Here is a 56,437-nt window from a genome sequence, read left to right as displayed (position 1 = left end):
CCCGGCCGCAGGACGGAAAGAGCGGCCCGGAGTTCCGCTCGGGGGTCCGGCGTGCCCTCCAGGTGGTGGAGCATGCTGACCACGTCGTAGCGGGCGCGCAGGGGGCCGGTGATCCGGGGGTCCGTCAGGCGGCCGACGTGGGCTTCCTCGACGCGCTCGGCCGTGCGGGCGCGGACCACGCGCGGGGTGGGGTCCAGGCCGTCGAAGGCGGTGTACGGGAAGAACTGCCGGGCCGTGGCGGGGAAGCGGGCGTGGCCCGTCCCGACGTCGAGCCAGCTCTCCGGTTCGCCGCAGCGCAACATGGCGCGGGCGGCCGAGCGGTGGCGGCGCGGGCTGCCGCGCAGGGCGAGGAGGCCGTCGCTCGCCGGGTCCCTGGGCGCCCCGCGCGCGGTCCGGTGGTAGAGGGCCAGGCCCTCCAGGGTGAGGCGGGGGTTCTGGAAGGTGTGGCCGCAGTCCCGGCAGGCGTCGACGGTGAAGCCGCCCGGCTTGTACTGCCGCAGGTCGCCGGTGCGCAGCCGGTTCCGCAGCCGTTCGGAGCCGCACCAGGGACAGTCCTCCCGGCGCGGTTCGTGGACCCGTGCGGTCGTCTGGGCCGGGGGTGCTGAGGAGGCGGGATGTGTGGTCATGGGCGGCTCCCGGGCGCGTCGGCGTACGGCAAGGACGTACGGCGGGGACGTCGCACGTAACACGTACGACAATCCGCTGCAAAACGGAACGTATGGGATGCCGATCTCGGGTGCAACGACGTGGCCGTGACGGAGTGGTGATGTGGCGCCGTGCCGTTCGACCGGGGCCGGTACTGTTCGGCGAATGAGCTCGCTTAATCTCGACGACTTCACCGATCTGATCGAGCGTCCGGACGGCGGGATCCGCCGTGACGCCGAGGCGCGCCGGGAGCGCCAGGTCGTGCCGCCCGGGTCGCTGGGCCGCCTCGACGAACTGGGTGAGTGGCTGGCGGCGGCGCAGTCGGCGGTGCCGGTGCGGCCGGTCGAACGCCCTCGGGTGGTGCTCTTCGCCGGTGACCACGGCATCGCCGGGCTGGGCGTCTCGGCCCGGCCGGCGGGCAGCGCCGCGGAGTCGGTGCGCGAGGTGCTGGAGGGCGGCCGGCCCGTGTCGATGCTGGCCCGGCGGCTGGGTGTGCCGGTACGGATCGTCGACATGGCCCTGGACTGCGACCCCGAGACGCTGCCCGAGGACGTCGTACGCCATCGGGTACGGCGCGGCAGTGGGCGGATCGACGTCGAGGACGCGCTGACCCCGGAGGAAGCCGAGGCGGCGTTCCGGGCGGGGATCGCGGTGGCCGACGAGGAGGCCGACTCGGGCACGGACCTGGTGGTGCTCGGCGATGTGAGCGTCGGCGGGACCACGGCGGCGAGCGTGCTGGTCGCGGCGTTGTGCGGGGTCGACGCTTCGGTCGTCACCGGGCGCGGCGGACTGGCGATCGACGACCTGGCGTGGATGCGCAAGTGCGCGGCGATCCGCGACGCGCTGCGCCGGGCCCGGCCGGTGCTCGGGGACCAGTTGCAGCTGCTGGCGGCGGTGGGCGGTGCCGACCTCGCCGCGATGACGGGCTTCCTGCTCCAGTGCGCGGTGCGCAAGCTGCCGGTGGTGCTCGACGGGGTCGTGACGGCCGCGTGCGCGCTGGTCGGGCAGCGGATCGCGTTCCGGGCGCCGGACTGGTGGCTGGCCGCGCACGACAGCGGGGAGCCCGGGCAGGCGAAGGCGCTGGACCGGATGGCCCTGGAGCCGCTGCTGGCCCACGGGGTGACCGTCGGGGAGGGCACGGGCGGTCTGCTGGCGCTGCCGCTGGTGCAGGCCTCGGCCGCGCTGGCGGCGGAACTGCCCGAGAAGCCGAAGGAGTCCGAAGAACCGGCTGAGCGGGAGGCGCCGGAGGAGCCGGCCCAGCCGGAGACCTCCGAGACCTCCGAGACCTCCGAGACCTCCGAGACCTCCGAGACCTCCGAGACCTCCGAGACCTCCGCCGAGCGGTAGCACCCCCGAGATCCAGGTCACTCACGCCTGGCTCAACTTCGTCCCGTTCCGGTCGGTCTTGGAACGTGGTGTCGGTTTGACTGAGTCGCAGACACCCTCAGACATCGCCGCGCACGGACGAGGACGACCGCCGGATGACCACGCTCGCCCGCTGGGCCCGCGCCGAATGGGGGCGGCTGTACGCCGCGGTGCGCGGGCCGCTGGCCGAGCGGCGGTGGCGGGCCGTGCCGCTGGCGGGCGCGGCCGTGTGCCTCACGGCCGTGCTGCACCTCGTGCACAGCCAGGCGTGGGGCTACCGGTTCGTGCAGGACGTCGGCGGAGTGCGGGCCGTGGACCCGTTGTGGCCGGCGCTGCTGCGGACACCGCTGTCGCTGTTCGTGCCCGCCCTGGACCTGCCGGTGTGGGGCGCGCTGGTGCAGATCCTGCTGGTGTTCGGCATCGCCGAGCTGTGCCTGGGCCGGTGGCGGACGCTGGCCGTCGCCTATGTGGCGACGCTCGCGGGCACGCTGTACGCACGCCTGAGCATCCGGCTGGGCCCGCACTCGCCGCTCGGCCTGCCCGCCTCGGACGCCTGGGTCGTGGACACCGGGCCGTCGGCGGCGGTGGTGGGCCTGGCCGTCGTCCTGGGCTGGCGCTACCGCGCGTACGTCACGGCCTCGGTGGTGATCGCGGCGATGGTGGTCGAGGTGGTGCTGAAGGAGAACCTCGCGGGCAAGGAACACCTCGCCGCGATCATGGCGGTGCTGGTGCTGTGCGGGGCCGGCGAGCTGCGTCAGCGGCGCTCCAGGGACCGGGTCGGCTCGGGGTCGGGGGTACCGCCGATCCAGTCCTGAAAGGCGCGCCGGGGGCCCAGCCAGCGGCGGTCGTGGTGGTAGGCCCGCAGACCGGACTTGGCGCGGGCGCGGGGCCGGTTCCGGTAGAACCGCTTGGCCCACGGAGAGGTGGGGCGAGCCAGCCGTACGGCGCCGATCAGGGCGACGAGGGGGACGATCAGGCCCAGGACGGCGATGCGGAGCTTGCCCTTGAACAGGGCGATGAGGGCGAACGCGAAGTTCACGAGGACGTTCGCGAGGACGACGGCCCGGTTCTGCTGCTGGTCCTCGTTGAGGTCGTTGACGCCCAGCGGGGAGAAACCGATCAGGAGCAGGCCGACGAGGGAGGCGGTGAGGACGACCATCTCCACGCTCTTGCGGCCGTCCGGGGTCCAGTAGACGTCGGCGAGGTGCAGGACGAGGGCGAACTCGTCCATGACGAGGCCCGCGCCGATGCCGAAGATCACGGCGGCCAGCGCCGAGCCGAAACCGTACTGGCCGCCGGCGACCGCGCCGAAGCCGCCGATGATCGTCAGGATGACGCCGGGGACCACGTGGTGGACGTGGACACCGCCGCTGCCGCTGATGTTGCGGAAGGGGCCCTTGCCCGCGCGGATGAGACGGGTGATGCCCCGGGTGATCAGGAAGGTCAGGACGAAGGAGACGAGAGCGAGAAGCAACGGCAGCTTGCCGGGTTCCATGATGTTCCGCTCGAACCATCCCATATGGGAACTTTATCCTCGGCTGCCGTTCCCGCCCTCCTGACCGGCCGATAGCCTGCGCCGGTGCCCAGAACCCCACCCTTCGACGGCCTCCGCTTCGCCTTCGGCACCCTCACCGTGATCCCCGTCCGGGTGACCCGATGGGACCGGGAGGCCGCGCGCGGCGGCATGCTGTGCGCTCCGCTGGCCGGGCTGGCGGTCGGAGCCGCTGCCGCCGGGCTCGGGCTGGTCCTGCTGTTCCTCGGCGCGGGCGCGCCGCTCGCGGCCGTGGCGACCGTCGCCGTCCCGGCCGCCCTCACCCGGGGGCTGCATCTCGACGGGCTCGCGGACACCGCCGACGGGCTGGGCAGCGGCAGGCCCGCCGAGGACGCGCTGCGGATCATGAAGCAGTCGGACATCGGGCCGTTCGGGGTGATCACCCTCGTCCTCACCCTGCTCGCGCAGATCGCAGCGCTCGCCCAGGCGTACGACGCCTCCTGGGCCCGGGGCGCGTGCGCCGCCGTCGTCTCCGCGACCCTCGCCCGGCTGGCCCTGACCCTGGCGGCCCGGGCCGGAGTGCCTGCGGCGCGGCCGGAGGGGCTGGGGGCGGCCGTCGCGGGTGTGGTGCCGCTGCGGGGGGCCCTGGTCGCCGCTCTGGCCGTCGCGGGAGCCGCCGCGGCGGCCGGTGCCCTCCTCGGGCCGTACGACATGGTCCGGAGCGTGCTCGCGGTCGTCCTGTCCGTGGCCGCCGCCGAGGCGCTGCTGCGCCACTGCACGCGCCGCTTCGGCGGGGTCACGGGGGATGTCTTCGGCGGTCTGGCGGAGACGGCGGCGACCACGGCGCTGATCGTTCTGTCACTGGGCTGAAACGATCTCCGCGTCCCTCGCCCGCACGGCCCGCTCAGCCGCTAGCTTCCTGCCCGACACACAAGTGATCGGGGGACGTTCATGCCGAAGCTGCGCCGTGCCATGGCCTGGCTCGTCGATTTCGCACTGGTGGTGGCGCTGGCCTCGGCGCTCGCCGTGCTCACCTTCCACCGGGTCTCCGCGCTCGTCACCGACGTGCCCGAGCTGGCCACCCGCGGCGGTTTCGACCTGCTGACCTCGCGCGGTGACGTGCTCGACGCCTCCCAGGACCTGGGCCTGACGCTGTGGAACAAGTCGGTGCTGTACGTCGAGCAGGCCTTCGGGCTGCTGGTGCTGACGGTGTTCCTCTACCAGTGGGCATGCCTGGCCCTGGCCGGGCGCACGGTCGGCAAGGCCCTGACCGGGCTCAAGGTCACTCCGAGCCGGCCGCCCAGGGTCCGGGCCGCGCGGCGGGCCGCGGTCACCACCGCGGCGGACGTCGCCGTGTACGCCGTGGCCTGCGTGCTGCTGGTCGAGGGGTGGGTCGTGCTGTCGGTGCTGGTGTGGGCGGTCGCGGTGGTGCTGTTCCTGCTGAACGCGCTGCCGGTCCTCTCCCCCGGCCGCCGGTCCCTCGCCGACCGCCTCGCGGGCACGGCGGTCACCGGGATCGGGCTCAGCACGCCTGTCGCCACGCCCCTAGTTCGTACTTCTTGAGCAGTGAACTCAGTTTCAGCCGGCGGGACTCGGCGCAGAAGCGCCCGGTGGGCACCTCGTACTCGACGTGGAAGACGGCCTTGCCCGCCTCGACGAACGGCTTGAGGGCCGCGCACTCGCCGTACTGGGCGCACTGCTCGTTGACCGCGAAGTCGAAGTCCCCGACCAGGTCCGGGATCTGGTCCAGGTCGTTCTTCAGACCGACGGCCAGGCCCCGGTCGTGGGCCAGCCGGGCGATGAGGCGGTTGTAGCGCAGCTGGTCGGCGGCGGTCAGCGGGAAGCCCGTGTCATTGCGGTAGCCGTCCATGTTGTCGGGCTCCACCGCGTCGAAGCCCTTGTCGCGGCACATGTCCATACGGGCCGCCATGAGCGGCTCCAGGACGTCGGTGCGGCGGATGTCGAGCCAGCGCTCGCCCTCCCAGCCGTTGCCCCGGCCGAGGACCCGCTTCGGGAACTTCTCCGCGTCCGGGCGGAACTCCTCCCAGGCGCCGGTGGACAGGTAGCAGATGACCTTGCGGTCCTCGCGGTGCAGCCGGGCGACGGTGTCCCCGGAGTGGTCGAAGCCGTCGATGTCGTAGACCGGTACGTCGACGGAGGTGTCCAGACGCCCGCTGAGCTGCCACTGCCAGGCGGTGCCGGGCCGGGGCTGCCAGCGGGCTCCGGGCTTGTCGTCGGGCTCCTGGGTGCAGGCGGCGAGCAGGAGGACCAGCAGGGCGACGAGCAGGGACGGGCGTCTCACGGGGTGCTCTCCGGGTTCTGCAGGGTGTACGGGAGTGTGCCCCAAGGATGATCTCCGTTACCGGGCACCGCGCAGTGCACCGCCGCGCCCCGCGCCCGGGCCAGGCCCTCGGGGTCGGCGCCGGGCGGTACGCCGTACACCAGGTGGCACAGCCGCACCCCGCCGCCGCCCCGCCAGGGCTGGTCAGGCAGGGCCTGGTAGGAGGCCCAGGTGCCCTCGAAGGTGACGAGGACGTCGGCGATGCGGGCGTAGCAGGGGTGCGGTGCCGTGCCGTGGTTGAGGACGAGGGTGGCGCAGCCGACGCCCCAGGCCGCGACCGCCAGCTTCTGGTAGTGCTCGAACTGCTCGGGCCCGGCGGGGACCTGGTCGAGGAAGGCGCCGTCGGTGCCGTACCAGTCGCGGTGCCGGGTGAGGTCGCGGACGACGTCGGTGGCGGCGCGGCGGCCGTAGTCGGTGTCAGCGTACCCGAGGACCCGGACTCCCGCGGCCCGCAGCCGGGCGGCGACCTCGGCGAAGGCCGCGTCGGGGCGGTCGCCGGGGCCACTGGCCGGGTTGAGGACGACCCCGTACAGGCGGGGCGCCGCCGCTACGATCGCCTCCCATTCGGCGGGGCGGACGGACGGGTGCTCGTAGTACGGGACCAGGAGAGTACTCATCGGTGGGCGGTTGCCCTTCCCAGCAGATGGCACACCAGGGCGGCTTGGACGGCGGCCGCCGTGCCGTACACGACCGCTCCCGCCACGTGCGGATCGCCGGTGCGGGTGACGAGGAGCAAGGTCTGGACGAGGGCCGCGGCACAGCACACCGCCGTGGCTGCGGTCACCGCGCCGAACGACTGGAGCAGCAGGCCCGTCCACAGGACCACGCCCAGCAGGAGCAGCCCGGCCGCCCGGACACCGCCCGGTACCGGGGCGTGCGGCCACATGGCTGAGGCGGCGAGGCTCAGCGCGAGCAGGACCGCGAGGTAGGCGGCCAGGCACCGCACGACCGTCAGGACCGTGGTCCGCCGGAAGTCCCGGGCGGTGCTGCTGGAGCGCAGACCGGCGAGGCTGCCGCTGCGGAAGCGGTACAGCAGCCACTCGGCGGGCCCCATGCTGAGGGTGAGTGCCACGGCGGCGGGCGCGGCGACCACGCCTGCCGACTCGCCGGCGAGGACGTCGCCGAGCGCCGCGTGCAGCACGAGCACACCGGTGGCGAGCCCGAACAGGGCATACGGCAGGGAGCCCGTGAGCCGTGGTCCGGCGGGGCGGCGGTGTGCGGGGAGGGTGCCGAACCCGCCGAACGGGAGCAGGGCGACGAGGCCCGCCGTCCAGCCGTGCTCGTCCTTGAGGGCGGGTGCCACCTCACGCAGCGCGAGCAAGGCGACCGCCGCCAGCGAGCCCAGCAGCAGGGCCGGGCCCGCGGTCTCGGGCAGCGGGCCGGCGAGTGACAGGACCGCGCCCGTCGCCATCGGTGCGAGTGCGAGCAGCAGGAGCCGCTCCCTGCCCATCACCAGCAGGACGGTCGCCGCGGCCAGGTAGCAGGACTGCCCGGCGGCGAAGGCGACCACCGCGGGGGCGGCGCCGCCCGCGAACGACACGGCGACCAGAGAGCCGAGCAGCGCGCCCGCCGGGGCCCCGAGCAGCAGGGCGCGCCGGGCCGCCGGGCGGTCGCCGAGCCCCAGCCACGCGTACGCCCGGTGGGCGAGGCCCTGGTTCCAGGTCCAGCCGCACAGGGCACCCGCCAGCAACGGGACCGTGCCCGCGGGGAGCCCGTGGTCGCCCGGGCCGGTGAACAGGGGCGCGCCGAGGACGTAGGCGAGTCCGGGCAGGGCGAAGACGACGCCGCGCAGCAGGCAGCCGAGGAGGCCGGTCTGCCAGGGGTCGGGGGCGGGGCCGTCAGGCTCGGGGTAGCGGCGTTCGACGCGTTCGTAGAGGGTCTCGGCGAGCGCGAAGGAGTTCTTCACGCCGTACCGCTCGCGTATCTGGTCGTCGGAGAGGCCGTCGGACTCCAGCAGGGCGGCTATCTCGTCCGGATGGACGGCCGCGGCTATGAACTCCTCCAACCGGCCGGCGAGTTCGTCGACCGGGTCGGGCCGGGCCCAGCTGGGGGTGCGCTGCCGGGGGATGGCCGGGAGGGTGTCGGGGCCGGAGCCCGGGGGGAGCCAGACCATTCCGCTCACCAGCCGGCCCCGTCCGTCGCGACGGACGCGTACCAGGGGTCGCGCAGTTCCAGGGTCCAGTCGGCGACGGTCTCCAGGGTCGGCTCGTACACCTCGTCCTCGCCCGCGAGTTCCTTGTAGATGGTGCGGAAGGCGTCCACCGAGCGGCGCAGCGTGAACCGGTCGATGACGCGCTGGCGTGACAACTCACCCAGTCCCAGGCGCCGTCGGTCGTCCTTCAGCAGGGTGAGCGCGGCGGCGGCCATCTTCTCCGGCTCGCGCGGGGGCACCACCAGGCCCGTGTCGCCGACGGCCTCGCGCACCCCGCCGACGTCGGTGGACACCGTCGTACGGCCGCAGGACATGGCCTCGATGATGGAGAACGGGAAGCCTTCGGAGATCGACGACAGCATGACGAGGTGCCCGGCCGCGTAGGCGCGCCAGACCTCGGTGATGCGGCCCTCGAAGGTCAGGCCGTCGGTGACGCCCAGTTCGGCGGCGAGCTTCTCGAGGCGGGTGCGGTAGGCCTCGCCGCCGGGCGGGACCGGGCCGAAGAGCCTCAGCCGGGTCGCCGGGATCTCGGCGCGCACCATGGCGTAGGCGCGGATCAGGGTCTCCAGGTCCTTGATGGGGTCGATCCGGCCGCACCAGGACAGGGTGGGGACCTCGGGCTCGGGGCCGGCGTGCGGGAACGCGGCCGGGTCGACGCCGTTGTAGACCGTGCGGATCTTGCCGGCGTCGGCGCCGCCGCGCTCCTCCCAGCGGCGGTTGTACTGGTTGCAGGGGGTGATCAGGTCGGCGGCGCGGTAGCCGTAGGAGTTCAGCTCGCGGTAGAAGCCCAGCATGAAGGCCTTCACGGGCCAGCGCTGGGTGCCCTGGCGGTAGCCGAGGTAGCGCTCGCGCAGGTAGATGCCGTGCTCGGTGAGCAGGAACGGCACGCCGTCCAGGTGGCGCGCGGCGAGCGCGGGGAGGGTCGCGAGGCCGCTGCTGACGGCGTGTGCGACGGAGTCCTCGGGGATGCGGACGCCGAGCGGGCGCAGCGCGTGTTCCAGCAGGTCGGTCGCGGTCAGCGCGTCGTGCACGGTGGGGTGGGCGGCGGCCGTCGGCAGATGCGGCATCGTCCAGATCCACATCAGGGACCGCAGCGCCGACTCGGTGCGCAGCGCCGCCGGCAGCAGTCCGTCCCGGGCCAGTACGGCCAGCTCCTCCAGGGACTCGCCGAAGTCGGCGTGTGAGCCGGGGTCCAGGAAGGAGAGCAGGAACCGCTCGTAGCTCTCGGTGAAGCGGCGGCGGGCCCTGCCGTACGGGGGTCTCGTGCGGCCGGGGCGCGGGCCCCAGGTCGGGACCGGGGTGTGCTCGTAGACGTTGGGCGGCAGTTCCCAGGTGACGGGTTCGCGGCCGTTGCCGGTGAGCGAGACGATGTGGAAGTCGACCTCGGGCATGCCCTTGACGAGCTGGTCGCACCAGGTGCTGACGCCGCCGTGGACGTGCGGGTAGGTGCCTTCCGTGAGCATGGTGACATGACGGCCTGTGCGCCTCATGTGTGTTTCCCCCTGTGGTGCGGATGGTGTGCGGGGAACTGCTGCCGGGGCCCGAGGCGGGCCCGTCGCGGCTGGTCGCGCAGTTCCCCGCGCCCCTCTAGGGCAGCTTCAGCGTGAGAGCCGACTGGAGCGCTGCCGGGGTCGTCCAGGCGGAGCGGGCTCCGGCGTACGGGGTGCCGAACGCCGTCGTGCCCAGCACGAGTTGCTTCTTCGTGCCCTCCGGGGCGGTCACCGGGATCTGGGTGCCGGACGGGGCGGTGACCGTGACCGTTCTCCCGATGCGGTACGCCGTGACGCGGTTGTCCGCCAGGGCGCTCTGCCAGGCGGCGCGGCGCTGCACTTCGGTGCCGATCGCGCTGTGCCGGGGGTTCTCCAGCGGGGTGCCGTCGGTGAACAGCGCCCGGTAGTCGGCGAGCACCTTCTCCATGACGGGGTAGAGCAGCCGGTCCTCGGCCAGGTTGGACTGGTGCGCGTAGTGCGGCCGGGGATCGCCCGCGAGGGCGTGCCCGAGGGCGGTGCGGGCCTCCTGCGGGACGATGTGCTCGGCGTAGCCCGTGGCCGGGTCGAGCGGCTCGTCGAGACACGTCGACGTCGGGTTGTCCTCGCAGACGCCGCTGCCGCCGTCGCCGCGCGAGGTGTAGACCCAGTTGTACTCGTCGGCCATCTCGGCCGCCGTGCCCACGTTGTAGTACACGTTCATCGGGTGGCGCGGGACGGTCAGGGCTTTGCCGACCGCCCGCTGCCCGGGCTCGCGCGAGTTGTCCGAGGCGATCCACTTGACGCCGGTGTCGGCGAGGGCGCCGGCCAGGTTCGGGTTGTCGTCCGGCTGCTGCGGCAGGGTCTTCAGGCCGGAGTGCTCGCCGGTGACCAGCTCGGTGCGGTCGACGGGCAGGCCCTTGTTCACGGCCCAGGCGTGGTTGTCCCGGATCTGCGCGGCGATCTCGGCGCGGCTCATGTACTTCGTCGAGCCGTCGGCGTTCTTCGCGCAGCTCCACGGCACGCTCGAGGTGTCCTGGACGCAGCCGAGGAACGGGTGCGTGTAGGTGTGGTTGACCCAGCGGTACCGCGCCTTGTCGGCGAGCAGCCGGGTGGTGAGGGCGTCGGTGCCGCCGTGCTCGGTCTTCCACTCCTCGCCGGAGCCGGCGTTGAAGACCATGTCCATGGTGAAGCCGTGCTCGCGCTGCCACTGGGCGGCGTAGGCGGCGTCGTCCGCGGTCATGCGGATCGGCGCGGTACCCTCGCCGTCGCCGCCCGCGCAGTCGAAGTCGCCCGGGGTGCAGTTGCGTTCGGTGTCCCAGCGGCTGTCCGGGGCGAACACGTCGTCGACGTGCACCGCGAAGGAGTTACGGGTCCGGCCCAGGTGCACGCCCTGGGTGAGCCACTCGACGATGCCGCGCGCCAGCAACCGGAACTGCTGCTGGTTGTTGTTGTAGGCGAAGGTCACCACGAGTTCGCGGCGGCCGTCGTGGGCGTACTCGCCGACGAGGCTGCCGCGGCCGGTGCCGCCGGGCACGGGGATGTCGACGTAGCTGGTGAAGCCCGTGCGGGGCCGGGCTGCGTAGCCGTAACTCTCCTGCACGGCCGGGGCGTTGTCCTCGAAGCGGAACGCGCCGTCGAGATAGCCGAAGGAGCCGGCCTTCCCGGCCGCGGTGACGGATGCCGCGTGGCCGTCAAGAGTGCCCGCCCAGCCACCCTCACCGGTGTAGTCGAGGCCGACCCCCGGGTGCGCCCAGGTGTAGGCGTCGACCTGCGGGATGCCGTACGTCCGCTCGTAGGTCTCCAGCGCGGTCTGCTCGGCGGAGTCCGCGCCGAACGGGGCCTCGTTGGGCAGGACGACGCCCTGGTACTTGGCGCGGGGCCGGCCGTTCACGGTGTCGCTCAGGAACGCGGCCGTGATCTTCGGTCGGCCGGAGTCGTTCAGGTCGATGGTCGTGTACGGGACGCCCGTGCTTCTGAGCTGGGCGGTGACGGCCTTCACGGGGCTGTCGCCGTTGTCCACCACGAGCACCTTCAGATCGATGCGTGGTTCCTCCGCGGCCGCCGCCCCGGGCGCTGTCGCCCCGGCCGTGATCACGCCTGCCGCCGTCATCGCGGCGGCCGTCCTTCTCCATCCGCGCGCACGCTGCGCCATGGTTCCTCCCCCAGAAGATCCCAGGAATCCTCTTGAGTTCGAACAGAGGAGGACCCGTGGAAATCATGCAAAGCGGCGAGCAGGACGCTCACCGGATCGCGACGAGTGTGACTCAGTTCACCGACATGGAGGATCAAGAAATGGCCACTACGCCACCGACAGGTGAACGCCCGCAGGAATGAGCGAACGGGGCCACGCGCGTAGTCTCGTCGTCGAGTGTTCGCCGCACCGGGGAAGGCCCCGTGAGGCCCGGACCCTGGGGTCGGAATAGGGTCGGCTGTCGGGCCCGGTCGACCCACACCGTTCGACCACTGCAACTTCACACCGGAAGCGAGATTTCACCACCGTGACTGCTCTCACTCTCAGCACCGCCGCGGCGCCCGGCCTGCGGGCCGACGCGATCGTGATCGGTGTCGCCAAGGGTGCCAAGGGACCGGTCGTCGCACCGGGCGCCGAGGCCGTGGACAAGGCGTACGACGGCAGGCTGGCCGGCGTCCTGGAGACGCTCGGCGCCTCCGGCGGCGAGGGCGAGGTGACGAAGCTGCCGGCGCCGTCCGGCTTCAAGGCACCGCTCGTCCTGGCGGTCGGCCTGGGCGCGGTCCCGGAGAAGGACGCCGAGTACGACACCGAGGCCCTGCGCAAGGCCGCCGGTGTCGCCGCCCGCGCCCTGGCCGGATCCAAGAAGGCCGCCTTCGCACTGCCGCTGGACGACGTCGCCGACGCCGCCGCGATCGGGGAGGGCGCGCTGCTCGGCGCGTACTCCTTCGACGCCTACAAGGACAACGGCAAGGACCCCAAGGCGAAGAACGGCAAGGCGCCCCTCGCCGAGATCGCCCTGCTCGGCGGCAAGCCCCGCGACAAGGCGTACAAGGCCGCCGTCGAGCGGGCCGTGGCCGTGTCCGAGGAGCTCAACCGCGCCCGCGACCTGGTCAACACCCCGCCGAACGACCTGAACCCCGAGTCGTTCGCCGCGATCGCCCAGGCCGCGGCCAAGGAGCACGGCATCAAGGTGCAGGTGCTCGACGAGAAGGCCCTGGTCAAGGGCGGCTACGGCGGCATCCTCGGCGTCGGGGCGGGCTCCGCGGCGGGGCCGCGCCTGGTGAAGCTGTCCTACACCTCCTCGAAGGCGAAGAAGCACCTCGCCCTCGTCGGCAAGGGCATCACCTACGACTCGGGCGGCATCTCGCTGAAGCCGGCCGGTCACAACGAGACGATGAAGTGCGACATGAGCGGCGCGGCCTCGGTGTTCGCCGCGGTCGTCGCCGCCGCGCGTCTCGGCCTGGAGGTCAACGTCACCGGCTGGCTCGCCCTGGCCGAGAACATGCCCTCCGGTTCCGCGACCCGTCCGGGTGACGTGCTGCGGATGTACAGCGGCAAGACGGTGGAGGTGCTCAACACCGACGCCGAGGGCCGGCTGGTGCTGGCGGACGCCCTGTGGGCGGCGTCGCAGGAGAAGCCGGACGCGATCGTGGACGTGGCGACGCTGACCGGGGCGATGGTGCTGGCGCTGGGCAACCGGACGTTCGGGATCATGGGCAACGACGACGCGTTCCGCGCCGCGCTGTGCGAGGCCGCCGAGGAGGTCGGCGAGCCGGCGTGGCCGATGCCGCTGCCGGAGCACCTGCGCAAGGGCATGGACTCGGCCACGGCCGACATCGCGAACATGGGTGAGCGGATGGGCGGCGGCCTGGTCGCCGGTCTGTTCCTGCGCGAGTTCGTGGGCGAGGGCATCACCTGGGCGCACCTGGACATCGCCGGGCCGGCCTTCAACGAGGGCGGGCCTTTCGGGTACACGCCGAAGGGTGGCACCGGGACCGCCGTGCGGACGCTGGTGCGGCTGGCCGAGCTGACGGCTGCGGGCGATCTGGGCTGAGCCCGGCCCGAGAGCTCGGTCTCGCCGGCTGTGTGGCGAGTGCGGGGGCGTGGGGGCTGTTCGCGCAGTTCCCCGCGCCCCTTCGGGCACGATCCGCCTTCGGCCACAGGCCCACCCCGGACGCTGCTCGCGCCCGCGCGGCGGAGCCGCAGTCGGACACGGCCCCGCGCCACTTCGGGGCACGTGCTCCCTCGGGGGTCCGGCTCATCTGAACGTGGGGTGTCTCACACAGCAGCCCGGCGTCTCTTTGTGTGTCGACAAGTGCGAAGATGGGGCTCGGCAGGACAGGGCCCCACCGAAGGGCCGAAGAACGAGCGGCCGGACACCAGCCGCCTGCCGGTCACTGAAGACCGGCTCACGGCGCACATGCATGGAGGACGTGACGTGGCGAACGACGCCAGCACCGTTTTCGACCTAGTGATCCTCGGCGGTGGCAGCGGTGGTTACGCCGCGGCCCTGCGCGGGGCGCAGCTGGGCCTGGACGTCGCCCTGATCGAGAAGGACAAGGTCGGCGGCACCTGCCTGCACCGGGGATGCATCCCCACCAAGGCCCTGCTGCACGCGGGCGAGATCGCCGACCAGGCCCGCGAGAGCGAGCAGTTCGGTGTGAAGGCCTCCTTCGAGGGCATCGACATCGCCGGGGTCCACAAGTACAAGGACGGCGTGGTCGCGGGCCTGTACAAGGGCCTGCAGGGGCTCGTCGCCTCCCGGAAGGTGACGTACATCGAGGGTGAGGGACGACTGTCCTCCCCGACCTCCGTCGACGTGAACGGCCGCCGCGTCGAGGGCCGCCACATCCTGCTCGCGACCGGCTCCGTGCCGAAGTCGCTGCCCGGCCTGGAGATCGACGGCAACCGGATCATCTCCTCCGACCACGCCCTCGTCCTGGACCGCGTGCCCAAGTCCGCGATCATCCTGGGCGGCGGTGTCATCGGCGTCGAGTTCGCCTCCGCGTGGAAGTCCTTCGGCACCGAGGTCACGATCGTCGAGGGCCTGAAGCACCTCGTCCCGGTCGAGGACGAGAACTCCTCCAAGCTCCTGGAGCGCTCGTTCCGCAAGCGCGGCATCAAGTTCAACCTGGGCACCTTCTTCCAGAAGGCCGGGTACACCCAGGACGGCGTCAAGGTCACCCTCGCCGACGGCAAGGAGTTCGAGGCCGAGGTCCTGCTGGTCGCCATCGGCCGCGGCCCGGTCTCCCAGGGCCTGGGCTACGAGGAGCAGGGCGTCGCGATGGACCGCGGCTACGTCCTGGTCGACGAGTACATGCGCACGAACGTGCCGACCGTCTCCGCCGTCGGTGACCTCGTCCCGACCCTCCAGCTCGCGCACGTCGGCTTTGCCGAGGGCATCCTGGTGGCGGAGCGCCTGGCCGGTCTGAAGACCGTTCCGATCGACTACGACGGCGTCCCGCGGGTGACGTACTGCCACCCGGAGGTCGCCTCCGTGGGTATCACCGAGGCCAAGGCCAAGGAGATCTACGGCGCGGACAAGGTCGTCGCGCTCAAGTACAACCTCGCGGGCAACGGCAGGAGCAAGATCCTGAACACCGCGGGCGAGATCAAGCTCGTCCAGGTCAAGGACGGTGCCGTCGTCGGCGTCCACATGGTCGGCGACCGCATGGGCGAGCAGGTCGGCGAAGCCCAGCTGATCTACAACTGGGAGGCGCTGCCCGCCGAGGTCGCTCAGCTCATCCACGCCCACCCCACCCAGAGCGAGGCGCTCGGCGAGGCCCACCTGGCCCTGGCCGGCAAGCCCCTCCACGCGCACGACTGATCCCTCGGTCGACGAACGCGACGACACAGACTTCCGCACTTTCCGTAAGGAGCAACCGAAACCATGGCGGTTTCCGTAACCCTTCCGGCGCTCGGCGAGAGCGTCACCGAGGGCACTGTCACCCGCTGGCTGAAGGCCGAGGGCGAGCGCGTCGAGGCTGACGAGCCGCTGCTCGAGGTGTCGACCGACAAGGTCGACACCGAGATTCCTTCGCCGGCCGCCGGTGTCCTGGCTTCCATCAAGGTCGCCGAGGACGAGACGGTCGAGGTCGGCGCCGAGCTGGCCCTGATCGACGACGGCAGCGGCGCGCCCGCCGCCGCCCCGGCCCCGGAGGCCGAGCAGGTCTCCGAGCCCGCCCCAGAGCCGGCTCCGGCCGCCCCGTCCACCGAGCAGGCCGCCCCGGCGCCCGCTCCCACCGCCGACGCCGCCGCCGGCGGCGGCTCCGCCGAGGGCACGGACGTCGTCCTGCCCGCGCTCGGCGAGTCCGTAACCGAGGGCACCGTCACCCGCTGGCTGAAGTCGGTCGGTGACAGCGTCGAGGCCGACGAGCCGCTGCTGGAGGTGTCGACGGACAAGGTCGACACCGAGATCCCCGCCCCCACCTCCGGCACGCTGCTGGAGATCGTGGTCGGCGAGGACGAGACCGCCGAGGTCGGCGCCAAGCTCGCCGTCATCGGCGAGGCGGGTGCCGCTCCGGCCGCCGCCCCGGCACAGGAGGCCCCGGCAGCCCCGGCGCAGCCCGAGCCCGCCCAGGCCCCGGCGCCGCAGCAGCCCGCCCCGGCCCAGCAGGCCCCGGCCGCTCCGGCTCCGCAGGCTCCGTCGGCTCCGGCCCCGCAGCAGCAGGTCACCCCGGCTCCCGACCCGGCCCCGGCCGCTCCGGCGCCCGCCCCGGCTCCGGCGCAGGCCCCGGCCGCTCCGGCCGCCGCCCAGCCGGCCGACGACGGCGCCTACGTCACCCCGCTGGTGCGCAAGCTCGCCGCCGAGAACGGCGTCGACCTGGCCGGCGTCAAGGGCACCGGTGTCGGTGGCCGGATCCGCAAGCAGGACGTCATCGCCGCCGCCGAGGCCGCGAAGGCCGCCACCGCTGCTCCGGCTCCGGCCGCCGCCCCGTCGGCCGCCAAGAAGGCCCCGGTGCTGGAGGCGTCCCCGCTGCGTGGCCAGACCATCAAGATGCCGCGGATCCGCAAGGTCATCGGCGACAACATGGTCAAGGCCCTGCACGAGCAGGCGCAGCTGTCCTCGGTCGTCGAGGTCGACGTCACGCGTCTGATGAAGCTGCGCGCCCGTGCCAAGGACGCGTTCGCGTCGCGTGAGGGCGTCAAGCTCTCCCCGATGCCGTTCTTCGTCAAGGCCGCGGCCCAGGCGCTGAAGGCGCACGCGCCGATCAACGCCAAGATCAACGAGGCCGAGGGGACCATCACCTACTTCGACACCGAGAACGTCGGTATCGCGGTGGACTCCGAGAAGGGCTTGATGACCCCGGTCATCAAGAACGCCGGTGACCTCAACCTCGCCGGCATCGCCAAGGCCACGGCCGACCTGGCGGGCAAGGTCCGCGCCAACAAGATCACCCCGGACGAGCTGTCCGGCGCGACCTTCACCATCTCCAACACCGGGTCGCGCGGCGCGCTCTTCGACACGATCATCGTGCCGCCGGGCCAGGTCGCGATCCTCGGCATCGGTGCGACGGTCAAGCGTCCGGCCGTCATCGAGACGGAGGACGGCCCGGTCATCGGCGTCCGCGACATGACGTACCTGACCCTGTCCTACGACCACCGCCTGGTGGACGGCGCCGACGCCGCCCGTTACCTGACGGCGGTCAAGGCCATCCTGGAGGCGGGCGAGTTCGAGGTCGAGCTCGGCCTCTGACCTCGGGTTCCACGGCTGATCGGTGCCCCGTCCGGATCTTCCGGGCGGGGCACCGTCGTATCCAGGGGCGCGGGGCTGTGTCGATGTGCGGCTCCGCCGCGTGGGCATGACGGGCCGCGACGGCGCCGCAGCCCACAACCACCCCGCACCCCCGTGTAAGTCTCGTCTCACCTGCGCCAGAGCGCCCCCAGCCACCTCACCCGCGGAGCGAACCGGCCGTATTGTCTAAACGTCAATCCCGTCTAAGGAGCCCTCATGACCGCGCCCGTCATCCACTCGCTCCGCGAGCAGATCCGCGAGCACATCCTGGAGGGGATCATCAGCGGACGCTGGCAGCCGGGCGAGCGGATCGTGGAGCGCCGGATCGCTACCGAGCTGGAGGTCAGCCAGACCCCGGTCCGCGAGGCCCTGCGCGAGCTGGAGTCGCTGCGCCTGATCGAGTCCGCTCCGAACAAGGGCGTGCGCGTCCGCAACCTCACGGCCGCCGACCTGGAGGAGAGTTACCCGGTCCGGGCCGGTCTGGAGGCCATCGCCGCGGAGCTGGCCGCCCAGGGCCTCGCGGAGGACTGCTCGGCACTGGAACCCCACGTCAGCGCCCTGTACGAGGCCGACCGCAGCTCCGACGGCACGGCTCAGGTCCGCCACACCGTCGCCTTCCACCGCGAACTCGTGCGTGCCGCGGGCAATTCCGTCCTGCTGCACACCTGGGAAGGCCTCGGCATCGAGGTGTTCACGGCCCTGTCGATCCGCTGGCTGGGCACCCGGCAGCAGTCGTACGCGGAGGAGCACGAGGAGCTCGTCGCCGCGTTCAAGCGCCGCGACCCCCGCATCGCAGAACTCGTGAAGGCCCACGTCCTGGGTTGTGCGCCCCGGGCGTGACACCCGAGCACACCCTCGCTCATACGCCTCCGACCTGCGGAAACCGCTCACACGCCAGTCACCGCGTGCCATGGCCTGAGGCACCCCGTGCCTATTTTCTCGTGATCAAGAGGTTTTGCCGCTCAACCCTTTGATCGATCATCGATCAGCGGGTTACAGTCACCGACGGGCTTGCCACCCAAGCCCCAGCCCTGTCCTGCCAAAGACAAAGGGCACCCCCGATCCCCTTACGTGAGGGAACCCCCTTCGACTGAGGAAGGCGGCGACATGACCGACCCCAACGCCATCCAGCCGAGCGCGCTCGACCAGCTCCCCGACCGGGACCCGGAGGAGACCGCCGAATGGCAGGCCTCGCTGGACGCGGTCGCCAAGGCGGCCGGGCCGCACCGTGCCGCGTACCTGATGCGCCGCACGCTGGAGCGCGCCGAGGGCGCCGGCATCGCGCTGCCGAAGCTCCTGGAGACGGACTACGTCAACTCCATCCCCACCGCCGCCGAGCCGGCCGTGCCCGGTGACGAGGCGATGGAACAGCGGATCACCGCGTGGAACCGCTGGAACGCGGCCGCGATGGTCACCCGGGGCAGCAAGTACGGCGTCGGCGGCCACATCGCCACCTTCGCCTCCGCCGCCTGGCTGTACGAGACCGGCTTCAACCACTTCTTCAAGGGCAAGGAGGACGACGGCTCCGGAGACCAGCTCTACATCCAGGGCCACGCCTCCCCCGGCATCTACGCCCGCGCGTTCCTCGACGGCCGTCTGAACGAGGAGCAGCTCGACAACTTCCGCCGCGAGTCGGGCGGCAACGGCCTGCCCTCGTACCCGCACCCGCGCCGCCTGCCCTGGCTGTGGGAGTTCCCGACCGTCTCCATGGGTCTGGGCCCGCTCTCCGCCATCTACCAGGCGCGCTTCAACCGCTACCTCACCAACCGCGCCATCAAGGACACCTCCGCCTCGCACGTGTGGGCGTTCCTCGGCGACGGCGAGATGGACGAGCCCGAGTCGACGGCTGCCCTGGCGCTGGCGGCCCGTGAGGAGCTGGACAACCTCACGTTCGTCATCAACTGCAACCTGCAGCGCCTCGACGGCCCGGTCCGCGCCAACTTCAAGATCGTGCAGGAGCTGGAGGCCCAGTTCCGCGGCGCCGGCTGGAACGTGATCAAGACGCTGTGGGGCACGGCCTGGGACGAGCTGTTCCGGCTCGACACCACGGGCGCGCTCGTACGCCGTCTGCGACAGGTACCGGACGCGCAGATCCAGACGTACCAGACCCGCGACGCGGCCTACATCCGCCAGGACTTCTTCGGCGGCGACCCGGCGCTCGTGGAGATGGCGAAGCTGCTGAGCGACGACAAGATCCTGGAGTGCTTCCACCTCTCGCGCGGTGGTCACGAGTCGCGCAAGGTGTTCGCCGCGTACAAGGCGGCCGTCGAGCACAAGGGCGCGCCGACCGTGATCCTGGCCCAGACGGTCAAGGGCCACACCCTGGGCGAGGGCTTCGCGTCGAAGAACGCCAACCACCAGATGAAGAAGCTCTCGGTGGACGAGTTCAAGAACATGCGCGACCTGCTCGAGCTGCCGATCAAGGACAGCGACTTCGTCGACGGCGTGGTCCCCTACGGCCACCCGGGCGCCGACTCCCCCGAGGTCCGTTACCTCCAGGAGCGGCGTGCCGCCCTCGGCGGTCCGGCCCCGGCCCGCCGCGTGCACCCGGTCGCGCCGCTGCCCGCCCCGGCGGAAAAGGCGTTCGCGTCCTTCGACAAGGGCTCCGGTGCGCAGAACGTGGCCACCACCATGGCGTTCGTCCGCCTGGTCAAGGACCTGGTCCGCGACAAGGAGACCGGCAAGCGCTGGGTGCCGATCGTCCCGGACGAGGCGCGCACCTTCGGTATGGAGAGCCTCTTCCCGTCCCTGGGCATCTACTCGCCCAAGGGCCAGACGTACGAGCCGGTCGACCGCGACCAGCTGATGTACTACAAGGAGGCCAAGAACGGTCAGATCCTCAACGAGGGGATCACCGAGGCCGGTTCGATGGCCGACTTCATCGCCGCTTCGACGTCGTACGCGACGCACGGCGAGGCGATGATCCCGTTCTACATCTTCTACTCGATGTTCGGCTGGCAGCGTACGGCCGACCAGATGTGGCAGCTCGGCGACCAGCTCGGCCGCGGCTTCCTCGTCGGCGCCACGGCCGGCCGTACGACGCTGACGGGCGAGGGCCTGCAGCACGCCGACGGCCACTCCCCCGTGATCGCGGCGACGAACCCGGCGGCGCTGTCGTACGACCCGGCGTTCGCCTACGAGGTCGCGGTGATCGTCAAGGAGGGTCTGCGCCGCATGTACGGCGATGCGGCTCCGGGCGAGGACCAGAACGTCTTCTACTACCTGACCGTCTACAACGAGCCGATGCCACAGCCGGCGAAGCCGTCCGTCGACGCGATCGACGAGGGCATCGTCAAGGGCCTGTACCGCTTCAACACGGCGGAGTCGGCGGGCATCACGCCTGAGGCCAACGCCCCGCGGATCCAGCTGCTCGGCTCCGGTACGGCGATCCACTGGGCGCTCAAGGCGCAGGCGCTGCTCGCCGAGGAGTGGGGCGTGGCGGCCGACGTGTGGTCGGCGACGTCCTGGAGCGAGCTGCGCCGGGACGCCCTGGAGGCGGACGAGGCCGGCTTGCGCGGCGAGGAGCGGGTGCCGTTCGTGCGGCAGGCGCTCCAGGGGGCCGAGGGCCCGGTGCTGGCGGTCTCCGACTACATGCGCCAGGTCCCGGACCAGATCGCGCAGTGGGTCGAGCAGGACTGGTCCTCGCTGGGCGCCGACGGCTTCGGCCTGTCGGACACCCGTGAGGCGGCCCGCCGCCACTTCGGGGTCGACGCCGAGTCGATCGTCGTCGCGGCCCTGGCCCAGCTCGCCAAGCGCGGCGAGGTCAAGGCGACGGCCGTGAAGGAAGCGCGCGCGAAGTACGGTCTGTGAGAACGGACCGGTGACGGGCAGGCCCTCGCTTCGGCGGGGGCCTGCTGCATGATGTGGCCATGCGTGCTGCCCGGCTGATCAAGATGGTGCTGCTGCTCCAGTCCCGGCCCTCCATGACCGCCGCCGAACTGGCCCGTGAGCTGGAGGTGTCGGAGCGGACGGTCACCCGGGACGCGCAGGCGCTGTCGGAGGCGGGCGTGCCGGTGTACGCGGACCGGGGCAGGGCCGGTGGCTACCGGCTGGTAGGCGGGTACCGGACGCGGCTCACCGGGCTGCACCGCGGCGAGGCCGAGGCGCTGTTCCTGTCCGGGGTGCCGGGGGCGCTGCGCGAGATGGGGCTGGAGGACGCGGCCTCGGCGGCTCAGCTGAAGGTGTCGGCGGCGCTGCTGCCGTCCCTCAGGGACGCTTCCAGGACGGCCGCCCAGCGGTTCCACCTGGACGCGCCGAACTGGTTCAAGGAGCCGAGGACGCCGGAGCTGCTGCCCGCGGTCGCCGACGCGGTGTGGGACGACCGGCGGATCAGTGCCCGCTACCGGCGCGGGGAGGACGAGGTCGTCCGGGAGCTCGAGCCGTACGGGCTCGTACTGAAGGCGGGCGTCTGGTACCTGTGCGCGCGGGTGGCCCGGGGCGGGTCCTTCCGGGTGTACCGGATCGACCGGTTCACGGCGGTGGACGCGGACGGTGAGCGCTTCGATCGGGAGCCCGATTTCGACCTGCCCGCGTTCTGGGAGGAGCGGGCGGAGCAGTTCGCGCGGTCCATCCTGCGGGCGCGGGTCGTGGTGCGGCTGTCCCCCGCCGGTGTGCGCGCACTGCCGTACGCCCTGGATGCGCTGACCGCCCGGGAGGCCCTGGCGGACGCGGGCGCCCCGGACGAGGGCGGCTGGGTGACGGTGGACCTCCCGGTGGAGTCCGAGGAGGTCGCCCACACCCAGCTGGCGGCACTGGGCCCGGAGGCGGAGGTGCTGGAGCCCGCGAGTCTGCGCGAGCGGTTCGCCGCCGACGCGGCGCGGCTGGCCCGGCTCTACCGGCCCGGGTCCGGCGCATAACGATCCCGCGCACTCCGGGTGCGTCCCTGTGCCCCAGGGCCGATGCTGGACCCGTGATGGACGAGACGGAGTTCTGGGAGCTGGTGGACGACACCCGGGAGGCCGCCGAGGGCGACCCGGAGGAGCAGGCCGACCTGCTCGTGGAGCGGCTCACGCAGAAGGACCCGGACTCGGTCCTGGACTTCGCCCGGCACTTCGAGTCCCGCTACAACCGTGCCTACCGCTGGGACCTGTGGGGCGCCGCCTGGGTGCTGCTCGACGGGGCGAGCGACGACGCCTTCGACTTCTTCCGGTGCTGGCTGATCGGCCAGGGCCGCCATGTCTTCGAGGGCGCCGTGCACGACCCGGACTCCCTCGCCGAGCTGCTGGACGACTTCGACGAGGAGATCGACGGCGACGGCGAGGAGCTCGGCTACGCGGCGGACGAGGCCTACGAACAGCTCACCGGGGTGGTCGCCCCCGATCCGGGGATCGCGCCGGCGCCCCCCGAGCCGGAGGGCACACCGCTCGACTTCGAGAACGAGGGGCTGCTCGCCGAGCGCTATCCCCGGCTGTGGGAGCGCTTCAGGGGCTGATCAGGCGATCCGCCGGCTGCTGGTGACGTGCGCGTGGGTCCGCTCGGCCTGCGTCGCGTCGGCAGGGGGCCGGATCTCAGGGCGCCGCGCGTTCGCTGTGGTCTCGCTGTGGACCGTCCGGCCGGCCCTGGAGACGGGCCGCGAGCTGTCTGATCTCGGGCAGGCGGGCGTGCAGGGCGGCGCCCGGGCAGCTGGTCATGTAGCCGTCGTTGTGGCCCGCGAGGGCGGGCAGTCGCGCGGTGGAGCCGGCCGCGTACCGGCTCAGGCCGTTGCTGGAGACGAGGCGGACGTCCCCGCGCGGGTCGGTGCCGGTCAGGCCCAGCTTCCAGGCGGACAGCGCGGCGATCGCACGGATCAGGGGCCGCGGGACGGGCATGCCCTCGGTGAAGGTGCCGAGGGCGGCGATGCCCGCGGTGCGGTGGTTGAAGCCCTGGGTGTGGGCGCCGGTGACGGCGCGCTCCACGCCCCCGGCGCGGCCTTCGTAGATGGTGCCGCAGCGGTCGACGACGAAGTTGTAGCCGATGTCGTCCCAGTCGCGGGTGCCGGTCTGGCCGGTGTAGAGGTCGCGGATGATGCGGGGCGCGTCGGCGCAGTCGTAGCCGTTGGGCGAGTCGGTGTGGTGGACGAAGACGGCGGCGACCCGGTCGTCGTAGCGCGGGCGGGGCTGCGCGCGGGCGGCGTCACCCAGCCAGTGCGCTCTCGGCACGACGGTGGGGCGCGGGGCGCTGTAGGGCGTGGCTTCGGAGCGGGGCGGGGCGGCGCGGGAGCCGGACTCGGCGGCGTTCTCGACGCCGTGGGCGCACAGCACCAGCGCCACGACGGCGGCGACGCCCGGCAGGCAGCCGAGCAGGACCCGGGCCGCGCGCGGCAGACCGGCTGTGCCGGGTGTCCCGTCGGCGGGGTGCCTGCCTGCGCCACGCCGTCTTCGCCAGACACGCATGCTCCCACTGTCGGCCTGATCCGGTCCGTCCGCGATGTGTGATGTGCCACCTGGTGGAACCATCGTCACGGTCCGCGACGTTTTTCCGAGTGCACGTCCGCGTGGCCGATTCCGATCATCGCGTGCGCGTGTGACTGATCACCGGGCCCTCCCCCCGCGTATTAAGGGGTTCCGAGAGAAAGGCGGCGTGCGTGGACCTGCTCGACATCCTGCTGTTGCTGGTCGTTCTGGCCTACGCGGCGTCCGGGTACCGGCGCGGGCTGGTGGCCGGCTGTGTGTCGCTGGCGGGCTTCGTGGGCGGTGCGGTCGTCGGCGTGTGGGCCCTGCCGTGGGTGATGGACCTGGTGGAGCCGGGCACGACGCGGGCGACGGTGGCGGCGGTGTTCACGGTGCTGCTCCCGGCGGTGGTGGGGCACGAACTGGCGGGGCGCCTCGCGCTGCGGCTGCGGCGGGAGCTGGACCGGGGGCCGCTCAGAGTGGCGGACGGGATCGGCGGGGCCGTGGCCAACGCGGTGGCCGTGCTGATCGTGGCGTGGGTGGCCGCGAGCGTCCTGGGCGCGTCCTCGTCGCCGCTGGTCACCTCGGCCATCCGGGACTCGCGGCTGCTCGGCGCCGTGCAGCGGACGATGCCGGACACGACACCGGCCTGGTTCTCGGGGGCCACGTCCGCGCTGACGCAGGCGGGCTTCCCGCAGGTCTTCAACCCCTTCGAGAACGAGTCGACGGCCGAGGTCGCCAAGCCCACCGGCGACAGTGTCACGGCAGCCGCCACCGAGGCCGCCAAGCGCAGCACGGTGAAGGTCGAGGGCGTCGCCGGCACGCAGGGCCGCGAGGGCAGCGGGTTCGTCTACGCGCGCGAGCACGTGATGACCAACGCCCATGTGGTGGCGGGCATCGACGAGCCGACCGTGCAGATCGGCGGGGTCGGGCGGGCGTACGAGGCGCGGGTGGTCCTCTTCGACCCGCAGAAGGACGTGGCCGTGCTGTACGTGCCGGGTCTGAAGGCACCCGTGCTGCGCTTCGACGACGACGCCGGGCGCGGCGACTCGGCGGTGGTGGCGGGCTATCCGGAGGACGGCGACCTGAACCTCCAGGCGGCGACGGTCGCGAACCGGGTGCGGGCGACGGGCCAGAACATCTACAACGACGGGACGGCCACCCGGGAGATCTACTCGATCCGCTCCACGGTCCGCCCGGGCAACTCCGGCGGCCCGCTGCTCACCACGGACGGCCGGGTGTTCGGCGTGGTCTTCGCCCGCTCCACCACGGACGCCGAGACGGGCTACGTCCTGACGGCGGACGAGGTCGCCTCCGACGCGCGCGACGCCGCCGGTGCGACGGCGCCGGTGGACACGGGCGAGCTGGCCGCGTCGTAGGGCCTTGTCGTTCGGATCAGGTCGCAGGAAATCGGCGGATCCTCTCAACACCGGTGAGCGGTGCCTGGCGCGTGCAGCTGCGAGGCGGAGGAGGGCGGCGGCGCGATGGGGGTCCCTCCCGCGCGAGCGCCGCCGAGCGTGAGAGAGCCGGCAACCGACGACAACGCCGCAGATGCGCGTGCCAGGCCCCGCGTCTGCGGGCTGGTCCAAACGACAGGCCCCTGGCTCCGGCTCACAGGAAGCGCCCCATGAACACGTCGTCGACGTACGCCCCGCCGAGCAGGAACTCCTCGCGCAGGATCCCCTCGACCGCGAACCCCTCGGCCTCGTAGAGCGCCCGGGCCGGGGTGTTGTGCCCGAGGACCCGCAAGGTGATGCGGCGGGCGCCGCACCGGCGGGCCTCGTCGACGGCGGCCCGGACCAGTGCCCGCCCGACCCCCAGGCCGCGCGCGTCCTCGGCGACGGCGAGGCCCTGGATCTGGCGGACGTGCCGGTTCGCGTCGAGCGGAGTGGGGAAACCGAGGTGGACATAGCCCGCGAGACGGCCGCCGAGCTCGGCGACGAGGCAGTCCTCGGGGGTGTGCCGCTCGCTGAAGAAGGGGGCGTAGGGCGGCTGCGGCTCGGGCGTCACCGCGTGCCGGTGTGACCAGGTGAGCCGGTCGAGCAGGGCCAGCTCGCCGTCGTCTTCGGGCCGGGCGGTGCGGATGTGCGGTGCGCGGAGCTCGGGCATGGGCGTCACCCTACGGCGGGTGGATCAAGACCTTGCGGGGGTTTTCGCGGAGCCGCACGGCAGGATGGGTTCATGGAGCGTTCGAGAATCGCGGTGGCGGGTGCGTCCGGTCTCATCGGCGGTGCTCTGGTGCGGTCCCTGACCGCCGACGGACACGAGGTGCGCCGCCTGGTGCGCGGCACGGCCCGGGCGGCCGGAGAGATCCGCTGGGACCCCGAGGGCGGGCGGGTGGACGCGGCCGGGCTCGCCGGGTGCCACGCGGTGGTCAATCTGGCGGGGGCCGGCGTCGGCGACCGGCGCTGGACGGACGCCTACAAGCAGCGGATCCGCGACAGCCGCGTGAAGGGCACGGCGGCCCTCGCCGGTGCGGTGGCCTCGCTGGACGCGAAGGAACGGCCGCGGGTCTTCGTCAACGGCAGTGCCATCGGCTACTACGGCGAGACCGGTGAGCGGACGGCCGACGAGAGCGCGCCCGCGGGAGAGGGGTTCCTGCCCGCTCTGTGCGTGGAGTGGGAGGGAGCCACCGCACCCGCCCAGGAGGCCGGTGTCCGCACGGTGTTCACCAGGACCGGTCTTGTCGTGTCCCGCGAGGGCGGCGCCTGGGGCCGGCTGTTCCCGCTGTTCCGGGCGGGGGCCGGCGGGCGGATGGGCGACGGGAGGCAGTACTGGTCGTTCGTCGCGCTGCACGACGAGGTCGCCGCGATCCGGCACCTGATCGACACCGACGGTCTGTCCGGGCCGTTCAACGTCACCGCCCCGAACCCCGTGACGAACCGTGAGATCACGGCGGCGATGGGACGGGTGCTGCACCGCCCCACGCTGTTCCCGGTGCCCGCGGCCGTCCTGCGGACGGTGCTCGGCGAGATGGCCGGGGACGTCCTCGGCAGCGCCCGGGTGCTGCCGGCGCGGCTGCTGGAGTCGGGCTTCCGGTTCGCCTTCCCGGAGATCGAGGGAGCGATCCGGGCGGCGCTGTGACGGCTCCCCGACCTGCCGGGCCGGACCTCGGTGGGCGCGGACCGGCCGTCTGACCGGGATCCGACCGGCCTTTCCGAGACAGCTCGTTCGCGCCGCACACCAGCCTCCTGCGACCACTTGATGCCCACCAGGCGTCCGTATGCGACCGCCGTGCGACCGTGCCCTGCCGATGCGCGACTCCCGCTGACCGATCACGGTCCTACCCTCGACCAGAACTCGCGTATCCCTGCGGCCTGTTGAGGGCATGACGTCTCCAGCGCCCGCGCAACCTCGAGGAGGGGCACGTGCTTGAGCCCGCGTACCAGGCGGACGTGGTCGTCGTGGGGGCCGGGGTCGCCGGACTCTCGGCCGCACGCCGGCTGACCAGCGCAGGAGTGACGACCATGGTCCTGGAGGCCGCCCACGGGGTCGGCGGCCGCATGGCGACGGAGAAGGTCGACGGCTTCCGGCTCGACCGGATCGGCCAGTTGCTGTCCACGGCGTATCCGGAACTGCGGCTGACACCCGGTCTCGACGGGCTGGTGCTGCGGCCCTTCGCGCCCGGAGTCCTGCTGCACGGTGACGGACGCCACCACCGCGCCCTTGTCCAGCCGGGCGCAGGGGGCGCACGGGGCGCACTGCACGCGGTACGCGCGCTGGCGAGTGCTCCCCGGCCGCCGTCCGCACCGAGGCCGCCCAGGAGGCCGGTGGCCGTGCCCGGCCGGCAGGTGTCCGTGCCCCGGAGCCGGTCCGGCGCCCCGCTCGGCACGGCCGTCGACCAGGCCCGGCTGGGTGCGGCCCTGTCCCGGCTGGCGGGGACCCCGGCCGAACGGTTGCTGTCCCGGCCGGAGTTGCCCGCCGGTGAGGCTCTGGCGGCGCGCGGGCTGCCCGCCCGTACGATCGACGGTTTCCTGCGTCCGTTGCTCGCCGCGCTGCTGTGCGACCCGGGCCTGACGACGTCCAGCCGGTGCGCGGACCTCGCGCTGCGCGCCTTCGCCCGGGGCCGGCTGTGTCTGCCGGAGGGTGGTGCCGACGCCCTGCCGGAGCTGCTGGCGCGCACCCTTCCGCCGGGCGCGGTGCACACCGGCGTCCGCGTCACCTCGGTGTCGACGACCTCGGTGACCACCGCGGAGCACGGTGAGATCCGGTGCCGGGCGGTCCTGGTGGCGACGGGCGCGCGGGCAGCCGCGGAGCTGCTGCCGGGGTTGCGGGTGCCGCAGTTCCATCCGGTGACGGTGGTGCACCACACGACCGACGAACCGCCGGGCACGGGTGCGTCGCTGCTCCTCGACGCGGATCTCGGCGGACCGGTCGCGCACACGGCGGTGGTCAGTCACGTCGATCCGTCCCGGGCGCCCGCGGGGCGGGCGCTGGTGTCGTCGACGGTGCCGGGACGGCCGCCGGGCGACGTCGACACCGCGGTGCGGATGCACCTGGCGCGGCTGTACGGGGTGTCGACGGCCCGCTGGGAGACGCTGGCCGTGCACCATACGGCCGAGGCCGTGCCCGCGATGCGGCCGCCACATGATCTGCGGCGGCCGGTGCGGCTGCTCGCGGGCCTGTACGTGTGCGGGGATCACCGGGACACCAGTACCGTTCAGGGCGCTCTGCACTCCGGGCATCGGGCTTCGGCGGCGATTCTGGCGGACCTGGGGGCCGGGCGCTCCCTGCATGTTGCGGACCCCTTGCCCACGGTGCCGCGGGCCGCGTAGGCGGGCTGCCGGGTGCGGGAGCGCTGTGGTTGCTCGTGCCCACGCGGCGGAGCCGCACATCGACAGAGCCCCGCGCCCCTGAGGTACCTCACCCAAGGGCCGCTACCTTGTCGCGGTAACCGCGCACCGGCGCCGCGTCCTTGTACGGCTCCAGTCGTCGTTCGAAGTCCCGTACGTACTCCACCGCCCTCACCGAGCGCATCTCAGCGGCCTGGCCGGCGGCCTCCGCGGCCAGCTGGCAGGCCTGGTCCAGTTCGCCGAGGCCCAGGCGGGCGGTGGCGAGGACCACGCGGCAGAAGAGGCGGCTGCGGGCGTAGGAGGGAGCCCTCAGCTGGAGTGAGCGTTCCGCGTGCTGGGCGGCGGCGCGGAACTGTTGCAGGTCGCGGTGGCAGTGGCCGAACTCGTCGGCGAGCTGGGCCTCGTCGAAGAACCTCGCCCAGTGCGGGACGTCGTCCCCGGGCCGGGCCGTCTCCAGCGCGCGTTCGGCACGGACCAGGGCCGCGGTGCAGGCCCGGACCTCTCCGAGCACTCCGTGCCCGCGCGCCTCGGAGGCGTGCAGCAGGGCCTGGACGACGGGCGGTCCCGAGGTGCCGACGCCCTGCTGCGCCACCCGGGCGAGCTGGACGGCTTCCCGCCCGTGCCCGAGGTAGACGGCCTGGCGGCTCATGGTGACCAGCACGTACGCCCCGTACGTCCGGTCCGCGGCCGCCTGGGCGAGCCGCAGCGCCTGCACGAAGTAGCGCTGGGCGAGTCCGTGCGCGGCGATGTCGTACGACGTCCAGCCCGCGAGCCGGGTCAGGTCCGCGGCGGCCGCGAACAGCCGGCGGCCGGTCTGCTCGCCGTAGGTGCCGCGCAGCATGGGCTCGCACTCGTGCTCCAGGTAGCGCACGAGGGCCTGGCGGGCGTGACCGCCGCCGTAGGCGTCGTCGAGGGTGCGGAACAGCTCGCCGACCGAGCGCAGGGCGGCGATGTCACCGGCGGTGACCTTCTGGCCGGGGCCGCGCTCGGCCTGGCCGCGCTGGCGGGGCAGGGACGGCACGCCCTGCTCGGTCGCGGCAGCGGGGCGCAGGGGCGGGCGGCCCTGGACCGGGATGCGGGCGGCGGCCGGCTCGCCCCGGGCGACCTTCTCGTCGGCCCGGCCGATCAGCCAGTCGCGGCTGGGCACCACGAGCCCCGCCGGGGTGAAGGCGATCTTGCGGAGCTCGGCGTGGCTGCCGGAGTCCTTGCGCCACAGCCCGCTGACGATGTCGACGGCCTCCTCGGGGCCGGCTGCGAACTCCAGCCCCGCGTAGACCGGGGCGCAGGCGTCCAGACCGAGGTCCTGGGCGGTGAGGCGGCGCCCGAGGCGCCGGGTGAAGACCTCGGCGATCAGGGCGGGCGTGGTGCCCCTGGGCTGCTGACCGCGCAGCCACCGGGTGACGGAGGTCTTGTCGTATCTCAGATCAAGCCCGTGTTCGAGACCGAGCTGGTCCACGCGACGGGCGAGTCCCGCGTTGGAGAACCCCGCTTCTGCGATGAGCGCGGCGAGCTGTCGGTTGGGGGTGCGCTGCGCGGGTCGTTCCGTCATGGTGCGGTGCGGTCTCCTGCCTTCCGGTGTCGGTGACGTGCCGGATTGCCTGTGAGCAGGCCTTTTGGCTTGCTGGACGGCGCGAATGTAGCGGAGAGTAAGCACCCCATCACACATTTTCCCGGACATTCATCCGATCGTGTGAGGATTGACCCCGGGACTGACGTGTCCGGGCCGGACGTACAGTGGCTTGGGCGCGCTACGTGCCTGATACACCCGTCCGAGGGAGGCGCTTGCCGTGAGTGGGTTGCGGTTCGTCCGCATGGGGTTCGGTGACGAGGCCGTCGAGTACCAGGAGGCGTGGGACGAGCAGCGCCGGGTGCACGCGGCGCGCTTCGCCGACGAGATCCCCGACACCGTACTGCTCCTGGAGCACCCGCCGGTCTACACGGCCGGACGGCGCACGACGGACGACGAGCGGCCCCTCGACGGCACGCCCGTCATCGACGTCGACCGGGGCGGCAAGATCACCTGGCACGGCCCCGGCCAGCTGGTGGGCTACCCGATCCAGAAGCTCCCGCGCCCGGTGGACGTCGTGGCGCACGTCCGGCGCCTGGAAGAGGCCCTGATCCGCGCCTGCGCGGAGTTCGGCCTGGAGACCAGCCGGGTCGAGGGCCGCAGCGGCGTGTGGATCCTGGGCGACCCCGTCGAGCAGCGCCCCGCGCTCGGCGGACTGTCGCTGGACTTCGACCCCCGGCTGCACGACGAGGAGTTCGACCCGCGGATGAACGGCCCGGAGTACGCGCCGTCCAACGCCGGCCAGCGCCGGGAGGACCGCAAGATCGCCGCGATCGGCATCCGCGTCGCCAAGGGCGTCACCATGCACGGCTTCGCGCTCAACGTGAACCCCGACAACAAGTGGTTCGACCGCATCATTCCGTGCGGCATCCGGGACGCGGGCGTCGCCTCGCTGGCCGGTGAGCTCGGCCGGGACGTGACGATCGAGGAGGTCCTGCCGGTCGTCGAGCGGCATCTGCGGGAGGTCCTGGAGACCGCGGAGCCGAAGCCCAGGAAGATCGAGACGACGCCGGCGGCATAAATCGGCCCGCGCAGGAGCTACAGGGGTCAGTGCCCACGCAGGCTTTCAAATCAACGGGCGTACGCTTGAGGACGCCGAAGAATCAATCGCTAGGGAGCCGGTCGTGTCCGCAGTCGCACCCGACGGACGCAAGATGCTGCGCCTGGAGGTCCGCAACAGCCAGACCCCCATCGAGCGCAAGCCCGAGTGGATCAAGACCCGGGCGAAAATGGGTCCCGAGTACACCGCGATGCAGAAGCTCGTGAAGAGCGAGGGCCTGCACACGGTCTGCCAGGAAGCCGGCTGCCCGAACATCTACGAATGCTGGGAGGACCGCGAGGCGACCTTCCTGATCGGCGGCGACCAGTGCACCCGGCGCTGTGACTTCTGCCAGATCGACACCGGCAAGCCCGAGGCGCTCGACCGTGACGAGCCCCGCCGGGTCGGCGAGTCCGTGGTCACGATGGACCTCAACTACGCCACCATCACCGGCGTCGCCCGCGACGACCTGGAGGACGGCGGCGCCTGGCTGTACGCCGAGACCGTGCGCCAGATCCACCAGCAGACCGCCGGACGCGAAGCGGGCCGCACCAAGGTCGAGCTGCTCGCCCCGGACTTCAACGCGGTCCCGGAACAGCTGGAGGAGGTCTTCTCCTCCCGGCCCGAGGTCTTCGCGCACAACGTCGAGACGGTCCCGCGGATCTTCAAGCGCATCCGCCCCGGCTTCCGCTACGAGCGCTCCCTGAAGGTCATCACCGAGGCGCGCGACTACGGCCTGGTCACCAAGTCGAACCTCATCCTCGGCATGGGCGAGACCCGCGAGGAGGTCAGCGACGCGCTGAAGCAGCTGCACGAGGCGGGCTGCGAGCTGGTCACCATCACGCAGTACCTGCGACCCTCGGTGCGCCACCACCCGGTCGAGCGCTGGGTGAAGCCGCACGAGTTCGTGGAGCTGAAGGAGGAGGCCGAGCAGATCGGCTTCTCCGGCGTGATGTCCGGGCCGCTGGTGCGCTCCTCGTACCGCGCCGGACGGCTCTACGGGATGGCCATGGAGCAGCGTCATTCGGCCGCTCCGCGGCGGGAGGACGGGCACGTCGCGGCTCCGGCCGTCTGACGAACCGTCACCACCTCTGCCCACCAAGGGGCGGGACAAGCGTGTGAATTCGCGCACAAGAGACTACTCGCCGGTAGTGACCGATTCGACGCGGTTCTGACGGTCCTCGCAGATGAGGGCACATGTCAGGACCGCGTCGGCGTTCCACCACTCCCCGCCAGGGCTTCATGGGTGTTTGACCGGCCGGTCACGCCCTGGTAACACCAATCAGTGACGCTGAACTCACAGCACGTACACCCGCACCCGAGGGGGGACCTCACCCATGCAGGCCGCGCCGCCCGTCCGCGCCACCGCCATCCCGTCCTTCACGACCGCACTGCGTGCCGTCGAGTCGCTGCTGATGAGCAGCGGTCAGCGCACCGCCCGCCGCAACGCCTGGACCTCCGTGCTGGAGGACCGCCGTCGCGCCAAGGACCGGGTCGAGACGCAGCGCGTCATCGAGCAGTCCCTGTCGGTCCGTCACTGACCGTCCGCCCCTGACCCCCGCCCCTCCCCCCGAGGGCCCATGCGGGCACTGCCGTCGTCGGCGCTTGTGGGGGCACGTAGACTTCGGGGCATGGCGAGGAAGGAACCTGCAGCGGACGCTGCGAACCCCGGGCGACTGAAGCAGATCGCTCTGACCTACAAGATGACCCGCAAGGCCGACAAGAAGATCGGCCTTGTACTCGCGGCAGTCGGAATCGTCACCTTCGGTGTCTTCCTCGCGATCGGCTTCCTGATCGGTCACCCCATCTATCTCGGCATCCTGGGCCTCCTGCTCGCCTTCCTCGCGTCGGCGATCGTGTTCGGGCGCCGGGCCGAGCGGGCCGCCTTCGGGCAGATGGAGGGACAGCCCGGCGCCGCGGCGGCGGTGCTCGACAACATCGGCCGAGGCTGGACGACGACCCCCGCGGTGGCGATGAACCGCAATCAGGACGTGGTGCACCGCGCGGTCGGCAAGGCCGGCATCGTGCTGGTCGCCGAGGGCAACCCGAACCGGGTGAAGACCCTGCTGGCCGCCGAGAAGCGGAAGATGAACCGCATCGTCGCGGACGTCCCCGTGCACGACCTGGTCGTGGGCACGGGCGAGGGCCAGGTCGAGCTGAAGAAGCTGCGGACGACCATGCTGAAGCTCCCGCGCGTACTGACCGGCCCGCAGGTCACGGCCACCAACGACCGGCTGCGCGCCCTCGGTGACCTGATGAGCAACATGCCGCTGCCGAAGGGGCCGATGCCGAAGGGCATGCGGCTGCCGAAGGGCGGGCCGAAGACTCGCTGACACCCCGCACACGACATGAACGAGGGGCGCCCGGATCACCCCGGGCGCCCCTCGTTCATGTCTTCGTGCCGGTTCGGGTCAGATGCGGACCTCGACCGTGCCGGCCAGCCGGTCGTGCAGGCCGCGGCCGTCGCGGTCCCAGATCAGGGCGGGGATCGCGAGGAAGAGCAGGACGGTGCGCAGCGCGCCGCGCCACGGGCTGACCCGGCCGGTGTCCAGGGCGAGCACCCGCAGGCCGAGCAGGCGCTTGCCCGGGGTGAAGCCGACCGTACCGACCGTGAGGACCATCAGCCCGAACATGATGAGCGGCGCCCAGATCTGGGCCGCCTCGTTGTAGCTCTGCGTGATGAGACCGTATGCGATCAGGAGGCACAGGCCCCAGTCGACCGCGAGGGCGCCGAGCCGGCGGCCCGGGCGGGCGATCGAACCGGGTCCCTCCTCGGGCAGACCGAGCTGCTCGCCCCGGTATCCGAAGTCGACACCGGCCTCTTCCGCGGCCGCGCGGGGCCCGGAAAGCCACGATCCGAGTGCTTGCCTGTTGTCCACCCGTCCACGGTACTGCGCCCGTAAATGACCAGGGCACGGCGGGGTGTGTCCGGGCTACGGTGGTGGGTGAGCCGGTTAACTTGTGCGAAACAAATGAGTCACGCCAGAGAAACCACGCGTCCCTAGGGTCGAGGTCAGCGTGTGCCACCCGCACTGGCCGCACGAACGAACTACCACCCCGGCGGGACGGTCGGGAGTAGGAGGAGCTGGATGTTCCAGAACGCCGACGAGGCCAAGAAGTACATCGCGGACGAGGACGTCAAGTTCATCGACGTCCGCTTCTGCGACCTGCCGGGCGTGATGCAGCACTTCACGATCCCTGCCGAGGCCTTCGACCCGGCCGAGGAGCTCGCCTTCGACGGCTCCTCGATCCGCGGCTTCCAGGCCATCCACGAGTCCGACATGGCGCTCCGCGCGGACCTGTCGACCGCCCGGGTCGACCCGTTCCGCCGCGACAAGACCGTCAACATCAACTTCTTCATCCACGACCCGATCACGGGCGAGCAGTACTCCCGTGACCCGCGCAACGTGGCGAAGAAGGCCGAGGCCTACCTCGCGTCCACCGGTATCGCGGACACCGCGTACTTCGGCCCCGAGGCCGAGTTCTACGTCTTCGACTCGGTCCGCTTCTCCACCTCGGCGAACGAGAGCTTCTACCACATCGACTCCGAGGCCGGCGCCTGGAACACCGGTGCGATCGAGAACAACCGTGGTTACAAGGTCCGCTACAAGGGCGGCTACTTCCCGACCCCGCCGGTCGACCACTTCGCCGACCTGCGTGCCGAGATCTCCCTCCAGCTGGCCGCCTCCGGCCTCCAGGTCGAGCGCCAGCACCACGAGGTGGGCACCGCCGGCCAGGCGGAGATCAACTACAAGTTCAACACGCTGCTCGCCGCGGCCGACGACCTCCAGCTCTTCAAGTACATCGTGAAGAACGTGGCCTGGCAGAACGGCAAGACTGCGACCTTCATGCCGAAGCCGATCTTCGGTGACAACGGCTCGGGCATGCACGTCCACCAGTCGCTGTGGACCGGCGGCCAGCCGCTCTTCTACGACGAGGCCGGCTACGCGGGTCTGTCCGACACCGCCCGCTACTACATCGGCGGCATCCTCAAGCACGCCCCGTCGCTGCTGGCCTTCACCAACCCGACGGTGAACTCCTACCACCGTCTGGTCCCGGGCTTCGAGGCGCCGATCAACCTGGTGTACTCGCAGCGCAACCGCTCCGCGGCCATGCGTATCCCGATCACGGGCTCCAACCCGAAGGCAAAGCGCGTCGAGTTCCGCGCGCCCGACTCCTCCGGCAACCCGTACCTCGCCTTCTCGGCCCTCCTCCTCGCGGGCCTCGACGGCATCAAGAACAAGATCGAGCCGGCCGAGCCGATCGACAAGGACCTCTACGAGCTGGCTCCCGAGGAGCACGCGAGCGTCGCGCAGGTGCCGACCTCCCTCCCGGCCGTCCTTGACCGCCTGGAGGCCGACCACGAGTTCCTGCTCCAGGGTGACGTGTTCACCCCGGACCTGATCGAGACGTGGATCGACTACAAGCGCACGAACGAGATCGCGCCGCTGCAGCTGCGTCCGCACCCGCACGAGTTCGAGCTGTACTTCGACGTGTGATCGACGCCTGGTCCAGGCATTGACGCCCGCGCCCCCGCTGTTGTTCCGACAGCGGGGGCGCGGGCGTTTGTTCTATTCTTGGGTCAGGACCACACGGGGGTGGAGCAGACATGCCGGAGCACGAACAGGACGACCAGCAGCGGGAGTTCGACCTCAGATGGGCTGACGGAGCCGAGCACAAGGAGCCCTCGGCCCGGGCCCGTATGCTCGCCGCCCGCTGGAAGCACAACCCGCCCGGGCCCGTGCCGTTCCGGGCCGGCCCGGAGTACGCCGGCTCCCGCCGCCGCTCCTCGTGGATCTCGACCGCGGTGGTGCTGGGCTGCGTGGCGGCGGTGATCGTGCTGCTCGGGTACATCAACTTCCGCGCTCCCTACTAGCTCGGCGGCTGCTAGCGTCCGGCGCCGTGGACGACAGCGTGTATGTGGGCAACGCGGGCCAGGACGCCACTCTGGACCGGGGGTGGCTCCTCGGGCACTTCAAGGACGCCGGGGATCCGCGCCACAGCGAGGCGGTGGAGGTCAAGTGGGGTGTGCACCCGCGCGGCGACGAGCGCTCGCGGTGGGTGCGCGGTGAGGAACGGACAGCGCTCCTGGTCCTGATCAGCGGGCGATTCCGGGTCGCGCTGCCCGGGCGCAGCGTGCTGCTGGAGCGGCAGGGGGACTACGTCGTGTGGGGGCGTGGCGTCGATCACTCGTGGCGTGCGGAGGAGGAGTCGGTCGTGCTGACGGTGCGGTGGCCGTCGGTGCCCGGCTACGCGGTGACCGCCGACGGCTGACGGCCTTTGCCGGTCCCGGGGGCGATCACGACCCGCTCATGGGGAGCACCGGGTGCACACTGGCGGTGGGACGAGTGCGTGACTGCGGGGTGATGCAGATGCACAGCCGCTTCCGGAGAGATCGGCGGTTGACCACCCGAATGGGGATCACGCTGTTCCTGCTCGGGTTGTTGTACGTAGGGTTCGTCGCCGCGTTGATCGTGCTGCTGAGATCGTGGGTGCTGGTCGTGGTGATCGCGGCGGCGCTGCTCGGCGCTCAGTACTGGTTCTCCGACCGGATCGCGCTGTACGCCATGCGCGGGCGGGTCGTGCGGCGGGAGGAGTATCCCGAGCTGTACGCGGTGATCGACCGGCTGTGCGCCCTGGCCGACATGCCGGGGCCGGTGGTCGCCGTGTCCGAGATGGACATGCCGAACGCGTTCGCGACGGGGCGGAATCCCGATCATGCGGTGGTGTGTGTGACGACCGGGTTGCTGCGGCGGCTGGAGCCGGCCGAGCTGGAGGGCGTGCTCGCGCACGAGCTGTCGCACGTGGCGCACAAGGACGTCGCCGTGATCACCGTCGCGTCGTTCCTCGGGGTGCTCGCGGGGCTGATCGTGCGGTTCGCCTTTTACTCGCAGCTGTTCGGCGGGGGCCGACGGGACCAGAACACGGCTGCGGTCTTCGCCGCCGTGATGGGTGTCTCGGCGGCCGTCTACGCGATCAGCTTCCTGCTGATCCGGGCCCTGTCCCGGTACCGGGAACTGGCCGCGGACCGGGCCGCCGCGCTGCTCACCGGCCGGCCCTCGGCACTTGCCTCCGCCCTCACCAAGGTGTCGGGGGACATCGCCCGCATCCCGACGAAGGACCTGCGCACGGCCCAGGCCTTCAACGCCTTCTACTTCTCGCCGGCGCTGGGCCGCGAGCCCGGCATCGCACGGCTCTTCTCGACCCACCCGAGCCTGGAGCAGCGGCTCGACCAGCTGGGCTGGATCTCCGCCGAGCTGGGCGAGGCGGCCCCCGGAGGGATGTGACCGACGCATGGGACTGCTGGACATCCTGCTCGGCCGGACGAAACCGGTCGGGGCGGATCTCGACCGGCTCTTCGCGCTGCCCTCGGCGGCCGTGACGCTGGAGGCCGCCACGGGCTTCACGCCGACCGGGCACGGCGCGGTGTGCTTCGCCACCGTCGAGGGCGCGGCCTTCGAGCAGTCCCACCGCGAGGTGCAGGCCCTGCTGGACGCGGACACCGACCGCGGCGGCCCGCCGGTGGAGCTGCGGCAGGACGACTACGGCTATTCCTGGCTCGTCTCGCGCCGCTCCCCCGGCCAACTCTCCGCGCTCGTGAACGACCTGCACGCCGTGAACAGCCAGCTGGAGGCCAACGGGTTCGGGCCCCAACTGCTGTGCTCCCTGGCTGGGTTCGAGGACCGCTCCGGCCGGCGGCTCGCGCTGGTCTACCTCTACAAGCGCGGCACGTTCTACCCCTTCGCCCCCCTGCCGGACGCCACGCAGCGGCGTGACAACCCACTCGAACTCCAGGTGCGGGCCGCACTCTCCGGCGATCTGCGCCTGGAGCCGGACCTGAGCCGCTGGTTCCCGGTGTGGGGGGCGCCGGGGCTGTGAACGCCCCTCATTGGCCGGGGACGGCGTGAGTGAATGGCCGTATGAGTGAGCTGATCCCTTTCACCCACGTCGTCGGCGGCGAACGGCTCAGCGGGCTGATCACCGGCGGCGGTGAGCCGGCCCGGGCCACGGTCGTCGTGCTGCACGGCGCGGGCAACGGAAACAAGGCGCGGCTGATACCGCTGCTGGCGGAGTTCGCCGCGCACGGCTGTCACGCCCTCGCCTTCGACTTCTCGGGGCACGGGGAGAGCACCGGCCTGCTGCGGGAGCTGAGCCTGAGCCGCCGCTTCGAACAGGCCGTCTCCGTCATCGACGCCCACGCGCGCGTGGACGCGCCGCTGGTGCTGGCCGGGTTCAGCATGAGCGGCCAGACGGTCGCGGATCTCGTACGGCACTACGGGGAGCGGGTGGCTGCCCTGGGGCTGTGCGCGCCGGCGGTGTACGCGGCCGAGGCGTGGGACGTGCCGTTCGGCGCCGGTGACGGGCGGTTCAGCGAGATCATCCGCACGCCCGGGAGTTGGCGCGCCGCCCCCGCGCTCGACGTCCTGCGTGCTTTCGAGGGACGGGCGATGCTCGTGACGCCGGGCACGGACGAGGTCATCCCGCCCGCCGTGACGGAGGCGTTCTCCGAGGCGCTGGCCCGTCGCTCCCAGTTCACCCACCGGGAACTCCCGGACGCTGGGCACCGGTTGGGCCTGTGGTTCCGTGATCACCCCGACGACCGGCGGGAGTTCGTCACCGCCGTCCTGACCGGACTCGGCGAACAGGGCTGGACGGCGACCCGCGCATGGGTGGCCAAGCAGCTCCCGGTGGGCCGGACGATCGAGAAGTCGGCCTTTGTGACCGGTGGCTGGAGCGCCCAGATGCGGCGGCTCACCCTCGACGACGGCACCGAGCTGGCGCTGCGGACCTTCGTGAAGCCGTTCTTCCGGCGGCACGCGCCCGGGCTGCTGGCCCGCGAGGCGGAGATCCTCACACTGCTGGCGGAGCAGGAGGAGGTACCGGCCGCCGAGCTGATCGGTGTCGACGCGACCGGCGAGCACTGCGACCATCCGTCCCTGCTGATGTCCGTGCTGCCGGGGCGGGTCCGGGTCGACGAGGATGAACTCGGCCCGCGGCTGGACCTGCTGGCGGGTCAGCTGGCCCGGATCCACCGGATCGTTCCCCGGGAGCGTCCGCGTGCGTACCAGGCGTGGACCTCTCCGGCGGCGGTCCCTACGGGGTGGGAGCGGGCCGTGGACGTCATCCGCCGCGATCCGCCGCCGTATGACGGCTGTTTCCTGCACCGGGACTTCCACCCCGGGAACGTCCTGTTCACGGGTTCGGGGGCCGGTCTGCGGGTCGGTGGTGTCGTCGACTGGGTGGAGACCTCGTGGGGACCCGCCGATCTGGACGTCGCCCACTGCTCGACGGCCCTCGCGCTGCTGCACGGACCCGAGTACGGCCTCGGTTTCCGTGAACGCTACGAGGCCCTGGGCGGGCGGCGCCTGGCCGACGGCCCGGAGCATCTGTACTGGCGGCTGCTCGATGCCCTGGCCTACGTGCCCGACGCGGCGAAGCTGGCGGGGCCGTGGCGGGAGCTGGGCCGGACCGATCTGACGCCGCGGATGGTGGGCGAGCGCCTGGAGGCCTATGTGGAGGGGCTGATGGAGCGGTACGCCTGAGGCGGCGGGCCGGTCGGGGCTGACTGTCAGTGGTGTCCGCGATGATGCGGTCGGGGCAGGGGACGCGACGAGTGGAGGCCGGCATGGGTGCACAGCGGTACATCGGCGCGGATGAGCGGCGGGCCCGGCTCGCGCTGCGCCAGCAACTGGCCGGGCGGGCCAGGGCGGGCACGCCCGAGGAAGTCGCCGGTGCCCTGGTCGCGCTGCACGGCACGGACCCGGCGACGGTGTACCTGGCCGTGGGCGCCCGGCTCACGGACCCCGCCCGGACCGTCGAGGAGATGGGGAGGGCCTTGTACGAGGACCGTTCCCTGGTGCGGATGCACGGCATGCGGCACACGGTGTTCGTGTTCCCCACCGCTCTGACCGCCGTGGTGCACGCCTCGACGGGTCTCGCGGTCGCCGCCCGGGAGAGGGCCGCGCTGCTCAAGCACATGGCGGCGGCCGGGGCGCCGGACGCTGCCTGGCTGAAGGAGGTCGAGGAGTCGGCGCTGGCGGCGCTCGCCCGGCGCGGGCAGGCGACGGCAGCCGAACTCGCCCAGGACGAACCGCGCCTGCGCGAGCAGTTCGTGTACGCGGCCGGCAAGAGCTACGAGGGGATCCACACCGTCTCGACCCGGCTGCTGAGGGTGCTGGGCGTCGAGGGGAAGGTCGTACGGGGCCGGCCGCTCGGCTCCTGGACATCCAGCCAGTTCCGCTGGGCCGTGGCGCCCGAGCATGCCGGTCTGGAAACGGCCGAGGCGCAGGCGGAGCTCCTGAGACGGTGGCTGGCCGCGTGCGGCCCCGCCACCGAGACCGACCTGAAGTGGTGGACGGGGTGGCGCGTGACGGAGGTCCGCAGGGCCCTGTCCGCGATCGGCGCGGAGCCGGTGGCGCTGGACGAGGGCACGGGGTATGTGGCCGCGGGCGACGCCGAACCGGTCATCGGAGCCGAGGAGCCCTGGGCCGCGCTGCTGCCCGCCCTGGACCCGACGGCGATGGGGTGGCAGCAGCGCGACTGGTATCTCGCGCCGGAGCTGCGGCCCCGGCTGTTCGACCGCAGCGGCAACGTCGGGCCGACGGTGTGGTGGGACGGGCGGGTGGTCGGCGGCTGGGCCCAGCGGCCCGACGGGGAGATCACCTGGCGGATCCTCGACGAGGAGGGCATCGGTCGGGAGGCACTCGCGGCGATCGGGTCGGAGGCGGAGCGGCTCAGCGGGTGGGTGGGGACGACCAGGATCACGCCGCGCTTCCGCACGCCGCTGGAGAAGGAGCTGGCGCAGGGCTGAGCGGCGGCGGCACGTCCGAGCACCGGTCGACCGACCGACGTCCGGGACGGGCGGCGGGCCTCCCCCGCCCGGGCACGATCACGTGCGGCCCGTGCGAGCCGGTGGTCATCAGCGCCGAGGGCAGGTCGAGCTCGTCGAGCAGCTCCCCTGACCGGGCCCCGCGGGCCTCCCGCACGTGACCAACTCCAGGCCTTCTTCCCGCGCCTCCCGCACGTGACGCACGCCAGGGCTTCCTGCGTGCGTTCGGTCCCCATCCCGGGCCAGGGCCTCCCTCCGCGCCTCCCGCCCCTCACGCGCGCAGGGGCTTGCCGCCTCCTCCGGTGACGTGCCCCCCCCGGCTCGCGCCGCCTCGGCGGCCCGGACGGCATGAACGAGCGCCGGACGCCCCGTCGTTCGGGGCGCCCGGCGCTCGAAGCGGAGCGGCTCAGCGGGCGTACCGCATGAACGCCCGCACCATGTGGCACGTCGTGTCCGACGGCGGGTGGACTCCGATCTGCTCCGCCGTGTCGCGGATCGTCTCGTTGCGGGCCTGGTTCGGCATGTAGACGCCCGAGTCGAGCAGGGCGATGGCGAGGCGCATCGCCTTGAGGCGGCGGTTGTGCGTCACGTACCACTGGCGGGGCCGGCCCGGCGGCAGCGGTCGCTTCTCCACGGGCGCGTACGGCAGGTCGAGCAGGACGGGACGCTTCGCGGTGGACTGGGTGGGCAACGGCTTCGACTTCAGGGCGGCAGCGGGCACAGGCATCCTCCTGTCGCGGTCGGGCGGCTCACCGAAGACGTCGGCATCCCCGGCGCCACCCTCGAACACTGCTTACAGTCTACCGCCCGGCACTGACAACGGGGAGTTCACAAGGAGCCACAAAAGCCCAGGTGGGGAAGGGAATTGGCGTCGCGTCACAGCAGGTCCGGGAGGTACGGGTGAGGCATCAGGAAATCGAACAAGATGGTCGGCGCGTACCGTGTGCTCATGGAGATCTGGATCAACCCCGCGTGTTCGAAGTGCCGCAGCGCCCTGACGCTGCTCGACGCCGAGGGTGCCGACTACACCGTCCGCCGCTATCTGGAGGACGTGCCGAGCGAGGACGAGATCCGGGGGGTGCTCGACCGCCTCGGTCTCGAACCCTGGGACATCACCCGTACCCAGGAGGCCGACGCGAAGGACCTCGGACTCAAGGAGTGGCCGCGGGACGCCGGTTCGCGCGACCGCTGGATCACGGCGCTCGCGGAGCACCCGAAGCTGATCCAGCGCCCGATCATCACCGCGGACGACGGAACGGCGGTGGTCGGCCGCACCGACGAGGCCGTACGGGACGCCCTGTCACGCTGACGCACAGGCGAGCCGCCAACCCGCCTGTGGCACAGGTCACTTCAGTGACTCCTGTAACCGCTGAGTAACCTCGTTCGGTATCTCGTACATAGCGGCGTACGCTCCCCTACCTCTTCAGGAGGCGCGCATGTCGCGTAGGAGAACTCTCGGCACGAAGAAGAAGATCGCGCTGCTGGTGAGCGCGGCGACCGTGGCGGGGGGCGGGGCCTTCGTCATGGCGAGCACGTCGAACGCCGCGCCGACCCCCAAGTCGGCGTCGGAGTCGACGGTCTGCCTGGGTCTCGCCACCGCCCTCGGCAACAACCAGAAGTTCATCGCCGACCAGCGGGCCGACCCGGACGCGCAGTCCGAGGCGCGGATCGCCAACCGCGAGGCGGTCGTCGCGGAGATCAAGCGGAAGCAGGAGGCGTCGGGATGCGCCGTCGGGGAGTCGGCTCAGGACTCCCAGACCGCGCAGCCGTCGCAGCCCGCCCAGTCGGCACAGCCCTCGGACCCGGCGGCCTCGGCGCAGCCCTCGCAGCCGGCCGGGTCCGCCCCCGCGGGAGACACCGGCGGCGGTGCCGCCGCCTCCGGGCAGCAGGTGTGCAACGGCTCCACGGTCACGCTCTCCGGCGAGGGCGGTGCGCCTGCCGCGTCCAGCAACCAGTTCCCGGCCGGCACGAAGCTGAAGGTCACCAACCTGGACAACAACAAGTCCACGACGGTGGAGGTCACTTCGGTCTCCGGCAGCTGTGCGCTGCTCAACAACGCGGCCTTCGAACAGGTCCGTGAGCCCGGCAAGTTCCTGATCCGCCGGGCCCTGATCGAGAAGGTGGGGTGACGCCGTACGACCCAGTGAACCGATGAGGCGGCGGCCACCCCCTCGGCCGCCCACCTCGTACGTGTCACCGGTCCTGCTGCCCCCGGCCAGGGGCAGCAGGACCGGGCGTGTGCGGGCCGCGCGGCGCCGGGCACCGGCTTGACGGAGGGAAGCCGGTGCCCGCCGCCGCCCGGCGCGAAGCGGCCTCTCGGCGTGAAGTACGGCACAGCCTGACCCGGTAACACGGGGTTCACATGCGAGCAATGGCCGGGAAATCGCCTGTTGCCAGGCTGCCGGGCAGCAGACGCGGCGCCCCAGTGCCGCAGCGCCGCAAGCACCCGCGATACGCGCCCGGACACACCCGAGGATGAGGCCCGTGACCTTCAAGGCTGAGTACATCTGGATCGACGGCACCGAGCCGACGGCCAAACTGCGTTCCAAGACGAAGATCATGGCGGGCTCTCCCGCCGGTCTGGACGCGCTGCCGATCTGGGGCTTCGACGGGTCCTCCACCAACCAGGCCGAGGGCCACGCCTCGGACTGCGTCCTCAACCCGGTCTTCACCTGCCCGGACCCGATCCGCGGCGGCGACGACATCCTGGTGCTGTGCGAGGTCCTGAACATCGACCTCACCCCGCACGCCACCAACACCCGTGCGGCGCTGGCCGAGGTCGAGGAGAGGTTCGCGGCGCAGGAGCCGATCTTCGGCATCGAGCAGGAGTACACGTTCTTCAAGGACGGCTACCCGCTCGGCTTCCCCAAGGGCGGCTTCCCCGCCCCGCAGGGCGGCTACTACTGCGGTGTCGGCGCGGACGAGATCTTCGGCCGTGACGTCGTCGAGGCGCACCTGGACAACTGCCTGAAGGCCGGCCTCGCCATCTCCGGCATCAACGCCGAGGTCATGCCCGGTCAGTGGGAGTTCCAGGTCGGCCCGGTCGCCCCGCTGGAGGTCTCCGACCACCTGTGGGTGGCCCGCTGGCTGCTCTACCGCACCGCCGAGGACTTCGACGTCGCCGCCACCCTCGACCCCAAGCCGGTCAAGGGCGACTGGAACGGCGCCGGCGCGCACACCAACTTCTCCACCAAGGCGATGCGCGAGGGCTACGACGCGATCATCACCGCGGCCGAGTCGCTCGGCGAGGGCTCCAAGCCGCTCGACCACGTCAAGAACTACGGCGCCGGCATCGACGACCGCCTCACCGGCCTGCACGAGACCGCCCCGTGGAACGAGTACTCCTACGGCGTCTCCAACCGCGGTGCCTCGGTCCGTATCCCGTGGCAGGTGGAGAAGGACGGCAAGGGCTACATCGAGGACCGCCGCCCGAACGCCAACGTCGACCCGTACGTGGTGACGCGTCTGCTCGTCGACACCTGCTGCTCGGCGCTGGAGAAGGCCGGCCAGGTCTGATCCGCCCCGCAGGCTCCTGAAGGGGGCGCTCACCGTTCGCGGTGGGCGCCCCCTTTCGTCTGCCGCGCCATGGTGGCTTGCCGCGCAGTTCCCCGCGCCCCTGACGGGACAGGGGTGTCCACACAGTGAGAGGAGGGTCCCCCAATGGGGATCAGCCCTGCTTCAATGGAGCCATGACCGGCTACCAGGAGTGCACCGCGACGGGTCGTCATGACCTCGAGCCCTTCTGGCCGTCCCGCCAGGACCACGACTTCGACCGGGTGTGTTGCCGCGCGATGAACGCGCCGGCCCTCTAACGCCGTACACCCCGGCCTTCGGCCGGCGCGAACCGCGTACGTCTCCCTCGGCGAGCCCGACCACGAATCGCGGCCGTCGACCTCTCCGACGAACTCCTCGCGCGAAAGAGCTGACCTCTCATGGCGACCTCTCGTTCCCTGTCCACCGCCGCCCCTCTCAACGTCCCCGCGCCGCACGGCTCCCGGCACCGGCTGCGTGCCGTCGACCGGGACGAGGTGGTGACGGTCGCGGACCTGCTGCCGGGTGCCACCTGGCTGCCGGCGCCCCCGCACACCCTGCCGACGCTGCCGGGGCAGCCGCCGATGGTCGGTTACCTGGTGCTCGTCCCGGCCGACCAGCAGCCGCCGTTCCCGGTGGCGGTGCCCGGCCCGCCGCAGGCCGCCGGGCCGGTGCCCGCTGCCGAGCCGGGCGGCGAGCCGCTGATCCGCGTCGACACCGCGCAGCGCACCGCCCGGGTGGCCGGGCGGCCCCTCGACCTCACGTACCTGGAGTTCGAGCTGCTGGCGCACCTGGTGGCGCATCCGGGCCGGGTGCACACCCGCGACCAGCTGGTCGGCACCGTGTGGGGCTACGGGCACGTGGGCGACGGCCGCACGGTCGACGTCCACGTCGCCCGCCTGCGCCGCAAGCTGGGCGTGGAGCACCGCGACACGATCCGGACGGTGCGCCGCGTCGGCTACACCTACGTGCCGCCGACGGGACACTGATCCTCCCGGGCGGCCGGGGGTGCGCCGTCTGCTGACAGCAGATCCCCGTTCCGCCCCCTCGCCCGACCGGGCAGAGTCACCGGCATGAGGCTTCTGATGCTGGGTGGCACGGAGTTCGTGGGACGGGCCGTCGTGGAGGCGGCGCTGGGCCGGGGCTGGGAGGTGACCGTCTTCCACCGGGGGCGGCACGAGGCCCCGCCGGGCGCGCGGTCGCTGCTCGGTGACCGCACCGCGCCCGGCGGTCTCTCCGCCCTGGCGGACGACCCGGGCGAGTGGGACGTCGTCGTCGACACCTGGTCGGCGGCGCCGAGCGCGGTGCGGGACACGGCGCGGCTGCTGCGGGGCCGCGCCGGCCGCTACGTGTACGTGTCGAGCTGCTCGGTGTACGCGTGGGCGCCGCCCGCCGGGTACACCGAGGACGCGCCCGTGGTGGAGGGGGCGTCGGCCGACGCGGAACAGACCGACTACGCCCGGGACAAGCGGGGCGGCGAGCTGGCCGCCGTCGCGTCCTTCGGCGCGGACCGTTCGCTGCTCGTCCGGGCCGGGCTGATCCTCGGTCCGTACGAGAACGTCGGCCGCCTCCCGTGGTGGCTGACCCGGATGTCCCGCGGTGGGCCGGTCCTGGCGCCGGGACCGCGGGACCTCCCCCTGCAGTACGTCGACGTCCGGGACCTGTCGGAGTGGATCCTCGGCGCGGCGGAGCAGGAGCTGAGCGGGCCGTACACCCTGGTGAGCCCGCAGGGGCACGCCACGATGGGGACGTTCCTCGAGGCGTGCGCGCGGGTCACGGGCGGTGCGGCCGAGCTCCGCTGGACCGAGCCCGGGGTGATCCTGGAGGCGGGCATCGAGCCGTGGACGCAATTGCCGGTGTGGGTGCCGCCGGGCAGCGACCTGCACGACGCCCTGCACAGCGCGGACGTCTCCCGGGCGGTCGGGGCCGGCCTGGTCTGCCGGCCCGTCGGGGAGACCGTGGCGGACACCTGGAACTGGCTGGGCGGCATCGGCGGTGTCGCGCCGCAGCGCCCGGACCGGACGAGCAAGGGCCTCGACCCGGAGGTGGAGGCTAAGGTGCTCGCGGCGGGAACCGGCGCGTGAACCTCCGCACGCCGCCCCCCGGGTGTACGTAGCACCACCCCCCGACCGGGTGTCCGGCCCCGTGACCCGGCCCGCGCGCTCGACGAGACTGACGCCATGACCATGGACACGAAGAACGGCAACGGGCGGACGGCAGGGCGGGGCATCGGGATCGCCGCGATACGGGGGCTGGCGCTGGCCCTGATCTCCCTGCCGGGGGCGGTGCTGGGCTTCTGTCTGTCGCTGGTCTCGATCGCGCTCATCCCGCTCGGGGTCGGGCTCGTCACCACGCCGTACGTGCTGACGGGGGTGCGGGCGTTCGCGAACTGGCGGCGCGTGCTCGCGGCGGAGTGGGGCGGGGTGCGGATCCCGCCGGCGTACCGGCCGCTGCCGCGGGGCGCCAACCCGTGGACGCGCACCGTCGCGCTGCTGCGTGACCCGGCGACCTGGCGGGACCTGCGGTGGCTGCCGGTCGACATGACCGCCGGGTTCGTCACGGCGCTGCTGCCGGCGGTGCTGCTCCTCTATCCGCTGGAGGGGTTCGCGCTGGCGATCGGGCTGTGGCGGGTCTTCCCCGACACGTATTGGTACGGGTTCGTGCCGGTCACCGGGCAGGCGTCCGCGTTCGGTGCGGCGGCCCTGGGCCTGGTGCTGCTGTTCCTCGCCCACTTCCTCAACCCGCGCGTGCTGGGCGTCCACTTCCGGCTCACCCGGGCCGTGCTCGGCGGCAACCAGCGGGAACTGGCCGAGCGGGTACGGGTCCTGACCGAGACCCGGCGGGACGCGGTCGACGCCTCCGCCGCCGAACTGCGGCGCATCGAACGGGACCTGCACGACGGGGCCCAGGCCCGGCTGGTCGCCGTCGGTATGGACCTGGGCACCATCGAGGCGCTCCTGGACAAGGACCCCGCTCAGGCCAAGGTGTTGATCGCGCAGGCGCGGAAGTCCTCGGTGGAGGCGCTGTCCGAGCTGCGTGAGCTGGTGCGCGGCATCCATCCGCCGGTCCTCGCCGAGCGTGGCCTGGGCGACGCGGTACGGGCGCTGGCGCTGCGGCTGCCGGTCGCCACCGAGGTGAGCGTCGACCTGCCCGGGCGGGCTCAGGCACCGGTGGAGTCGGCCGCGTACTTCGCCGTGAGCGAGGTGCTCACCAATGCCGTGAAGCACTCGGGCGCCGACCGGATCTGGATCGACCTGCACCGGGCGGACGGCATGCTGCGGGCGTCTGTCACCGACAACGGCAAGGGCGGCGCGGTGATCGGGGCCGGTTCGGGACTGGCCGGGGTCGAGCGGCGACTGGGTACATTCGACGGCGTCCTGGCCGTCAGCAGCCCCGCGGGCGGCCCCACCATGGTCACCGTGGAGATCCCTTGCGCGTAGTCCTGGCCGAAGACCTCTTCCTGCTGCGCGACGGACTCGTCCGGCTGCTGCAGGCGCACGGCTTCGAGATCGCGGCGGCCGTCGAGTCCGGGCCCGAACTGGCCGCCGCGCTGGCCGAACTGGACCCGGACGTCGCCGTGGTCGACGTACGCCTGCCGCCCACGCACACCGACGAGGGCCTGCAGTGCGCGCTCGACGCCCGCCGGAAGCGGCCCGGGCTGCCGGTGCTGGTGCTCTCCCAGCACGTGGAGCAGCTGTACGCGCGTGAGCTGCTCGCCGACGGCAGGGGCGGGGTCGGCTATCTGCTGAAGGACCGGGTGTTCGACGCCGAGCAGTTCGTGGACGCCGTACGGCGGGTCGCCGCGGGGGGCACGGCGATGGACCCGCAGGTCATCCAGCAGCTGCTGGCCCGCCGTTCGGGCGACGACCGGCCGCTGGCGCGGCTGACGCCCCGGGAGCGGGAGGTGCTGGAGCTGATGGCGCAGGGCCGGACCAACGCGGCGATCGCGGGCAGGCTGGTCGTGACGGAACGGGCGATCGCCAAGCACACCGCCAACATCTTCGCCAAGCTGGGGCTTGAGGTCTCGGACGACGACAACCGGCGCGTGCTGGCGGTTCTCGCGTATCTCGACCACGGCCGGTGAAACCGGACGAGCCGCTTCACTCACCGTGGACGATTCGCAACTTCCGGTGCCGAAGGGGCTGTTGAGAGCACAGAGTCCGCACGAATCTCGCATCAATTTCCGAGACCTCTGAACACCCGTGGGACGCCCTCCGTATGGAAGGGAGCCGCTTCACTCCTGTCGGGCGCCTCGATGCCCCCGAAAAAGGAAGTCAGAGGAGTTCCATGGGACGCAACACAAGAAAACGCCGCACGCCGCTGGCCACCAAGGCCATTGCCGCATCGGCGGCCCTAGCGCTCGGTGGGGGCGGGCTGATCTGGGCGAACTTCTATGCCTCGGCGCATGAGGAGACCTCGGCGAATCAGACGAAGTCCGCGGGCGCACAGATCGCAACGATCCAGTGCCCGGACGTAGGACAGAAGCTGACCGATGTGCCGGACGGTGCTCGCCAGGGGGTGGACAAGGAGCTGGCCAACCTCGACAAGCAGATCAGCGAGGCCTACACCCGCCTCGCATCCACGCGTCAGGCCCAGGCCGGTGACTCGGGCTTCGTCGACAACGCCATCCTCGGCCCGCTGAAGTCGAAGCGCGTCGCGGTCATCGACCGGATCGGCATCAACATCAAGCGTGTTGGTGGGCAGGCTCCGGACAATCTCGAGCAGCTGGCCACGTGCCAGGGCATGGCCGCCGACGCGAACGTCAACGACGGCAACGGCGAGGGCCAGGACCAGGGCGGCCAGGACCAGGGCGGCCAGGACAACGGCCAGGGCGGCCAGGACCAGGGCGGCCAGGACCAGGGCCAGGACCAGGGCCAGGGTGAGGACAACGGCCTCGACCCGGTGCCCGAGGGCAACGGAGGCCAGGCCGGCAACGGCCCGGTGGCGCAGGACTTCGTCAACATCGAAGACGTCCAGCCGAACTCCCGCGACCTCCCTAACGGTCTGGCCGCGAACGGAGACACCGGTTCGACCGGTACCTTCACCACGGAATGCGGCACGAACGGGAACAACCTGTTCAACTCCGACAACCTGATCGTGGCCCCGGGCGTCGACAACGGCGCGCACCACACGCACGACTACGTCGGCAACCAGAACAACGACGCCTTCTCCAGCGACGACGACCTCGCCAACGCGGACACCTCCTGCCAGAACCAGAGTGACAAGTCCACCTACTACTGGCCGGTGCTCAGGCTCCAGGACGGCTCGAACGAGTTCGACGCCCAGGACGCCGGGGGTGGCGCCGAGGGCAACGTCGGCACGATCCTGGAGGCCAGCCAGGCGGAGATCAAGTTCGTCGGCAACAAGAAGGGCGACGTCGTCGCCATGCCGAAGTTCCTGCGCGTCATCACCGGTGACGCCAAGGCCTTCACCAACGGCCTCAACAACGCCAACACCTCGTTCAGCTGCACCGGCTTCGAGGACCGGCAGGTGACGGACAAGTACGTGGTCTGCCCCGAGGGCAGCCAGGTGGTGCGCACGTCCAACTTCCAGAGCTGCTGGGACGGACAGAACATCGACAGCGCCAACCACCGTGACCACGTGGCGTTCGTCCAGGCCGACGGCAGCTGCGCGAACGGCTTCCAGGCCATCCCGCAGCTCCAGGTCCGCCTGGTGTACGACGTTCCGGCCCCGACCATCGAGAACGGTCAGGTGCAGAACCCGTACGCCGTGGACGGCTTCCCGGAGCAGCTGCACAAGCCGATCACCGACCACAACGACTTCATCAACGTCATGGACGAGAACCTGATGAACAAGGTGGTGCAGTGCATCAACAGCGGCCAGGAATGCCAGTGATGGCAGGCTGAAAAGCCGGCGGTGGGAATTTCCCACCGCCGGCTTTCGCATGTCCCCCGAAACGACCCGATCAGTTCTCCTGGTGACCGGAGTGCGAGGACTTGTCGTCCCGGCCCCCGCCGCCGGGGGCGTGCTCGGCGTGGTTGAGTCCTACCTCCACGGTGCCGCCCAGCGTGCCGCGCAGCCCTTGCAGCACGTCCTCGTGGCCGACGGCCACCCACTTGCGGCCGACCAGGTAGAAACCGCCGTAGTCCTTGGCCGTGTTGATCCACTCGCGCTGTCCGCGGTCGGTGGCGAAGGTCGCGAGGACGTATTTCTCCTTGCCCTTCTTGCACAGGGCCTGGCGGATGGTGTCCGCGTCGGTCTGCATGTTCGGCTTGCACTTGGCCTCGGCCGCGATGTGCTCCAGGCTGCCGCTCACCTCCTTCGGAACGGCCGCCTCGTCCTTGCCGCCGGATCCGCCGCAGCCGGTCAGCGCCAGTATCGCCACCGCGCCGCTCAGCGCGAGCATCGGTCGGGTCACCCTCATCTGTTCCTCCGGTTCTTGTCGGCACGGTCCTGCCACGGCACGATCCGGACGCATGCCGCACGGAGCCCCGGCAAGAGGCTCTCGCCTTCGATACGGCTGCGGCGCCCGCCGTGCTCAAAATCCCGCTGCCCCGGTGTGCACTCCTGTGCGAGGGTGTCCCGGTGGATCAGGACTGGGAAGACCGTGTGGCCGCCCTCTGGGACCGTTCCGACGACTACGCCGAGACGGAGGAGGACGAGGCGCGTTTCCGCGCCGACGTCGACGCCCTCGTCGCCGAGCTGCCCGAAGGCAGTCCGCACGCCCCGTTCGAGCAGGCCTGCGCCTGGGACTCCACGGGCCGCTCCGACAAGGCGGTCCCGCTCTACCAGGAGGCGCTGCGGAGTGGCCTCGCCGACGTCAGCCACTACAAGGCCCGCCGGACGAAGATCCAGCTGGCCAGCTCGCTGCGGAACATCGGCCGGGCCGAGGAGGGCGTCGCCCTGCTGACGCCCGAACTGGTCGCGCCCTCCGACGAGCTGGACGACGCCGTACGCGCCTGTCTCGCCCTGTGCCTGTCGAGCCTCGGCCGCGACCGGGAGGCCCTGGCGCTGGCCCTGGGCGCCCTGGCCCCGCACCTGCCGCGCTACCAGCGGTCCATGGCGAACTACGCCCGGCTGCTGGTGGAGCCCGGGGAGCACCCGGGGGCGTGACGCCGCGCAGCCAGGTGACCATCCACCGATTCGCTCGTTCTGCTGAACGTGCAGTCACAGGATGTCGCCCAGCGCCCCACACCCCCCTCCCCCGCCGGCCCGGTCGTGGACGTCGAGCAGGCCGAGGCCGCGCTCGTCGAGCACTACCCGCGGCTCGTCCGGCTGGCCTACCTGGTGCTGCCGCCCCGGCTCGGCCGCAGCCGCCGCGTCCTGACCGCACACGCCCTCACCCAGCGGGCCCTCCCCCGCACCCGCACACCGGCCCCGGTGATCCCGGCTCAGCATGGGGGTCCCCCCTGCTCGAGCGAAGCCGAGAGCTCGGGGGACCGCCGGGACGGTGACCCCGGCTACGCCCTGGTCCGTCTCCAGGTGCTGCGCACGGCGCTGGAGGCGGGGCTGCCGCTGACGGCGAAGGCGTGGCCCAAGAGGTCCCAGCTGCCGCCGCTGCTGCCGCACGTATGGGGTCTGAAACTGTTCCCCCGATCCGGTGGTGCCGAGGAACTCACCCTGGACCAGCGGCTGTCCACCCTGTCGGGACCGGCCCGGGCCGCCTACGCACTGCGCGGTCTGGAGCGGCTCACGGACGACGGGGTGTGCGAGGTCCTCGCCGCGGCGGGCGTCACCGACCCTGAGGGCGCCGTGCTGGAGGCCGGCGGGGTCCCCGCCCAGTACGGGCTGCTCGACTCCCCCGAGTTCGACCCCTGCTCGCTCCAGGCCCGCCCCACCGACCTGATGCGCCGCCGCCAGCACCTGAGGGCCGCGCTGGCCGCCGGTGCCGCCCTGCTGGTGTGCGGGGCGCTGCTCGGCCTGCCCGGTGAGGGCTGGGGCCCCGAGGGCGCCGCGGCACCCCCGTACGCGCGCAACCCGGCCGCGCAGGCCGCCCTGGACCCGGCGAAGCTGACCCGCATCCCGCCGGGCGCGTGGCGCAGCTCGGCGCGCACCGACTTCTCCGTGTGGCCGGCCCGCGGCGAGAGTACCGGCGACAAGGCCCTGCTGCGCCGCGCCCTGGCCGTGTGGGCCCGCCCCGGCGGGACGGTCCAGGTGTCGGCCACCCCCGGCACCCTCTCCGGCGGCCCGGCCGGACCGCCCCAGCTGCTGTACGCGGGGACGGTCGACGCGGCGCGCGTGGTGATCCTCTACGACGGCCTGCGCATCGCCCGTTACGCCGAGCCGAAGGACGGCACGCAGGGCGCCGCCCTCGACTTCGCCCGGGTCGACGGGGCCGGCCGGGCCGAGGCGGGCGCGGTGGTCCTGGGCCGGTCCGACGGCAACGTCCGCTATCTGACGGCCCCCTGGGTGAAAAGGGCCGGCGAGCGGGACCTGATGAAGCCGGGCTCCGGCGCGATGGCCCTCACGCTCACCGACGGTGTGACCGCGCCCCTCGCCAGCCCGGCCCTGCGGTCCGGGCCCTGCACCTCGTGGAACGTCCTGCAGCTGGCCGACGGCACCAGGACGCGGCTGCTGACCGACCTCGGCGAACTCGTCCCGGCCCGGCTCACCACCGGACGGCCGGGCTCCCCGCGGGAGGTGTCCGGCGCCGCGGCGCTGCGCACCTGGCAGCCGTTCGCCTGCTCGCTGGGCACGGTGCGCTCGGCGGGGGTGCGCAGCGTCAACGCCTGGGCGTTCAACGAGCAGCCGCTGCCCGACGCGAGCGGTTCGGCGGCGTGGGTGTGCACGCGGGCCGAGACCTGGCGGGGCGGCGGGGCCCGGGTGCTGGCGCAGTTCCACACGCCGGGCGGGGCGTACGGGGCGGCGGCGGCGAAGGCCGAGAACGTCCCGGCGTGCGGGGCGCGTGATCCGTATGTGCTGGCCGGGGTGCTGTGGAAGTCGAAGGCCGGCGGCTGGTACCTGCTGGCCGCGGGAAGCCGGGAGACCGCGTCGATCCGGGCGACGGGCGGCGTGGACGGGGTGGCGCGGAGCAGTCTGCTGACCGTGCCGGCCGAGCAGGGAGCGCAGGCTCAGCTCAAGGGGACCTTGAAGGACGGGCGTTCGCTGCGCGGACTGCGCTGACGCGGGAGGCTTCCGGGCCCGCGAGGTGAGGCCTCGGGACCCCCGCGATCGATCCGGCCCGTTCGAGGCCGGAATCGATCGGTAAGGTGTTCGCATGACTATCGGGGTTCGCCGCAGAATGGGAGTCGAGGAGCGGCGGCAGCAGTTGATCGGCGTCGCCCTCGAACTGTTCAGCCGCCGCTCGCCCGACGAGGTCTCCATCGACGAGATAGCGTCGGCCGCGGGCATTTCCCGCCCGTTGGTCTATCACTACTTCCCCGGCAAACTCAGCCTGTACGAGGCCGCGTTGCAGCGGGCCTCGGACGATCTGGCGGCCCGTTTCGTGGAGCCGCACGAGGGTCCGCTGGGGGCACGGCTGCTGCGCGTGATGCACCGCTACTTCGACTTCGTGGACGAACACGGGCCGGGTTTCTCCGCCCTGATGCGCGGCGGTCCGGCGGTCGGCTCCTCGACGACCAACGCGCTCGTCGACTCCGTACGGCAGGCCGCGTATGTCCAGATTCTTTCGCACCTGGGCGTGACCGATCCGCCCGCGCGCCTCGAACTGGTCGTCCGTTCCTGGATCTCGCTCGCCGAGTCGACGGCGTTGATCTGGCTGGACGGCCGGCGCATCCCGCGCGAGGAACTGGAGCCCCAGCTAGTCAATGACTTCGCCGCCCTCGCCGCGGTCAGTGCCGCCTACGACGAGGAGATGGCCGCGCTGCTGCGCGGCGTCGTCAAGGACGAGCCGGCCGACGGGCCGTTCGCGATGCTGGTCGGCCGGCTCATCGCCCTGGCGAGCTGAGCCGGCTCAGCTCTCGAACTTGGCGTAGGAGGGGTCCAGGTCGCGGACCTCGGCGGAGGCGTGCAGCGCGATCCCCTCGGCGGGTTTGAGGTGGGTCCGCAGCAGCTCCAGCGCGGCCTGGGTGAGCCGGGCCTTGACATCGTCGGTGCGGCCCGCGAGCAGCGCGATGTGGACGTGCACATGGGCGTGCCCCTCGGCCTCGGGGCCGACGACGATGTCCTCGGTCGGGCGGAACCGGCTCTTGCACGCCGGCGGTTTGGCGGCCGCGATCTCGACCGTCGCCTCGTGCAGCGCCTTCGCGAATCCGGGCCGGTCGAAGTCGGCGGCGAGGTCGGCGGAATAGTCGACGGTGATCTGCGGCATCAGTACTCCTGTTTCTGGGCCAGTGGGCTCACCTTAGACAGTGGTGCCGGGGCTGTGCTGCATGCCGCCGGCGTCCCTCTCGGCGACCCCCGGGGTGTACGGGAGTGGGGCGTGCCGTGGCTCACGGCACGCCCCACCCGACGTGGTGCGCTATCCGGCTGCCCGGGTGAAGACGGCGACCGTGCGCCCCGGGACGGCGAACGTGCCCGTTTCGGCAGCGTAGGAGGAGGACTTGACGGTCAAGTCCGCCCCCGCCGCCTGGACCGGATGCAGCCGGTACCCCGCCTCGGCGAGTGCGGCCACGCGCTGATCCTGCCGCTGCGGTGTGGCGTTGAAGACGACGACGAGGTCACCGAGCCGCATGGTGATCACGCCGGGCGTCTCGTCCTCGCCGGACAGCGGGAAGGAGAGCCTGGACTGCACCTGTGCGGCCGTGCCGAGGGAGAAGTCCTTCTCGGTGCTGCGGATCCGCAGCAGGTCGCGGTACGCGGCCGAGGTGCCCTCGATCTGCTCGCAGCCCACGTCGACCCTGGTCAGCAGGGGTTTGGCGTACGGCCACTTGTCGGCGTTGTCCGCCGCCATGGGCAGGCCGCGGCCGAACCCGTTGCCGTCCTCGCACCTGAAGTGGACGGCGTTGAACCAGTCGCCGCTGTCGTAGGAGTTGCGGTCCAGGGACTTGGAACGCAGCAGGTCGGTGCCTGCCTGGGAGAGGGCCGGGCCCTGCGAGAGGGTGGCCGTGGCCATGGCCAGGACCTGCATCCGGGCCCGGTCGGCCGCGCTCGTCGAAGCGGGCAGTTTGAAGGCGAGTGCGTCGAACAGGGTCTCGTTGTCGTGCGCGTCGGCATAGGCGAGGGCCTCTCCGGGGGCGTCGGCGTAGCCGGCGGGGGCGCCGTTGTAGTCGACGTCGGAGCCCTTGACCTCCTCGCCCGCGGTGTCGGTGAAGCGGTAGCCGGCGAGGTTTCCGGAGAGACCGACCTTGATCAGGTCCTGGTAGTGCAGCAGGCGGGCCTTCTGCTCGGCCGTGGTTCCGTTGTTCTCGGAGGAGTTGGGATCGGTGTACAGACCGGACGCGAAGCCCTGGACGCCGGGGTCCTCGTCGAAGGGGCCGCCGCCGCGCACGGCGTCACGGGCGCGGTCGGAGAAGGTGGCGATGCCGGTGCCGGCCATGTTCTTCTGTGTGGCCTGGGTGAACCGGGCGTCGTCGGCGATCTCGCCGAAGTTCCAGCCCTCCCCGTAGAGGATGATCTTCTTGCCGTCGACGCCGTCCTTCGCGACGGTCAGCGCGTCGAGGGCCTTCCTGACCGCGAGGATGTTGGCCTTCGGGTGGTGGCCCATGAGGTCGAAGCGGAAGCCGTCGACCTTGTACTCCTTCGCCCAGGTGACGACCGAGTCGACGACGAGTTTGCCCATCATGGCGTTCTCGGTGGCGGTGTTGGCGCAGCAGGTGCTGTTCGCGACCGAGCCGTCGGCGAGGAGCCGCTGGTAGTAGCCGGGCACGATCCGGTCCAGGACGGAGGTGTCCGCCTGGCCGCTCGCGGCGGTGTGGTTGTAGACGACGTCCATGACCACCCGCAGCCCCTCGTCGTTGAGGGCCTTGACCATCCGGCGGAACTCGATCGTGCGGGCGGTGCCGTCCGGGTCGGTGGCGTAGGAGCCCTCCGGGACCGTGTAGTGGAACGGGTCGTAGCCCCAGTTGTAGGCGTCCTTCGCGGCGATCTTCCCGACGCACTCCTGCTGCCGGTCGGAGTCGGCGGGGAAGGAGGGCAGGTCGCAGTCGGGCTTCGCCTGGTCGGCCTTCTTCTCCGGGATGGTGGCGATGTCGAACGCGGGCAGCAGATGCACGTACGTGGTGCCCGCCTTCGCCAGCTCGCGCAGGTGCTTGCTGCCGTCACTGGCCTTGTCGGTGAAG

General features: G+C 72.1%; 53 protein-coding genes and 1 pseudogene (2 of these 54 running past the window's edge). 38 read left to right on the top strand and 16 right to left on the bottom strand.

What is annotated here, in order from left to right:
* Positions 1-626, bottom strand: the 5' portion of a protein-coding gene (locus tag ACFY9S_RS04645; protein WP_391122828.1) for a methyltransferase domain-containing protein. Its footprint begins 418 nt before the window's first position; 626 of the gene's 1,044 nt are visible here — the first part of the coding sequence; the start codon lies at positions 624-626; the stop codon falls past the left edge of the window.
* A 184-nt stretch (positions 627-810) separates the two neighbouring features.
* Here ACFY9S_RS04645 and cobT point away from each other — a divergent pair, with 184 nt between their 5' ends.
* Both cobT and ACFY9S_RS04635 read left to right on the top strand, forming a co-directional pair.
* The gene (gene cobT, locus ACFY9S_RS04640) at positions 811-1,992 is read left to right on the top strand and encodes a nicotinate-nucleotide--dimethylbenzimidazole phosphoribosyltransferase (RefSeq protein WP_391122825.1); all 1,182 of its coding nucleotides are present in this window, start codon (positions 811-813) and stop codon (positions 1,990-1,992) included.
* 134 nt (positions 1,993-2,126) lie between these two features.
* Positions 2,127-2,825, top strand: a complete 699-nt coding sequence (locus ACFY9S_RS04635) for a hypothetical protein (protein ID WP_391122822.1) — start codon at positions 2,127-2,129, stop codon at positions 2,823-2,825.
* Here the strand turns inward: ACFY9S_RS04635 and ACFY9S_RS04630 are convergent.
* Positions 2,765-3,529 (bottom strand): hypothetical protein, encoded by a 765-nt coding sequence (locus ACFY9S_RS04630; RefSeq protein ID WP_391122819.1) that lies wholly within the window; start codon positions 3,527-3,529, stop codon positions 2,765-2,767. The two genes, ACFY9S_RS04635 and ACFY9S_RS04630, sit on opposite strands and share 61 nt — an antisense overlap.
* Positions 3,530-3,589: 60 nt before the next feature.
* On the opposite strand from ACFY9S_RS04630, the gene ACFY9S_RS04625 reads away from it, so the two are divergent.
* Both ACFY9S_RS04625 and ACFY9S_RS04620 read left to right on the top strand, forming a co-directional pair.
* Positions 3,590-4,372: an adenosylcobinamide-GDP ribazoletransferase gene (locus ACFY9S_RS04625; protein WP_391122816.1), complete on the top strand. Its 783-nt coding sequence runs from the start codon at positions 3,590-3,592 to the stop codon at positions 4,370-4,372.
* Positions 4,373-4,453: 81 nt separating this feature from the next.
* A complete protein-coding gene (locus ACFY9S_RS04620) occupies positions 4,454-5,065 on the top strand; it encodes an RDD family protein (protein WP_391122812.1) in 612 nt (203 codons plus the stop codon).
* Here ACFY9S_RS04620 and ACFY9S_RS04615 read toward each other — a convergent pair.
* The 5 genes from ACFY9S_RS04615 to ACFY9S_RS04595 all read right to left on the bottom strand — a co-directional run bounded on the left by ACFY9S_RS04615 (position 5,025) and on the right by ACFY9S_RS04595 (position 11,616).
* Complete coding sequence (locus ACFY9S_RS04615; RefSeq protein ID WP_391122810.1) at positions 5,025-5,804, bottom strand: endo alpha-1,4 polygalactosaminidase; 780 nt, start codon at positions 5,802-5,804, stop codon at positions 5,025-5,027. The two genes, ACFY9S_RS04620 and ACFY9S_RS04615, sit on opposite strands and share 41 nt — an antisense overlap.
* Entirely contained in the window at positions 5,801-6,460 is a 660-nt protein-coding gene (locus ACFY9S_RS04610) for a spherulation-specific family 4 protein (RefSeq protein WP_391122807.1), read from the bottom strand. The genes ACFY9S_RS04615 and ACFY9S_RS04610 overlap by 4 nt, the downstream gene beginning before the upstream one ends.
* Positions 6,457-7,965, bottom strand: coding sequence for a hypothetical protein (locus tag ACFY9S_RS04605; RefSeq protein ID WP_391122804.1), 1,509 nt, complete (start codon positions 7,963-7,965; stop codon positions 6,457-6,459). Before ACFY9S_RS04605 ends, ACFY9S_RS04610 begins: the two co-directional genes overlap by 4 nt.
* Positions 7,962-9,485, bottom strand: coding sequence for a GT4 family glycosyltransferase PelF (gene pelF, locus ACFY9S_RS04600; protein ID WP_391122801.1), 1,524 nt, complete (start codon positions 9,483-9,485; stop codon positions 7,962-7,964). Before pelF ends, ACFY9S_RS04605 begins: the two co-directional genes overlap by 4 nt.
* Positions 9,486-9,582: 97 nt before the next feature.
* The gene (locus ACFY9S_RS04595; protein WP_391122798.1) at positions 9,583-11,616 is read right to left on the bottom strand and encodes a hypothetical protein; all 2,034 of its coding nucleotides are present in this window, start codon (positions 11,614-11,616) and stop codon (positions 9,583-9,585) included.
* 56 nt (positions 11,617-11,672) lie between these two features.
* Between ACFY9S_RS04595 and ACFY9S_RS04590 the strand changes: the two genes are divergently transcribed.
* The 8 genes from ACFY9S_RS04590 (at position 11,673) to ACFY9S_RS04555 (ending at position 22,601) form a co-directional block, all read left to right on the top strand.
* A complete protein-coding gene (locus ACFY9S_RS04590; RefSeq protein ID WP_391122795.1) occupies positions 11,673-11,798 on the top strand; it encodes a hypothetical protein in 126 nt (41 codons plus the stop codon).
* Positions 11,799-11,962: 164 nt separating this feature from the next.
* On the top strand, positions 11,963-13,489 hold the full coding sequence (locus ACFY9S_RS04585; RefSeq protein ID WP_391122792.1) for a leucyl aminopeptidase: 1,527 nt from the start codon (positions 11,963-11,965) through the stop codon (positions 13,487-13,489).
* A gap of 384 nt (positions 13,490-13,873) precedes the next feature.
* Entirely contained in the window at positions 13,874-15,262 is a 1,389-nt protein-coding gene (lpdA, locus tag ACFY9S_RS04580) for a dihydrolipoyl dehydrogenase (protein WP_391122789.1), read from the top strand.
* Between the two features lie 63 nt (positions 15,263-15,325).
* Complete coding sequence (gene sucB, locus ACFY9S_RS04575) at positions 15,326-17,131, top strand: 2-oxoglutarate dehydrogenase, E2 component, dihydrolipoamide succinyltransferase (protein WP_391122786.1); 1,806 nt, start codon at positions 15,326-15,328, stop codon at positions 17,129-17,131.
* A 255-nt stretch (positions 17,132-17,386) separates the two neighbouring features.
* The gene (locus ACFY9S_RS04570; protein WP_391122783.1) at positions 17,387-18,010 is read left to right on the top strand and encodes an FCD domain-containing protein; all 624 of its coding nucleotides are present in this window, start codon (positions 17,387-17,389) and stop codon (positions 18,008-18,010) included.
* A 267-nt stretch (positions 18,011-18,277) separates the two neighbouring features.
* Positions 18,278-20,980, top strand: a complete 2,703-nt coding sequence (aceE, locus tag ACFY9S_RS04565) for a pyruvate dehydrogenase (acetyl-transferring), homodimeric type (RefSeq protein WP_391122780.1) — start codon at positions 18,278-18,280, stop codon at positions 20,978-20,980.
* 59 nt (positions 20,981-21,039) lie between these two features.
* Complete coding sequence (locus ACFY9S_RS04560; RefSeq protein WP_391122777.1) at positions 21,040-22,026, top strand: WYL domain-containing protein; 987 nt, start codon at positions 21,040-21,042, stop codon at positions 22,024-22,026.
* Between the two features lie 56 nt (positions 22,027-22,082).
* The gene (locus ACFY9S_RS04555; protein WP_391122969.1) at positions 22,083-22,601 is read left to right on the top strand and encodes a DUF4240 domain-containing protein; all 519 of its coding nucleotides are present in this window, start codon (positions 22,083-22,085) and stop codon (positions 22,599-22,601) included.
* A gap of 76 nt (positions 22,602-22,677) precedes the next feature.
* Here ACFY9S_RS04555 and ACFY9S_RS04550 read toward each other — a convergent pair whose 3' ends face one another.
* Positions 22,678-23,541: an N-acetylmuramoyl-L-alanine amidase gene (locus ACFY9S_RS04550; RefSeq protein WP_391122774.1), complete on the bottom strand. Its 864-nt coding sequence runs from the start codon at positions 23,539-23,541 to the stop codon at positions 22,678-22,680.
* Positions 23,542-23,732: 191 nt separating this feature from the next.
* On the opposite strand from ACFY9S_RS04550, the gene ACFY9S_RS04545 reads away from it, so the two are divergent.
* Positions 23,733-24,917: a MarP family serine protease gene (locus ACFY9S_RS04545; RefSeq protein ID WP_391122771.1), complete on the top strand. Its 1,185-nt coding sequence runs from the start codon at positions 23,733-23,735 to the stop codon at positions 24,915-24,917.
* Positions 24,918-25,149: 232 nt separating this feature from the next.
* Here the strand turns inward: ACFY9S_RS04545 and ACFY9S_RS04540 are convergent, their stop codons facing one another.
* Positions 25,150-25,647: a GNAT family N-acetyltransferase gene (locus ACFY9S_RS04540; protein WP_391122768.1), complete on the bottom strand. Its 498-nt coding sequence runs from the start codon at positions 25,645-25,647 to the stop codon at positions 25,150-25,152.
* A gap of 72 nt (positions 25,648-25,719) precedes the next feature.
* Here ACFY9S_RS04540 and ACFY9S_RS04535 point away from each other — a divergent pair, with 72 nt between their 5' ends.
* Entirely contained in the window at positions 25,720-26,622 is a 903-nt protein-coding gene (locus ACFY9S_RS04535) for a TIGR01777 family oxidoreductase (protein WP_391122765.1), read from the top strand.
* 284 nt (positions 26,623-26,906) lie between these two features.
* Positions 26,907-28,313: an FAD-dependent oxidoreductase gene (locus ACFY9S_RS04530; protein WP_391122762.1), complete on the top strand. Its 1,407-nt coding sequence runs from the start codon at positions 26,907-26,909 to the stop codon at positions 28,311-28,313.
* An 88-nt stretch (positions 28,314-28,401) separates the two neighbouring features.
* Here ACFY9S_RS04530 and ACFY9S_RS04525 read toward each other — a convergent pair whose 3' ends face one another.
* Positions 28,402-29,880 carry a regulator gene (locus tag ACFY9S_RS04525; RefSeq protein WP_391122759.1) on the bottom strand — a complete coding sequence of 493 codons (1,479 nt, stop codon included), beginning with the start codon at positions 29,878-29,880 and terminating at the stop codon, positions 28,402-28,404.
* 238 nt (positions 29,881-30,118) lie between these two features.
* Between ACFY9S_RS04525 and lipB the strand changes: the two genes are divergently transcribed.
* The 4 genes from lipB to ACFY9S_RS04505 all read left to right on the top strand — a co-directional run bounded on the left by lipB (position 30,119) and on the right by ACFY9S_RS04505 (position 33,270).
* A complete protein-coding gene (gene lipB, locus ACFY9S_RS04520) occupies positions 30,119-30,919 on the top strand; it encodes a lipoyl(octanoyl) transferase LipB (RefSeq protein WP_391122757.1) in 801 nt (266 codons plus the stop codon).
* A gap of 103 nt (positions 30,920-31,022) precedes the next feature.
* Positions 31,023-32,012: a lipoyl synthase gene (gene lipA / locus ACFY9S_RS04515; protein WP_391122754.1), complete on the top strand. Its 990-nt coding sequence runs from the start codon at positions 31,023-31,025 to the stop codon at positions 32,010-32,012.
* Between the two features lie 262 nt (positions 32,013-32,274).
* On the top strand, positions 32,275-32,478 hold the full coding sequence (locus ACFY9S_RS04510; RefSeq protein ID WP_391122751.1) for a hypothetical protein: 204 nt from the start codon (positions 32,275-32,277) through the stop codon (positions 32,476-32,478).
* A gap of 90 nt (positions 32,479-32,568) precedes the next feature.
* Entirely contained in the window at positions 32,569-33,270 is a 702-nt protein-coding gene (locus tag ACFY9S_RS04505) for a DUF4191 family protein (RefSeq protein WP_391122748.1), read from the top strand.
* Positions 33,271-33,348: 78 nt separating this feature from the next.
* Here ACFY9S_RS04505 and ACFY9S_RS04500 read toward each other — a convergent pair whose 3' ends face one another.
* Complete coding sequence (locus ACFY9S_RS04500; protein WP_102911509.1) at positions 33,349-33,816, bottom strand: RDD family protein; 468 nt, start codon at positions 33,814-33,816, stop codon at positions 33,349-33,351.
* 210 nt (positions 33,817-34,026) lie between these two features.
* Here ACFY9S_RS04500 and glnA point away from each other — a divergent pair, with 210 nt between their 5' ends.
* The 7 genes from glnA to ACFY9S_RS04465 all read left to right on the top strand — a co-directional run bounded on the left by glnA (position 34,027) and on the right by ACFY9S_RS04465 (position 40,748).
* The gene (glnA, locus tag ACFY9S_RS04495; RefSeq protein ID WP_391122744.1) at positions 34,027-35,436 is read left to right on the top strand and encodes a type I glutamate--ammonia ligase; all 1,410 of its coding nucleotides are present in this window, start codon (positions 34,027-34,029) and stop codon (positions 35,434-35,436) included.
* A gap of 110 nt (positions 35,437-35,546) precedes the next feature.
* On the top strand, positions 35,547-35,813 hold the full coding sequence (locus ACFY9S_RS04490; RefSeq protein ID WP_391122741.1) for a hypothetical protein: 267 nt from the start codon (positions 35,547-35,549) through the stop codon (positions 35,811-35,813).
* A 26-nt stretch (positions 35,814-35,839) separates the two neighbouring features.
* The gene (locus tag ACFY9S_RS04485; RefSeq protein ID WP_391122739.1) at positions 35,840-36,211 is read left to right on the top strand and encodes a signal peptidase I; all 372 of its coding nucleotides are present in this window, start codon (positions 35,840-35,842) and stop codon (positions 36,209-36,211) included.
* Between the two features lie 98 nt (positions 36,212-36,309).
* Positions 36,310-37,224 (top strand): zinc metalloprotease HtpX, encoded by a 915-nt coding sequence (gene htpX, locus ACFY9S_RS04480; protein ID WP_391122736.1) that lies wholly within the window; start codon positions 36,310-36,312, stop codon positions 37,222-37,224.
* 7 nt (positions 37,225-37,231) lie between these two features.
* On the top strand, positions 37,232-37,816 hold the full coding sequence (locus ACFY9S_RS04475; protein ID WP_391122733.1) for a hypothetical protein: 585 nt from the start codon (positions 37,232-37,234) through the stop codon (positions 37,814-37,816).
* A 41-nt stretch (positions 37,817-37,857) separates the two neighbouring features.
* Positions 37,858-39,480 (top strand): alpha/beta fold hydrolase, encoded by a 1,623-nt coding sequence (locus ACFY9S_RS04470; RefSeq protein WP_391122730.1) that lies wholly within the window; start codon positions 37,858-37,860, stop codon positions 39,478-39,480.
* A gap of 83 nt (positions 39,481-39,563) precedes the next feature.
* Positions 39,564-40,748, top strand: coding sequence for a DNA glycosylase AlkZ-like family protein (locus ACFY9S_RS04465; protein WP_391122727.1), 1,185 nt, complete (start codon positions 39,564-39,566; stop codon positions 40,746-40,748).
* Between the two features lie 58 nt (positions 40,749-40,806).
* Here ACFY9S_RS04465 and ACFY9S_RS04460 read toward each other — a convergent pair.
* Both ACFY9S_RS04460 and ACFY9S_RS04455 read right to left on the bottom strand, forming a co-directional pair.
* Positions 40,807-40,923: pseudogene (locus tag ACFY9S_RS04460) on the bottom strand (ATP-dependent DNA ligase); the annotation flags it as partial.
* A 249-nt stretch (positions 40,924-41,172) separates the two neighbouring features.
* Positions 41,173-41,487 carry a hypothetical protein gene (locus ACFY9S_RS04455; RefSeq protein WP_033312582.1) on the bottom strand — a complete coding sequence of 105 codons (315 nt, stop codon included), beginning with the start codon at positions 41,485-41,487 and terminating at the stop codon, positions 41,173-41,175.
* 228 nt (positions 41,488-41,715) lie between these two features.
* Here ACFY9S_RS04455 and ACFY9S_RS04450 point away from each other — a divergent pair, with 228 nt between their 5' ends.
* The 9 genes from ACFY9S_RS04450 (at position 41,716) to ACFY9S_RS04410 (ending at position 50,153) form a co-directional block, all read left to right on the top strand.
* On the top strand, positions 41,716-42,075 hold the full coding sequence (locus tag ACFY9S_RS04450; protein ID WP_033312581.1) for an arsenate reductase family protein: 360 nt from the start codon (positions 41,716-41,718) through the stop codon (positions 42,073-42,075).
* A 127-nt stretch (positions 42,076-42,202) separates the two neighbouring features.
* Positions 42,203-42,895, top strand: coding sequence for a hypothetical protein (locus ACFY9S_RS04445; RefSeq protein WP_391122724.1), 693 nt, complete (start codon positions 42,203-42,205; stop codon positions 42,893-42,895).
* Between the two features lie 355 nt (positions 42,896-43,250).
* Positions 43,251-44,282, top strand: coding sequence for a glutamine synthetase (gene glnII, locus ACFY9S_RS04440; protein ID WP_391122721.1), 1,032 nt, complete (start codon positions 43,251-43,253; stop codon positions 44,280-44,282).
* Positions 44,283-44,455: 173 nt separating this feature from the next.
* Entirely contained in the window at positions 44,456-44,578 is a 123-nt protein-coding gene (locus tag ACFY9S_RS04435) for a hypothetical protein (RefSeq protein ID WP_391122718.1), read from the top strand.
* A 120-nt stretch (positions 44,579-44,698) separates the two neighbouring features.
* Positions 44,699-45,286: a winged helix-turn-helix domain-containing protein gene (locus ACFY9S_RS04430; protein ID WP_391122716.1), complete on the top strand. Its 588-nt coding sequence runs from the start codon at positions 44,699-44,701 to the stop codon at positions 45,284-45,286.
* 84 nt (positions 45,287-45,370) lie between these two features.
* Entirely contained in the window at positions 45,371-46,381 is a 1,011-nt protein-coding gene (locus ACFY9S_RS04425; RefSeq protein ID WP_391122713.1) for an NAD-dependent epimerase/dehydratase family protein, read from the top strand.
* 96 nt (positions 46,382-46,477) lie between these two features.
* Positions 46,478-47,737, top strand: a complete 1,260-nt coding sequence (locus ACFY9S_RS04420; RefSeq protein ID WP_391122710.1) for a sensor domain-containing protein — start codon at positions 46,478-46,480, stop codon at positions 47,735-47,737.
* Positions 47,728-48,381, top strand: a complete 654-nt coding sequence (locus ACFY9S_RS04415) for a response regulator transcription factor (protein ID WP_102913192.1) — start codon at positions 47,728-47,730, stop codon at positions 48,379-48,381. Before ACFY9S_RS04420 ends, ACFY9S_RS04415 begins: the two co-directional genes overlap by 10 nt.
* A gap of 203 nt (positions 48,382-48,584) precedes the next feature.
* Entirely contained in the window at positions 48,585-50,153 is a 1,569-nt protein-coding gene (locus tag ACFY9S_RS04410; RefSeq protein WP_391122706.1) for a DUF1996 domain-containing protein, read from the top strand.
* A gap of 70 nt (positions 50,154-50,223) precedes the next feature.
* On the opposite strand, the gene ACFY9S_RS04405 is transcribed toward ACFY9S_RS04410, so the two are convergent.
* On the bottom strand, positions 50,224-50,682 hold the full coding sequence (locus ACFY9S_RS04405) for a hypothetical protein (RefSeq protein ID WP_391122702.1): 459 nt from the start codon (positions 50,680-50,682) through the stop codon (positions 50,224-50,226).
* Between the two features lie 161 nt (positions 50,683-50,843).
* Between ACFY9S_RS04405 and ACFY9S_RS04400 the strand changes: the two genes are divergently transcribed.
* The 3 genes from ACFY9S_RS04400 (at position 50,844) to ACFY9S_RS04390 (ending at position 54,165) form a co-directional block, all read left to right on the top strand.
* On the top strand, positions 50,844-51,371 hold the full coding sequence (locus ACFY9S_RS04400) for a tetratricopeptide repeat protein (protein WP_391122699.1): 528 nt from the start codon (positions 50,844-50,846) through the stop codon (positions 51,369-51,371).
* Positions 51,372-51,419: 48 nt separating this feature from the next.
* Positions 51,420-53,381 carry a hypothetical protein gene (locus tag ACFY9S_RS04395; protein WP_391122696.1) on the top strand — a complete coding sequence of 654 codons (1,962 nt, stop codon included), beginning with the start codon at positions 51,420-51,422 and terminating at the stop codon, positions 53,379-53,381.
* Between the two features lie 94 nt (positions 53,382-53,475).
* Positions 53,476-54,165, top strand: coding sequence for a TetR family transcriptional regulator (locus tag ACFY9S_RS04390; protein WP_391122693.1), 690 nt, complete (start codon positions 53,476-53,478; stop codon positions 54,163-54,165).
* 6 nt (positions 54,166-54,171) lie between these two features.
* Here the strand turns inward: ACFY9S_RS04390 and ACFY9S_RS04385 are convergent, their stop codons facing one another.
* Positions 54,172-54,528, bottom strand: a complete 357-nt coding sequence (locus tag ACFY9S_RS04385; protein WP_391122690.1) for a 5-carboxymethyl-2-hydroxymuconate Delta-isomerase — start codon at positions 54,526-54,528, stop codon at positions 54,172-54,174.
* A 150-nt stretch (positions 54,529-54,678) separates the two neighbouring features.
* On the bottom strand, positions 54,679-56,437 hold the 3' portion of the coding sequence (gene pulA, locus ACFY9S_RS04380) for a pullulanase-type alpha-1,6-glucosidase (RefSeq protein ID WP_391122687.1). Its footprint extends 3,638 nt past the window's final position; 1,759 of the gene's 5,397 nt are visible here — the last part of the coding sequence; the start codon falls outside the window, past its right edge — the gene reads right to left on this strand; it ends in the stop codon at positions 54,679-54,681.

Source organism: Streptomyces sp. NPDC012474 (assembly GCF_042955185.1).
Classification (GTDB): Bacteria; Actinomycetota; Actinomycetes; order Streptomycetales; family Streptomycetaceae; genus Streptomyces; species Streptomyces cahuitamycinicus.
Note: the sequence above shows the minus strand (reverse complement) of the source record. Positions and strands in the feature narration are given on the sequence as shown.

Coding starts and splice junctions, on each gene's coding strand:
- ACFY9S_RS04390 (WP_391122693.1), top strand. CDS start 53,476: ATGACTATCGGGGTTCGCCGCAGAATGGGAGTCGAGGAGCGGCGGCAG.
- ACFY9S_RS04450 (WP_033312581.1), top strand. CDS start 41,716: ATGGAGATCTGGATCAACCCCGCGTGTTCGAAGTGCCGCAGCGCCCTG.
- sucB (WP_391122786.1), top strand. CDS start 15,326: ATGGCGGTTTCCGTAACCCTTCCGGCGCTCGGCGAGAGCGTCACCGAG.
- ACFY9S_RS04475 (WP_391122733.1), top strand. CDS start 37,232: ATGGGACTGCTGGACATCCTGCTCGGCCGGACGAAACCGGTCGGGGCG.
- ACFY9S_RS04550 (WP_391122774.1), bottom strand. CDS start 23,541: ATGCGTGTCTGGCGAAGACGGCGTGGCGCAGGCAGGCACCCCGCCGAC.
- ACFY9S_RS04505 (WP_391122748.1), top strand. CDS start 32,569: ATGGCGAGGAAGGAACCTGCAGCGGACGCTGCGAACCCCGGGCGACTG.
- ACFY9S_RS04535 (WP_391122765.1), top strand. CDS start 25,720: ATGGAGCGTTCGAGAATCGCGGTGGCGGGTGCGTCCGGTCTCATCGGC.
- ACFY9S_RS04430 (WP_391122716.1), top strand. CDS start 44,699: ATGGCGACCTCTCGTTCCCTGTCCACCGCCGCCCCTCTCAACGTCCCC.
- ACFY9S_RS04425 (WP_391122713.1), top strand. CDS start 45,371: ATGAGGCTTCTGATGCTGGGTGGCACGGAGTTCGTGGGACGGGCCGTC.
- ACFY9S_RS04620 (WP_391122812.1), top strand. CDS start 4,454: ATGCCGAAGCTGCGCCGTGCCATGGCCTGGCTCGTCGATTTCGCACTG.
- htpX (WP_391122736.1), top strand. CDS start 36,310: ATGCACAGCCGCTTCCGGAGAGATCGGCGGTTGACCACCCGAATGGGG.
- cobT (WP_391122825.1), top strand. CDS start 811: ATGAGCTCGCTTAATCTCGACGACTTCACCGATCTGATCGAGCGTCCG.
- aceE (WP_391122780.1), top strand. CDS start 18,278: ATGACCGACCCCAACGCCATCCAGCCGAGCGCGCTCGACCAGCTCCCC.
- ACFY9S_RS04595 (WP_391122798.1), bottom strand. CDS start 11,616: ATGGCGCAGCGTGCGCGCGGATGGAGAAGGACGGCCGCCGCGATGACG.
- ACFY9S_RS04410 (WP_391122706.1), top strand. CDS start 48,585: ATGGGACGCAACACAAGAAAACGCCGCACGCCGCTGGCCACCAAGGCC.
- ACFY9S_RS04420 (WP_391122710.1), top strand. CDS start 46,478: ATGACCATGGACACGAAGAACGGCAACGGGCGGACGGCAGGGCGGGGC.
- ACFY9S_RS04635 (WP_391122822.1), top strand. CDS start 2,127: ATGACCACGCTCGCCCGCTGGGCCCGCGCCGAATGGGGGCGGCTGTAC.
- ACFY9S_RS04465 (WP_391122727.1), top strand. CDS start 39,564: ATGGGTGCACAGCGGTACATCGGCGCGGATGAGCGGCGGGCCCGGCTC.
- ACFY9S_RS04610 (WP_391122807.1), bottom strand. CDS start 6,460: ATGAGTACTCTCCTGGTCCCGTACTACGAGCACCCGTCCGTCCGCCCC.
- ACFY9S_RS04405 (WP_391122702.1), bottom strand. CDS start 50,682: ATGAGGGTGACCCGACCGATGCTCGCGCTGAGCGGCGCGGTGGCGATA.
- ACFY9S_RS04525 (WP_391122759.1), bottom strand. CDS start 29,880: ATGACGGAACGACCCGCGCAGCGCACCCCCAACCGACAGCTCGCCGCG.
- glnA (WP_391122744.1), top strand. CDS start 34,027: ATGTTCCAGAACGCCGACGAGGCCAAGAAGTACATCGCGGACGAGGAC.
- ACFY9S_RS04470 (WP_391122730.1), top strand. CDS start 37,858: ATGAGTGAGCTGATCCCTTTCACCCACGTCGTCGGCGGCGAACGGCTC.
- ACFY9S_RS04385 (WP_391122690.1), bottom strand. CDS start 54,528: ATGCCGCAGATCACCGTCGACTATTCCGCCGACCTCGCCGCCGACTTC.
- ACFY9S_RS04435 (WP_391122718.1), top strand. CDS start 44,456: ATGACCGGCTACCAGGAGTGCACCGCGACGGGTCGTCATGACCTCGAG.
- ACFY9S_RS04510 (WP_391122751.1), top strand. CDS start 32,275: ATGCAGGCCGCGCCGCCCGTCCGCGCCACCGCCATCCCGTCCTTCACG.
- ACFY9S_RS04540 (WP_391122768.1), bottom strand. CDS start 25,647: ATGCCCGAGCTCCGCGCACCGCACATCCGCACCGCCCGGCCCGAAGAC.
- ACFY9S_RS04630 (WP_391122819.1), bottom strand. CDS start 3,529: ATGGGATGGTTCGAGCGGAACATCATGGAACCCGGCAAGCTGCCGTTG.
- ACFY9S_RS04570 (WP_391122783.1), top strand. CDS start 17,387: ATGACCGCGCCCGTCATCCACTCGCTCCGCGAGCAGATCCGCGAGCAC.
- ACFY9S_RS04490 (WP_391122741.1), top strand. CDS start 35,547: ATGCCGGAGCACGAACAGGACGACCAGCAGCGGGAGTTCGACCTCAGA.
- ACFY9S_RS04560 (WP_391122777.1), top strand. CDS start 21,040: ATGCGTGCTGCCCGGCTGATCAAGATGGTGCTGCTGCTCCAGTCCCGG.
- pelF (WP_391122801.1), bottom strand. CDS start 9,485: ATGAGGCGCACAGGCCGTCATGTCACCATGCTCACGGAAGGCACCTAC.
- ACFY9S_RS04555 (WP_391122969.1), top strand. CDS start 22,083: ATGGACGAGACGGAGTTCTGGGAGCTGGTGGACGACACCCGGGAGGCC.
- ACFY9S_RS04445 (WP_391122724.1), top strand. CDS start 42,203: ATGTCGCGTAGGAGAACTCTCGGCACGAAGAAGAAGATCGCGCTGCTG.